This window comes from Oceanobacillus chungangensis (assembly GCF_003369565.1).
Taxonomy (GTDB): domain Bacteria; phylum Bacillota; class Bacilli; order Bacillales; family Amphibacillaceae; genus Oceanobacillus; species Oceanobacillus chungangensis.
Genome location: NZ_PIOD01000025.1, coordinates 1 through 57,671, shown reverse-complemented (window position 1 = coordinate 57,671; position 57,671 = coordinate 1). Strand labels below are relative to the sequence as shown.

The 57,671-nt window shown below is 37.3% G+C and carries 53 protein-coding genes and 2 pseudogenes (1 of these 55 running past the window's edge); 11 read left to right on the top strand and 44 right to left on the bottom strand.

Annotated features, from left to right (window positions below):
- The 11 genes from CWR45_RS16540 to CWR45_RS16490 form a co-directional block, all read right to left on the bottom strand.
- Positions 1-316 carry the beginning of an AAA family ATPase gene (locus CWR45_RS16540; protein ID WP_115750949.1) on the bottom strand. The gene continues 566 nt to the left of window position 1, outside the view, so only the first 316 of its 882 coding nucleotides appear in the window; it begins with the start codon at positions 314-316; its stop codon lies off the left edge, out of view.
- A 195-nt stretch (positions 317-511) separates the two neighbouring features.
- Positions 512-1,369: an FAD binding domain-containing protein gene (locus CWR45_RS16535; RefSeq protein WP_115750948.1), complete on the bottom strand. Its 858-nt coding sequence runs from the start codon at positions 1,367-1,369 to the stop codon at positions 512-514.
- On the bottom strand, positions 1,356-3,713 hold the full coding sequence (locus tag CWR45_RS16530; protein WP_115750947.1) for a xanthine dehydrogenase family protein molybdopterin-binding subunit: 2,358 nt from the start codon (positions 3,711-3,713) through the stop codon (positions 1,356-1,358). Before CWR45_RS16530 ends, CWR45_RS16535 begins: the two co-directional genes overlap by 14 nt.
- A gap of 1 nt (position 3,714) precedes the next feature.
- Positions 3,715-4,215: a (2Fe-2S)-binding protein gene (locus CWR45_RS16525; RefSeq protein ID WP_115750946.1), complete on the bottom strand. Its 501-nt coding sequence runs from the start codon at positions 4,213-4,215 to the stop codon at positions 3,715-3,717.
- Between the two features lie 31 nt (positions 4,216-4,246).
- Complete coding sequence (locus CWR45_RS16520; RefSeq protein WP_115750945.1) at positions 4,247-4,693, bottom strand: SRPBCC family protein; 447 nt, start codon at positions 4,691-4,693, stop codon at positions 4,247-4,249.
- A 104-nt stretch (positions 4,694-4,797) separates the two neighbouring features.
- Positions 4,798-5,562, bottom strand: coding sequence for a LamB/YcsF family protein (locus tag CWR45_RS16515; protein ID WP_115750944.1), 765 nt, complete (start codon positions 5,560-5,562; stop codon positions 4,798-4,800).
- Between the two features lie 8 nt (positions 5,563-5,570).
- Positions 5,571-6,926, bottom strand: a complete 1,356-nt coding sequence (locus CWR45_RS16510; protein ID WP_115750943.1) for an acetyl-CoA carboxylase biotin carboxylase subunit — start codon at positions 6,924-6,926, stop codon at positions 5,571-5,573.
- Positions 6,927-6,947: 21 nt separating this feature from the next.
- The gene (locus CWR45_RS16505) at positions 6,948-7,193 is read right to left on the bottom strand and encodes an acetyl-CoA carboxylase (protein ID WP_115750942.1); all 246 of its coding nucleotides are present in this window, start codon (positions 7,191-7,193) and stop codon (positions 6,948-6,950) included.
- Between the two features lie 61 nt (positions 7,194-7,254).
- Positions 7,255-8,229 carry a 5-oxoprolinase subunit C family protein gene (locus CWR45_RS16500; RefSeq protein ID WP_115750941.1) on the bottom strand — a complete coding sequence of 325 codons (975 nt, stop codon included), beginning with the start codon at positions 8,227-8,229 and terminating at the stop codon, positions 7,255-7,257.
- Positions 8,226-9,101, bottom strand: a complete 876-nt coding sequence (locus CWR45_RS16495) for a 5-oxoprolinase subunit B family protein (RefSeq protein WP_425453638.1) — start codon at positions 9,099-9,101, stop codon at positions 8,226-8,228. The genes CWR45_RS16500 and CWR45_RS16495 overlap by 4 nt, the downstream gene beginning before the upstream one ends.
- A gap of 450 nt (positions 9,102-9,551) precedes the next feature.
- Positions 9,552-9,767 (bottom strand): hypothetical protein, encoded by a 216-nt coding sequence (locus CWR45_RS16490; protein ID WP_115750940.1) that lies wholly within the window; start codon positions 9,765-9,767, stop codon positions 9,552-9,554.
- 93 nt (positions 9,768-9,860) lie between these two features.
- Between CWR45_RS16490 and CWR45_RS16485 the strand changes: the two genes are divergently transcribed.
- Positions 9,861-10,064: a hypothetical protein gene (locus CWR45_RS16485; RefSeq protein ID WP_115750939.1), complete on the top strand. Its 204-nt coding sequence runs from the start codon at positions 9,861-9,863 to the stop codon at positions 10,062-10,064.
- A 349-nt stretch (positions 10,065-10,413) separates the two neighbouring features.
- The gene (locus CWR45_RS16480) at positions 10,414-10,734 is read left to right on the top strand and encodes a YflT domain-containing protein (RefSeq protein WP_115750938.1); all 321 of its coding nucleotides are present in this window, start codon (positions 10,414-10,416) and stop codon (positions 10,732-10,734) included.
- A 192-nt stretch (positions 10,735-10,926) separates the two neighbouring features.
- Here the strand turns inward: CWR45_RS16480 and CWR45_RS16475 are convergent, their stop codons facing one another.
- A complete protein-coding gene (locus tag CWR45_RS16475; RefSeq protein WP_115750937.1) occupies positions 10,927-11,496 on the bottom strand; it encodes a biotin transporter BioY in 570 nt (189 codons plus the stop codon).
- A gap of 566 nt (positions 11,497-12,062) precedes the next feature.
- On the opposite strand from CWR45_RS16475, the gene CWR45_RS16470 reads away from it, so the two are divergent.
- Both CWR45_RS16470 and CWR45_RS16465 read left to right on the top strand, forming a co-directional pair.
- Positions 12,063-12,263 (top strand): cold-shock protein, encoded by a 201-nt coding sequence (locus CWR45_RS16470; RefSeq protein ID WP_115750936.1) that lies wholly within the window; start codon positions 12,063-12,065, stop codon positions 12,261-12,263.
- A gap of 158 nt (positions 12,264-12,421) precedes the next feature.
- The gene (locus tag CWR45_RS16465) at positions 12,422-12,613 is read left to right on the top strand and encodes a hypothetical protein (protein ID WP_115750935.1); all 192 of its coding nucleotides are present in this window, start codon (positions 12,422-12,424) and stop codon (positions 12,611-12,613) included.
- Positions 12,614-12,887: 274 nt separating this feature from the next.
- Here the strand turns inward: CWR45_RS16465 and ppc are convergent, their stop codons facing one another.
- The 3 genes and pseudogenes from ppc to ku form a co-directional block, all read right to left on the bottom strand.
- A complete protein-coding gene (gene ppc, locus CWR45_RS16460) occupies positions 12,888-15,638 on the bottom strand; it encodes a phosphoenolpyruvate carboxylase (RefSeq protein WP_115750934.1) in 2,751 nt (916 codons plus the stop codon).
- 254 nt (positions 15,639-15,892) lie between these two features.
- Positions 15,893-16,621: pseudogene (gene trhA, locus CWR45_RS16455) on the bottom strand (PAQR family membrane homeostasis protein TrhA).
- Between the two features lie 230 nt (positions 16,622-16,851).
- Positions 16,852-17,694, bottom strand: coding sequence for a non-homologous end joining protein Ku (ku, locus tag CWR45_RS16450; RefSeq protein ID WP_115750933.1), 843 nt, complete (start codon positions 17,692-17,694; stop codon positions 16,852-16,854).
- Positions 17,695-17,797: 103 nt separating this feature from the next.
- Here ku and CWR45_RS16445 point away from each other — a divergent pair, with 103 nt between their 5' ends.
- Positions 17,798-19,597, top strand: a complete 1,800-nt coding sequence (locus CWR45_RS16445; protein ID WP_115750932.1) for a DNA ligase D — start codon at positions 17,798-17,800, stop codon at positions 19,595-19,597.
- Positions 19,598-19,612: 15 nt separating this feature from the next.
- Here CWR45_RS16445 and CWR45_RS16440 read toward each other — a convergent pair whose 3' ends face one another.
- From CWR45_RS16440 to CWR45_RS16400, 9 genes are all read right to left on the bottom strand, one after another.
- Positions 19,613-20,608 carry a histidinol phosphate phosphatase domain-containing protein gene (locus CWR45_RS16440; RefSeq protein WP_115750931.1) on the bottom strand — a complete coding sequence of 332 codons (996 nt, stop codon included), beginning with the start codon at positions 20,606-20,608 and terminating at the stop codon, positions 19,613-19,615.
- A 115-nt stretch (positions 20,609-20,723) separates the two neighbouring features.
- Entirely contained in the window at positions 20,724-21,512 is a 789-nt protein-coding gene (locus tag CWR45_RS16435) for a DeoR/GlpR family DNA-binding transcription regulator (protein WP_115750930.1), read from the bottom strand.
- 32 nt (positions 21,513-21,544) lie between these two features.
- Positions 21,545-22,561, bottom strand: coding sequence for an ABC transporter ATP-binding protein (locus CWR45_RS16430; RefSeq protein ID WP_115750929.1), 1,017 nt, complete (start codon positions 22,559-22,561; stop codon positions 21,545-21,547).
- Positions 22,558-23,469 (bottom strand): ABC transporter permease, encoded by a 912-nt coding sequence (locus CWR45_RS16425; RefSeq protein WP_211315982.1) that lies wholly within the window; start codon positions 23,467-23,469, stop codon positions 22,558-22,560. Before CWR45_RS16425 ends, CWR45_RS16430 begins: the two co-directional genes overlap by 4 nt.
- Entirely contained in the window at positions 23,466-24,314 is an 849-nt protein-coding gene (locus tag CWR45_RS16420) for an ABC transporter permease (RefSeq protein ID WP_245975444.1), read from the bottom strand. Before CWR45_RS16420 ends, CWR45_RS16425 begins: the two co-directional genes overlap by 4 nt.
- On the bottom strand, positions 24,295-25,149 hold the full coding sequence (locus CWR45_RS16415; protein WP_115750928.1) for an alkaline phosphatase family protein: 855 nt from the start codon (positions 25,147-25,149) through the stop codon (positions 24,295-24,297). The genes CWR45_RS16420 and CWR45_RS16415 overlap by 20 nt, the downstream gene beginning before the upstream one ends.
- Entirely contained in the window at positions 25,139-26,236 is a 1,098-nt protein-coding gene (locus CWR45_RS16410) for an ABC transporter substrate-binding protein (protein WP_115750927.1), read from the bottom strand. The genes CWR45_RS16415 and CWR45_RS16410 overlap by 11 nt, the downstream gene beginning before the upstream one ends.
- A gap of 492 nt (positions 26,237-26,728) precedes the next feature.
- A complete protein-coding gene (locus CWR45_RS16405; RefSeq protein WP_170138890.1) occupies positions 26,729-27,766 on the bottom strand; it encodes an acyltransferase family protein in 1,038 nt (345 codons plus the stop codon).
- 387 nt (positions 27,767-28,153) lie between these two features.
- A complete protein-coding gene (locus CWR45_RS16400; protein WP_115750925.1) occupies positions 28,154-28,945 on the bottom strand; it encodes a uracil-DNA glycosylase family protein in 792 nt (263 codons plus the stop codon).
- A 748-nt stretch (positions 28,946-29,693) separates the two neighbouring features.
- Between CWR45_RS16400 and CWR45_RS16395 the strand changes: the two genes are divergently transcribed.
- Positions 29,694-30,308, top strand: a complete 615-nt coding sequence (locus CWR45_RS16395) for an acetate uptake transporter (RefSeq protein WP_115750924.1) — start codon at positions 29,694-29,696, stop codon at positions 30,306-30,308.
- Between the two features lie 250 nt (positions 30,309-30,558).
- Here CWR45_RS16395 and CWR45_RS16390 read toward each other — a convergent pair whose 3' ends face one another.
- From CWR45_RS16390 to CWR45_RS16365, 6 genes are all read right to left on the bottom strand, one after another.
- Positions 30,559-30,891, bottom strand: a complete 333-nt coding sequence (locus CWR45_RS16390) for an ArsR/SmtB family transcription factor (protein ID WP_115750923.1) — start codon at positions 30,889-30,891, stop codon at positions 30,559-30,561.
- A 1-nt stretch (position 30,892) separates the two neighbouring features.
- Positions 30,893-31,324, bottom strand: a complete 432-nt coding sequence (locus tag CWR45_RS16385) for an SRPBCC domain-containing protein (RefSeq protein ID WP_115750922.1) — start codon at positions 31,322-31,324, stop codon at positions 30,893-30,895.
- Positions 31,325-31,477: 153 nt separating this feature from the next.
- Complete coding sequence (locus CWR45_RS16380) at positions 31,478-33,037, bottom strand: hydantoinase/oxoprolinase N-terminal domain-containing protein (RefSeq protein WP_115750921.1); 1,560 nt, start codon at positions 33,035-33,037, stop codon at positions 31,478-31,480.
- Positions 33,037-34,131 carry an S-methyl thiohydantoin desulfurase family protein gene (locus tag CWR45_RS16375; RefSeq protein ID WP_115750920.1) on the bottom strand — a complete coding sequence of 365 codons (1,095 nt, stop codon included), beginning with the start codon at positions 34,129-34,131 and terminating at the stop codon, positions 33,037-33,039. The genes CWR45_RS16380 and CWR45_RS16375 overlap by 1 nt, the downstream gene beginning before the upstream one ends.
- Positions 34,132-34,204: 73 nt before the next feature.
- Positions 34,205-35,521, bottom strand: coding sequence for a purine-cytosine permease family protein (locus CWR45_RS16370; RefSeq protein ID WP_115750919.1), 1,317 nt, complete (start codon positions 35,519-35,521; stop codon positions 34,205-34,207).
- A 205-nt stretch (positions 35,522-35,726) separates the two neighbouring features.
- Positions 35,727-36,347: a TetR/AcrR family transcriptional regulator gene (locus CWR45_RS16365; RefSeq protein ID WP_170138889.1), complete on the bottom strand. Its 621-nt coding sequence runs from the start codon at positions 36,345-36,347 to the stop codon at positions 35,727-35,729.
- A 340-nt stretch (positions 36,348-36,687) separates the two neighbouring features.
- Between CWR45_RS16365 and corA the strand changes: the two genes are divergently transcribed.
- Complete coding sequence (gene corA / locus CWR45_RS16360; RefSeq protein WP_115750917.1) at positions 36,688-37,638, top strand: magnesium/cobalt transporter CorA; 951 nt, start codon at positions 36,688-36,690, stop codon at positions 37,636-37,638.
- A gap of 70 nt (positions 37,639-37,708) precedes the next feature.
- Here corA and CWR45_RS20175 read toward each other — a convergent pair whose 3' ends face one another.
- The 9 genes from CWR45_RS20175 to CWR45_RS16315 form a co-directional block, all read right to left on the bottom strand.
- Positions 37,709-37,966, bottom strand: coding sequence for an urease accessory protein UreD (locus CWR45_RS20175; protein ID WP_281271867.1), 258 nt, complete (start codon positions 37,964-37,966; stop codon positions 37,709-37,711).
- Positions 37,967-38,383: 417 nt separating this feature from the next.
- Positions 38,384-39,481, bottom strand: a complete 1,098-nt coding sequence (locus tag CWR45_RS16350; protein WP_115750916.1) for an ABC transporter ATP-binding protein — start codon at positions 39,479-39,481, stop codon at positions 38,384-38,386.
- Between the two features lie 52 nt (positions 39,482-39,533).
- Positions 39,534-40,673: an ROK family transcriptional regulator gene (locus CWR45_RS16345; protein ID WP_147294841.1), complete on the bottom strand. Its 1,140-nt coding sequence runs from the start codon at positions 40,671-40,673 to the stop codon at positions 39,534-39,536.
- 2 nt (positions 40,674-40,675) lie between these two features.
- Positions 40,676-41,539: a protein phosphatase 2C domain-containing protein gene (locus CWR45_RS16340; RefSeq protein ID WP_170138888.1), complete on the bottom strand. Its 864-nt coding sequence runs from the start codon at positions 41,537-41,539 to the stop codon at positions 40,676-40,678.
- Entirely contained in the window at positions 41,532-42,122 is a 591-nt protein-coding gene (locus CWR45_RS16335; RefSeq protein ID WP_115750913.1) for a YdcF family protein, read from the bottom strand. Before CWR45_RS16335 ends, CWR45_RS16340 begins: the two co-directional genes overlap by 8 nt.
- Before the next feature lie 37 nt (positions 42,123-42,159).
- Positions 42,160-42,999, bottom strand: coding sequence for a carbohydrate ABC transporter permease (locus CWR45_RS16330; protein WP_115750912.1), 840 nt, complete (start codon positions 42,997-42,999; stop codon positions 42,160-42,162).
- On the bottom strand, positions 42,999-43,868 hold the full coding sequence (locus CWR45_RS16325) for a carbohydrate ABC transporter permease (RefSeq protein WP_115750911.1): 870 nt from the start codon (positions 43,866-43,868) through the stop codon (positions 42,999-43,001). Before CWR45_RS16325 ends, CWR45_RS16330 begins: the two co-directional genes overlap by 1 nt.
- Positions 43,869-44,058: 190 nt before the next feature.
- Positions 44,059-45,426: an extracellular solute-binding protein gene (locus CWR45_RS16320; RefSeq protein ID WP_245975443.1), complete on the bottom strand. Its 1,368-nt coding sequence runs from the start codon at positions 45,424-45,426 to the stop codon at positions 44,059-44,061.
- Between the two features lie 396 nt (positions 45,427-45,822).
- Positions 45,823-46,626, bottom strand: coding sequence for a DUF6574 domain-containing protein (locus CWR45_RS16315; RefSeq protein WP_115750910.1), 804 nt, complete (start codon positions 46,624-46,626; stop codon positions 45,823-45,825).
- Positions 46,627-46,989: 363 nt separating this feature from the next.
- Between CWR45_RS16315 and CWR45_RS16310 the strand changes: the two genes are divergently transcribed.
- The 4 genes from CWR45_RS16310 (at position 46,990) to CWR45_RS16295 (ending at position 51,976) form a co-directional block, all read left to right on the top strand.
- On the top strand, positions 46,990-47,430 hold the full coding sequence (locus CWR45_RS16310) for a hypothetical protein (protein WP_115750909.1): 441 nt from the start codon (positions 46,990-46,992) through the stop codon (positions 47,428-47,430).
- 29 nt (positions 47,431-47,459) lie between these two features.
- Entirely contained in the window at positions 47,460-49,271 is a 1,812-nt protein-coding gene (locus CWR45_RS16305; protein WP_115750908.1) for a zinc ribbon domain-containing protein, read from the top strand.
- 360 nt (positions 49,272-49,631) lie between these two features.
- Positions 49,632-50,087, top strand: coding sequence for a chemotaxis protein CheX (locus CWR45_RS16300; protein ID WP_115750907.1), 456 nt, complete (start codon positions 49,632-49,634; stop codon positions 50,085-50,087).
- 131 nt (positions 50,088-50,218) lie between these two features.
- On the top strand, positions 50,219-51,976 hold the full coding sequence (locus CWR45_RS16295; protein ID WP_115750906.1) for a methyl-accepting chemotaxis protein: 1,758 nt from the start codon (positions 50,219-50,221) through the stop codon (positions 51,974-51,976).
- Between the two features lie 471 nt (positions 51,977-52,447).
- Here CWR45_RS16295 and CWR45_RS16290 read toward each other — a convergent pair whose 3' ends face one another.
- The 5 genes and pseudogenes from CWR45_RS16290 to CWR45_RS19930 form a co-directional block, all read right to left on the bottom strand.
- A complete protein-coding gene (locus CWR45_RS16290; protein ID WP_115750905.1) occupies positions 52,448-53,158 on the bottom strand; it encodes a transaldolase in 711 nt (236 codons plus the stop codon).
- A 1-nt stretch (position 53,159) separates the two neighbouring features.
- Positions 53,160-54,566: a PTS ascorbate transporter subunit IIC gene (locus CWR45_RS16285; protein ID WP_115750904.1), complete on the bottom strand. Its 1,407-nt coding sequence runs from the start codon at positions 54,564-54,566 to the stop codon at positions 53,160-53,162.
- 18 nt (positions 54,567-54,584) lie between these two features.
- Positions 54,585-54,869: a PTS sugar transporter subunit IIB gene (locus CWR45_RS16280; protein WP_115750903.1), complete on the bottom strand. Its 285-nt coding sequence runs from the start codon at positions 54,867-54,869 to the stop codon at positions 54,585-54,587.
- 18 nt (positions 54,870-54,887) lie between these two features.
- Entirely contained in the window at positions 54,888-56,960 is a 2,073-nt protein-coding gene (locus CWR45_RS16275) for a BglG family transcription antiterminator (protein WP_115750902.1), read from the bottom strand.
- 335 nt (positions 56,961-57,295) lie between these two features.
- Positions 57,296-57,571, bottom strand: a pseudogene (locus CWR45_RS19930) (cell wall-binding repeat-containing protein); the annotation flags it as partial.
- Between the last annotated feature and the right edge of the window lie 100 nt (positions 57,572-57,671).

The window sequence follows — 57,671 nt, the reverse complement described above, 5'->3', positions numbered from 1 at the left end:
TTGTTGATTCCCTTTCATCAACCGTTAATTCCGTGTTCTCTGTCAGTCGGATATGAAGCATTTGCTTCGCATAGTTCCACTCATATAAAGCACTATGCACGTCCAGACCTTCATAACACTGTAATCGAATTAATTTCGTATCGAGCGACTTTGCCAATACTTTTGCAATCTCCGTCTTTCCGACCCCTGCTGGCCCCTCAAGCAATAAAGGTTTTTTTAAGGCTTGGACAAGCTTTAATGCGATTAAGGTAGGCTTGTCGGTAATATAGCCGTTTTCACGAAAAATTTTATCTAAGGAACGCATCTGTTCATTCATGTCCCTACTTCCCTTCTGGTGTTAGAAAACTAAGGTTTAACCAAGACCCAAGATGACAGCCTTAGTTGCACTTATGTAGTAAGAAAGTTTTTTAACTTTCTTAACTACCAAAATAGCAGCATTCAATGGGACAAATAGGTCTGGGAACGACAGTAAGATCCCATCGTTTCCCAGCCCTATTTCATCTAAAGCTTATTAATCTAATAAAGAAGAAATTGCCCTTCTTGTGTAAACACTGCATAAATTTCTTCGATAGGTTTCAGAAGCAAATAAGTCACTGCCGATATCACCGTCGTCAGCAGCAAGCTTCGATGCCTGTGTAATCACATCTTCTGTTAAAGGTTTGCCAATCAATTCCTGCTCCACTGATTTCGCTCGGTAGGCGACATCACCAGAACCAGTGATTCCAATTCGAACATAGTCTGCCAATCCATCGCTATTTACTCCCAATACAACGGCAACCCCTACAACCGGATAACCTGTCGCTGGATGAAAATATTTCAAATATGCCGATTTTGCATTAGATGGTGGGATTTCAAAGCTGATGCTCGTCACCACACTGTTTTCCGGCAAGGCTGTAATAAGTGGTCCCAAGAAAAAACCATCGATATTAATAACATCCAGTCCGTCCTCACCACTAATAATCAGATTAGCATCAAGCGCTAAAGCTGGTGCTGGTAAATCTGCGACTGCATCACCATGCGCAATATTCCCACCGATTGTTCCACGATTTCTAATTTGTATATCGCCAACCAATCTAGCAGCATCTGATAGTACTGGGATATGCTCTTTGATTATCGGATTCTCAGCAACTTCACGATGGGTCATCATTGCACCAACGATCACACGGTCTCTTTCTAGCCGAACACCTTTTAGTTCAGGTATTCTGCTGATATCTATCAATTTACCAGGTTCTGTCACTCTAAATTTCATTAATGGGAGTAAACTATGACCACCAGCAATAATTTTTCCTTCTCCATCACTATCCTGCAATAATTGCACGACATGCTCTACAGATTCTGCACGAACATAATCAAATTTAGATGGTATCATCGTTTTCCCCTCCAGTTTGGATAATGTTCCATATTTTTTCAGGAGTAAGCGGCATCTCCACATCTGTTACACCATATGGCTGCAGTGCATCCACTACTGCATTCATTACGGCAGCAATCGAAGCAGTCGTTCCAGTTTCTCCAATCCCCTTTGCACCAAGCTGGTTTACAGGTGATAATGTTTCTGTAAAGGCCGTTTCAATGGTTGGAAAGAAACGGGCTTTTGGCATCGTATAGTCCATGAACGAGCCTGATAATAGCTGTCCCTGATCACTATAGACAATCCCTTCCCACATCGCTTGGCCGACTCCTTGGGCGATTCCGCCATGAACCTGACCCTCTGACGTAAGCGGGTTGATTACTCTTCCCACATCATCTACAGCAATGTAACGCTTTAATTCAATTTGTCCGGTATCTTTATCCACCTCGGCAACAACAATATGTGTGCCAAAAGGATAGACAAAGTTCTCTGGATCAAAGAATGCTTGTGCCTCAAGAGCTGGTTCTACACCCTCCGGCAAATTCCATGCATAGTTTGCTGACTTAGCAATATCAACAAACTTCCGTTCCATCCCAGGTACGCCGCTTATTTTAAATACCCCATCTTCAAACTCGATATCTTCTACAGACGTCTCCAGCTCATGTGCAGCTATTTTCTTCGCTTTTTCAATTATTCGATCAGCAGCGATAGAAATTGCTCCACCACCTACAGCAACTGAACGAGAGCCATATGTCCCCCATCCCATAGAAACTGCTTTCGTATCACTGAAAACAAATTCAATGTCTTCTAATGGAATGCCTAATTTATCAGAAACTACTTGAGAAAATGTCGTATTATGACCTTGTCCATGCGGTGATGTACCACTGAATACAGTCACTTTTCCTGATGGATGCACTCGGATTGTCGCATTTTCCCATACGCCACCTTGAAATCCGATAGCACCGGCAACCGCTGACGGACCGAATCCACATAATTCAACATAAGTGGAAAATCCAATGCCGACTAGCTTGCCTTCATTCCTCAATGCTTCCTGTTCTTCTCTTAGTTTCTTATAATCTAGTATTTCCAATGCTTTATTTAACGGTTTCTCATAATCACCGCTGTCATAAACGAGTCCTTGGGCGTTCGTAAAAGGGAAATCCTCTTTTTTTGCGAAATTCTTCCTTCTAAGTTCTACAGGATCCATGCCAATCTCACGAGCAAATAAATCTATCATCCGTTCGATTTGATACGTAGATTCTGGTTTGCCTGCACCTCGATATGCATCAGTAGATGTTGTATTCGTATAAACACCAAATGTCTCGCAAGCTGCCTTAGGAATATCATATGCTCCTGTAATCATCAGGCCAAAATCTATCGTCGGTACACCTGGGCCAAAGGTTGAAAGATACGCTCCCATATTAGCGGTATTTTTTACACGAATTGCTGTTAGTTTCCCATCACGTGTTCCAGCCAGCTCCACATCAATAATTTCATCTCTTCCATGGTTTGCAGCTGAAAAATGCTCGTTTCTTTCTTCAATCCATTTAACAGGCTGCTTCAGGTCTCTTGCTGCATAACCAATCAATGCCTCGTCAGGATAGACTCCAATTTTCCCGCCAAAGCCTCCACCGATATCTGGAGCGATAACTCTTAATTTTGCTTCCGAAATATCCAATACTTCAGACAGCACCATCCGATGGATATGCGGGTTCTGCGATGTACACCATAGGGTCAGCTCTCCGTTTCCAGGGTTATACTGTCCGATTGCTGCACGTGTTTCAATTGGACTAGGTGCAACACGCTGCACATTAAAGCTCTCCCGAACAACAACCTCTGCTTCCTCAATTTCTTCATCAGGAACTTCTCCTGCCTTCCAATGAAAGGCAATATTATTTTCAATATCATCATGAACAAGCGGTGCATTTTCCTGCATCGCTTCTTTCTGCCTGACAGAAACAGGCAGAAATTCATAGTCAACTTCGATCAAATCCAATACATCCCGAACACCGTAACGATCTTCCGCAATCACCAGCACAACGCCATCACCAACATAACGCACACGATCTATCGCCAGTGGATATTGGGGAGCTTCCTTTAAGTTTGAACCTGGAATGAGCCACGAAGAAGGGATGCGTCCTATTTTTCCTTCTAAATCTTTTCCTGTGTAAATTGCCACAACTCCCGGGGCTTCTAATGCCTTTTCAATATTAATGCTCTTAATCAATGCATGTGCATGGGGACTCCTGAGAATTGCAGCATGCAGCATACCTGGCAGCTGGATATCGTCTGAGAAATATCCATTTCCAGTCAGCAGCCTCGGATCTTCTTTCCGTTTAATTCTTGCGCCTACTTTACCTGCCATGTTATCTGCCCTCCCCAACGACTTGCTTTTCTTCAGCCATTAATGCTGCTGCATGTTTTACTGCACTTACAATAAATTGATAGCCCGTACAGCGGCAAATAACCCCTTCCAAGCCCTCACGAATTTCTTCGTCACTTGGTTCAAGATTTTCTTGCAGGAGACCAATTGCCGCCATCATAACACCAGGCGTACAGTAGCCACATTGCAAACCATGCTCTTCCCAGAATGCCTTTTGCATTGGGTGGAGATTTTGTACGGTTCCAAGTCCTTCTACAGTAATTATTTCTGAACCATCCACCTGAACAGCAAGCAATGTGCAGGACTTCACCACATGACCATCTACCATGACCGAGCAAGATCCACATTGACTCGTGTCACAACCAATATGTGTGCCTGTAAGCGAGAGGCTGTCACGGATAAAATGCGTTAACAACATTCTTGGTTCCACCTTCGCACTTCTCTTTTTACCATTAATTGTTACTGTTACGTTTACCTCTTCCATTAATTCTTCCACCTCCATATTTGCTTAAAATTTATGCTGCTTTCTTTGTTTCCTTGTCTACATCTTTAAAAAATTGGCCAATCACAACCTTGGCAACTCCACCAATTACGCGTTGACCAATAGATGCTAATAAACCGGTAATCTGCACTTCTGCAATACAGGTTAAAACTGTGCCTTCCGCCGTTTCCTCGAATTGCATCGCAGCATCTGCGTCGATTTCACCCGGTTTCCCCTTTGCTTTGACAAGCAAGCGATAGGCTTCTGGCTCTTCCATATCTAATTGCTGTACATCTGCCGTAAATTCACCCTTAATCGGTCCAATGTTAATCCCTAATACAGAGTGGTATTTATTTTCTTCAACTTCTTCAAATACTTTGCAGCCTGGCAATGCTTTCTGGAGTACTTCTTTGTCCTGAATCGTTTCCCATACAATGTTTCTTGGAATCCCTTTAAACGTATAAACATGTTCAATTTGCAAAAAATCACCCCATTTTCATAATAATCAGTTATTTAGAAGCGTACATTCCCTGCATTTCATCTGGAAGGGCAGTGTTCCTCCTTCCAGATGAATCAAGCAAGGCATTAAATGATTTGCTTTATCGGAACAATTTCAATGTTATTTTCATTCAAAGCATGAATGATAGCCTTTGCTAATTCCGGAGCACCTGGTGTATCTCCGTGAATGCAAATGGTCTCTGCCTCAATACTTGCATCCTTACCATCATGGGTAACTACTTTATTTTCCTTAATCATTCGAACGACTCTGTCCGCCATAGCATTATAATCCGTAATTGCTGTTCCTGTCCTCGTCAGCACGATTGAACCATTTTCAGTATGTTCTCGATCTGAATAGACCTCTTTTGCTACAGGAATTCCCATCTTAATCGCTTCCTCCATAAATTCCGAATTATTTAAGGAGAAAACAATCATATCAGAGCCGACATCATGAATCGCTTCCAGAATCGCACGTGCCACTTGCTTATCCTCCATTGCCTTCATAAATAAAGCACCATGAGGCTTGCAATGCTGAATTTTAACATCATTAACATTAGCAAACTCTCTTAATGCCCCGATTTGGTATGTAACATAATCTTTCACTTCCTGAGGAGTACATTTCATATGACGACGGCCAAATCCAAGCAAATCAGGAAAACCAGGATGAACCCCAATACCAACATTATGCTCTTTCGCAAGTTCAATCGTTCTCCTCATTACATGTGGATCCCCCGCATGGTATCCACAAGCAATGTTCGCGGAGGTGATATATTTCATCATCTCTTCATCATTTCCTTGCGTGTATAAACCGAAGCTCTCACCCATGTCACAGTTTAAATCGACCTTATACATCGAATCCCTCACTTTATTTGAATTGTATCTGCTAGTTCTTGAAGAAAATTAGTTGTATAATCTCCAAGTTCAAACGCCTCTTGTTTCATAATATTTGATAGTAATGGGATATTCGTTTTTATTCCTGCTATTTCGATTTGTGCCAGTACTTCTTTCATCTTATGAATAGCTGATTTGCGGTCTTTATCATGCACAATAATCTTTCCTATCATTGGGTCATAAAACGGCGAAACGACTGTTTTTTCAACGACACCGAATTCATATCTTGCATCGCATTCTACGAGATTCAATGTTTCAATTGTTCCTGGTGATGGAAAATATGTGACTGGATCTTCTGCATAGACCCGGCATTCAATGGCATGACCATGCTTCATAATTTCTTCTTGTTCAAGTGGCAAGCGCTCATTTGCAGCAATGCGAAGCTGCCATTCTACTAAATCAACGCCTGTAATTTCTTCTGTGACGGGATGCTCTACTTGTAATCTCGTATTCATTTCCAAAAAGTAAAAATTAGCATCACCATCAAAAATAAATTCCATTGTTCCCACATTTGTATATCCAAGATGCTTCGCTCCAGTTAAAGCAGCATTCACTAATGCTTCCCGCTGTTTTTCATTTAGGAATGGTGATGGACTTTCCTCAATTACTTTCTGGTGCCTCCGTTGAACAGAGCATTCCCGCTCAAATAAATGCACCATATTACCATGCATGTCACCAGCTACTTGTACTTCGATATGTCTCGGATTTGAAATCCACTTTTCCAAAAACACAGCATCATCACCAAAAAACTGTTGGGCTTGCTGTTTAACCGAGGAGAAGTTTTTTGTTAATTCTTCTTCTGTTTGAATCAGCTTCATCCCAATCCCGCCACCACCAGCACTCGCCTTCAGCATAAGAGGATAACCTAAGGAATCAGCAACAGTTAAGGCTTGCTCCACAGATTCCAGTCTTTTTTCCGACCCTGGAACTACAGGAATACCAGCCTCACTCATCTGTATTCTAGACTCCAATTTACTGCTCATTAATTTCATTACATCTGCCGTCGGTCCGATAAAAGTAATATTTTCCTTTTCACAACGTTCAACAAACGCTGGATTCTCTGATAAAAATCCGTATCCGGGATGAATCGCATCAGCATTTGTTCCTTTAGCTGCTTCAATGATCTTATCGATATTTAGATAGCTTTTCTTCGCTTGATTCTCCCCAATATTGACTGCCTCTGTCGCCTCTTTCACATAGGGTGAATCCTTATCAGCATCCGAATATACTGCCACCGTTTGAATGCCCAAGCGATTACAAGTACGAATAATCCTTCTCGCAATCTCCCCGCGGTTTGCAATTAAAAGCTTCGTACAAAGTCCCATAGCTGTTCACCTCCAATCTAATTATTTAACATTGATTACTGCAATTTCCTGGCCAGCATCAATTGAATCCTCATTTTCAAACGCAAAGCTTTCGATTACTCCATCAACTTCAGCCTTAATTTCAAAATAGCTCTTCATCACTTCCACTAAGCCGATTACTTGACCAGCACTCACGGCATCTCCTTCATTGACATACACATCTTCATCTGGTGATGGCCTTCGATAAAATACTCCTGGGATTGGTGATAATACCTTTGATTGACTCATATCTGACCCTCCAATTATTTGATGATGTTCAAAAAGTCCGGAATATCCTATATAACGTAAATTATTTACTTAGGTTTTGTTTAATTTCTGCTAGTTTTTCCTTCACTTCATTTCTTGCTGCCAGCGCTTCATCAATATCGACCGAAACAAACCTGACCGTTTCATTCGTCTTCACTTGTCCAAGCTTATTTAAATCGGCGCTGATAATTGTTGCAATTGTTGCATATCCTCCACCTGTTACAGCATCATTTAATAATGCGATCGGTTCTACACCATCAGGAACTTGAATGGAACCAATTGGATAACCTAAATCCACCACATTGGAAGGATTGCTTCCTGCACCAAAAGGCTGCTCCCGTTCTACAAAATTCAATCTTTCCCCTTTAAAGCGGTAACCCACTCGATTCGCTTCTGGCGTAACTTTCCAATCAATCGAGAAAAATCTATCCTTGCTCTCTTCTGTAAGGCGATAGCTGCAAAGCCCTAGTACGACACGAATTTCATGATGCTTATCGAACGATGGAATAAGATGGTCCGCTATACGTGTTCCAGGCTTAACATCCCGGATTTTTTCATTACCAACTTCAAGCTTGTCATTTACCTGAAGCTTTCCTCCATTGAGGCCACCAATACCACATAAAGTATAAGTTGAGCGCGAATTCATTATTTCCGGTACATCAATACCACCAGCTACAGCTAAATATACTCGTGCCCCTTGTTTAACAAAGTCAAATGACAGCTTGTCACCAGCTTTTATTTCTAAGGCTTCCCACATTGGTACAGATTCTCCATTGATTTTCGGTGGGATTTCTCCACCTGTTACCGCAATTATCGTATCCTCCTGAAATTCGAGTTCAGGTCCTAAATATGTAATTTCCAATGATGCAGCGCTTTCATTATTTCCAACAAGTAAATTCCCAGCAGTATATGAATATTTATCCATCGCACCAGATGGCGGCATTCCAACTTCATAAAAACCAATTCGACCTGTATCCTGAACTGTTGTCTCTAACCCCGGATTTATTACATGGATCATGCGTACAACCTCCTTAACACTTCTTCGGAAAACCCTTTTGGATCATCGAGTACTTGTTTAGGTGTAAATGTAATATCCTTCGTCAAATAACGAAACGTTCCATCTTCCACTGTTTTCCTTATTTCTTCATATTCCTTTTGATCAATACTGCGATATCTGAAAATATCTCCCTGTCTAGGGAATGTGATCGAATCCTTGAAATCATACGTCCGTTGGTCCTTATCAAAAATAGGAGCAGCAGCCGTACCGAACAGCTGATACCCGCCAGCACCCTGAACCGGATAAATTACCGTAAACGCACCGCCTAAACCAAATGCCCGCTCTGGAGTAAATGTCCGTGGACGAACATACTTCGGTGCTTCTATCTGCCGCTCGCGGGGAACCATTTGATAACACCATGGGAGCCCTGGAACGAACCCAATCATCGATACGAGATATGGGCTATCTGTGATTGCTTTTATTAATTCCTCTTTCGAATCAAAGCCATTAATTCGTGCTACATATTCTAAATCAGTAGAATCAGGATCCTGATGGCGATCGCGGAAACGCATCAACGCCTCATGTGTCCAAGGATCATCAAAAAGCACAGGAACATCAACCATACGAGAAGATATTTCAAAATCATCAATGGAAACAGACTGTTCCAGCTCTTTCAATTTACTTATTAATTTATCAGGATGAATACGGTCTGGATCAAAACGGATCATATAAGATGCATTCGAAGGACAAATGTCCAGGATACCTGGTAAATTCTCCTCTTTTAATTGACTCGTGATGGCCATAGCTTTAAAGTTTATGTTCAAATCCATCGTCTCTGATAATTCAACGAAAACAAACTCATCTCCACCATATTCATATCGTGCCACTGTCACATCACCTCTCCTTAATATCCAATCCAATAGTTTGGCGGAATCCCCCTTGTCCAAACCTTCAGAAAGTTATTAATTTTATTTTACTTTGATTTGTTAGATTTGCAAAGCTATTTGGCAAGTAGCTTCCATTAATAGATTAATAACCTAAATCAATTTTTAAAATTATAAATTTAATGATTAGTATGTCAATAATTATGCAATTTTTAAAGTACCAGATTAATATATTTATTGGTACCAGCGGGATGGTTTCTTTGGTTTGTTGGTTGTTTGTTAGGGGTGTTCTCTCTCTTCAATCGAATCATTATCTGGAATTGCAGTGGCAAAGCCAAATACACATTACAGCTTCTGATAAGTGCTACTAGTATCCTAAGATATGAATGTATTGTCTTCCCCATATAAACCAGTTTTAGAGGGCTTTCCACCTTGTAGAAAGCCCTTTTTACATCTAACTTAATAATCCTGCTTTTCCCCTTCTTTCATTGAAGCTTCCGCAGCAAGATCATCTTCTTCAACTTTTTTAAACCCCTTATCCAATCTTCCGGCATTTTCAATGTCTCCGGAAGCCATATATCCTGCTATTTCTGCATTGGAAGTAGTACCGTATAGACCCATTCCACCAAGTGCTACATTTATATTTTCTTCTTTTTCACCTTTTTTCTTACCCATTTTTTCACCTCCTTATAGTAATATATCCAAAGCCATTCTCTTCTATAGATTAGATAATGCAATTTTGGATAGATTAACAAATGAGGTGATAACATGGTTCTAAATAATAAAGATAAAAATAAACAAACAGAGTTGGAGCGTGAAAGGATAAGTGTCCAAGCAAAATTAGGCAGGAATTCCTTATTAGATATAGATCATAAGGCTTCCGGTGATTCCGTTAATGAACACCGTACATTAGAATCAGCGAATGCATCTATTGCAGAAGATATCATTAAACAGACATTCAATAATTCTTAATTGAAACCTAATGATTTCATCTCTCCAACAGGGGCAGGTTCCAGTATATGCTTATAGGAACATTAGAAAACTTGGGATTCGTCAGGCTTATATGACGTTATGCCTTAAATACAATTATGCAGCTATTTTCTTTCCTGCCCAGAAAAGATGACTGACTGTCCTTTCAACTTCATAGAACGCAAAAGAAGAGCCTTCTCAGTTCTTCTTTTTTCTTTGACAATATTTCTTTCTCCATACTGCTTTCTGGAAAATTCACTTCCTCCATGTTTCATCATTTTGCAAAACGGTTATACATAACTAAGAACAGTTGATAAATAATATCTGAAACTTATATAGGAGGAATAAACAAATGGAAAATGTACATGTAGTCGAAAATGGTGTTCAAGCAAAAGAGAAAATTGATCAGCTAATGGCATTGGGGTATACGAAAGAAGAGATCTATGTCCTTGCCCACGAAAAGGATCGTACGGAAGACTTATCAGATGGATTAGATGTTAATGAAGTGGGACTTAAAGAAGAAGGAGTTTTTGATAAAGTAGCCAATGTCTTCCGTAAAAGAGGGGACGAGCTTCGTTCACAGTTTGAAAATCTTGGATTAACTCAAGCAGAAGCTGAAAAATATGAAGAAGAGCTCGATAAAGGCCGCGTTGTAATAGTTGCAAAAAAATAACAGTATAGCATGAAAATAGCATTACCTTACCATAAGGTAATGCTATTGTTTTATGTAATTCTGCAAAAGAAAGTTAAAATGTAAGGTTAATAAAAAGTTGGGAAGGAATCCTTTATTTAAACTAAATAGTTTCAATTGAGTCTTTCTTCTTAGACAGTCTACTTTCTTAGTTTTAAATAGAAAATCAACTCATCAGGCTACTTCCTTATTTTCCCCAATGACAAGTTTCGCCTGGATAAGTCTTCTTCTAACTGTTATCCCAATCCAACTTGCTAGATATGCTTTGATTAACCCAACGACTATAAATGGATATACCCCCGCAATAAATGCTGCATTCCAGCTCATGTCCAAAACAAATTTTAACTGAATAGTACCAAAAAATAAGGTTACAACCATTCCTACAATATTTGCAATTAGTGCTATAGGTATTGTAAATCTTGTTTTTTCTAAAATTAGTCCAGTAATAAAAGCTGCTGCAATAAATCCAAAAATATAACCACCAGAAGGACCGATTAAAACTTGCGGCCCTCCGCTAAAGCCACTAAATACGGGAAGACCTACAGCGCCAATTGCAGCATAACAAACCATTGCTAGTGCACCTTGACGAGATCCAAGAATTGTTGCTGCAATACCAACTGCTAGGGTTTGACCACTTATTGGAATAAGCGGAAGGGGGATCTCTACTTGTGCTAAAATCGCTGTTACCGCAGCAAAGATGGCACAGTTTAGAATAACTCTCAGTTTCTTACTTTGGTTATCCATTCTACCAGCTCCTTTTCAATTACCAATCGAAACACATTTTAAATTTTCGGATAATTGGATTATAGTAAACTAAGATAGTGTTGTCAACCAATTATTTTATAAGTTGACAATGATCCTTATTTACTTATCTTTGGAAGAGAGTTATTAATGAATGATTATCAAAACACACTATAATGTACTGAGTATCTCCACTATTAGTATCCACATCCTCACGACTTATGGACAGAGGTTACAAATAACCTGAATAGTGCCTTTGATAGTTGATCAATGATAAATTAACTTATGCTGGCATTTTCCGGCAAAAATAAGGAAATCCCCTAATAAGAGATTCCATACCTACCCCCTATAACCTTTCAAATTATGACAAAACTGGGGAAGTGACAGGCATCTTAAAAAAGGGGTATCTTTTTTTCTATCATGTGTTATAATAAGATTAACTTATTGATGTTCGTTTTAGCAAAACAAGATATTTGTAATAACTTCTTAGTGATTATCTTCGTCTTGAATTATTATCTTGAACCAAAAAGTAATAAACGTGCTATAAAGCACACATGGAGGAATTTTTTATGAGTAAAGGTACAGTAAAATGGTTTAACGCAGACAAAGGCTTCGGTTTTATCGAAGTTGAAGGTGGAGAAGATGTATTCGTACATTTCTCAGCAATTCAAAGCGAAGGTTTCAAATCATTAGATGAAGGCCAAGTAGTTACTTTCGATATCGAAGAAGGCAACCGTGGACCACAAGCAGCAAACGTTGAAAAAGCGTAAATAAATATTTTGAAAGCTCTTCTCATATGAGAAGAGCTTTTTTATTTTTTAGGAGTGCTAATTTGGATATAAACAATCAAGGGAAATAATGCAATTACAGAGTATGAATGCTATACTTACTGAATGAATAATTGGATCCTAAAGGAGTTAAGAAGCAGATGAAATATTATACATCTCACATGAAAAAACTAGTTATGGCAAATGAAGAATTACAAATAAAGTTGAAAAAAATAATGAAAGAGCATGACCTTGAGAAGAGCTTCGCACTTAAGGCTTTATACCATGCTGAAGTTGCTTCAGGCGGTAAATATCAGGAAGCATACCGGGAACTTGACTTGCCTAATAGGTAGGTCATTTTTTGATTAATTTTGCTGAACCAATGTACGTTCCTTAGGGTGGTAAAGTAGAAGAAAAGTTCTAGAGTAATGTCTTATTAGAAAAGTAAAAGAGGGAAAACCGCCTGAATTGCTGTCACTCTTTCACATAATTAAGTGATTAATCCTCAATCTAATAGAAGCCGTCCAATAGCATAAAATAAGATGAAAAAAGACCGAGTATCTCTACTACTCGGTCTATGCCTTAGATTTTTGTGGGACGAGGTGCCTGTCCCCACGTCCCTGCAAATCAACCTACATTAACCAACCCGGCTGCGACCCCATTGATTGTCAGCAACACATCCGTTACCAGGTCTTCTGGTGGGTTTTCTGTTTCTCTTAATTTCCGAATCAAATCTACTTGCAGGAAATTAAGTGGATCGACGTATGGATTGCGAAGATGAACAGACTCTTGTATATTTGGCGAATGGCTGAGTAATGCCTCGTTGCCGGAAATTTGCAGCACCGCCTCTTTTGTCCGCTCATATTCATCAACAATATCTTCAAATATCCGTTTTGCTATTTTAGGATCTTCAACTAATTCTAAATACTCCTTGGCACTAGTCATATCACCTGTAAGCAGGGCCTTTTGCAGATTATTAATTGTTACATGGAAGAATGGCCATTCTTTATACATCGTTTGCAAGATTTCTAAATTGTCCTCTTCCTTCTCAATAAAGGATTGCAAACCTGTGCCTGCTGCATACCAAGCAGGAATCATATGTCTGGATTGTGTCCAGGCAAATACCCAAGGAATAGCACGCAAGTCTTCAAAACGTTGACTGTTTTTCCTGCTCATCGGCCGCGAGCCGATATTTAATGCATCCAATTCTGTTAGTGGTGTTGCTTGATGGAAATATGTCAGGAAGTCAGGATCGTCAAACACAAGCGATTGATATTTTATCAAGGCCTTTTCTGACATAGCTTCCATTGCCAATTCCCATTCCTGTTTACGTAGTTCTACCATATCAGGGACACTTGCAGCTCTAACACTTGACTCAAATAGTGCAGAGGCCGCCTGCTCCAAATTTCGATAGGCGATATCTTTGAGTAAATATCTGGAAGAAAGCACTTCTCCCTGTTCTGTGATTTTTACTCCATCTCCCAAGGTCTCCACCGGTTGAGAAAGGATACTTGTATTCAATGAACCGCCTCCACGGCCTAATGATCCACCACGTCCATGGAAGAATTTCAAATGAATATCGTATTGTCTTGCGATACGATGGATTTCTTTCTGGGCTTTAAATAACTCCCAGTTTGCACTTAATGTACCGCCATCCTTGCTCCCATCCGAATAACCAAGCATGATTTCCTGGTGATTATTACGTACTTCAAGCTGTTTACGATAGAAACCTGTTTCAAATAATGCTCGCATGATTTCTGATCCAGCTTTCAAGTCATCGATTGTTTCCAATAATGGTGCAACATCAAGATCACTTTCCACTGTTCCATCTGGGTACAGACGATAGAGTCCCGCTTCTTTAGCAAGTACTAAAACTTCCAGAAGGTCACTTGGAGCCTCCGTCATGCTGATTAAATAAACCTCGATCGCACGTTTACCAAATTTCTCATGGGCACGTTTGATCATTCTAAAAACATCCAGCATCTCTCGGGTCGCTTTAGAATATCGATCACTGGAAAGCAGTAGAGGCCTTGGATCGCTCAAGACTTGAATTAATACCGTTTGTTTCTCTGCTTCTGTCAGAGCGCCATAATCATCTGCAACATGAACAGCGTTTAAAATTTCATGGACTGCCGCTTCGTGTTCTCTGCTATGGTTTCGGATATCCAATGTGGCTAAATGGAATCCAAACATCTCGACTTGACGTATTAATTTTCGAATGGATTTCAACTTTTTAGTTCTTGGTAAATGTGCCTCTGAGCTCTCCAGAATTTCTTTAAGGTCATCCGCTAACTGCTCTTTATTGTGATAACCATGTGCTGATTTTCCTATTTCACGCAGGCGTTTTAGAATAACTCTAAATTTGCGTCGATATATCTCCGACTTGATACGCCATCGCTCATCCTCATTTAAATAAGTGTTTTCATCAACCTTCACCTGATCGATAAATTGCTGATCAATGGAATTGCGTTCACTCGATTGGCTAAACCGCTTGAATAACTCAACAAGGGACGTTTCATATTTTTTCAAAATCAGTGCCTGTTGCATTTCTAATGTCTTCCAAGTGATTTCTGGTGTCACATACGGATTCCCATCCCTGTCCCCACCAATCCAGGAGCCAAATCGAATAAAATTCGGTACCTCCCAATCTTTTTCAGAAATCTGTTCCTCTAACTCCATCTCCAATTCCCAAAATATATCTGGCAATGTATCAAATAAGGTATGTTCGAAATAATAAAGGCCATTTTTCACTTCATCCAACACTTCAGGTTTCTTGTGCCTTAATTCATCGGTATGCCATAATGCCATGACTTCATTAAATAAGCTATCTTTTAAAGCTGCTTTTTCCTTTTTTGTGAGGAGCGGATTGTCCAATTTCTGTAAATTTTCAGATATTCGTTTTTGTATTCCTAGAACGGTTCGCTTCGTTGCCTCTGTTGGATGAGCTGTCATGATCAATTCAATCGATAAATCATCCAGCACATTCTGAATTTCATCATCGGTGAGGGAATATTTGCTTACCTTACTGACTGCTTTTTCCAGGGAAAAGGATTGACTTGTTCCCTCCTTAAGTAAATACTGGCGTCTACGTCTGATGCGGTGGTTTTGCTCCGCAACATTAATTAAGTGAAAATAGATAGAAAAAGCACGAATCACCTGCTGACGCATTGGGACTTGTATATTGCTAATTTCTTTTTTAAGTGCCATATATGTCTCTTCATCGAATTTTTTACGGTTACTTTTTGTCATTTCTCGTATTGTTTCGACTTTATCAAATAGCTCTTTACCACCATGGAGGACTAAAATTTCGCCTAAGATGTTTCCAAGCATATTGACATCTTTCTGCAATAAGCTATTTTTATCGATTGTCTCTACCATTTTTCCCCCTCCTTCTTTATAATATTACAATTATACCATTTATATTAATATTTAATAAAGTCTAAATACGAAGGTACCCAATTTTGATATAAATAAACTAAAAGGATGCAGGGACACAGGGACAGGCACCCTGACCCATATTCTTCAACAATAGTTGTTTAATGATTCTCCCCCTGTATCGGAAAGATAGTAAAAAAAGACCAAGTGTCCCTAACACTCAGTCTAATCCATTTTTTGAGACACGGTGCATGTCCCTAAGGCAATAAATACAGTAAAACACAAAAATAATGACAAATCGTGCCAATTAATACAAACAAATGCCAGACAAGATGATGATAACGAAAACCTCGCCAAACATAAAAGATTGCACCAAACGTATAAAACAATCCACCAACAACTAGTAATACTACTCCATTAGGAGCAAGATTTTCTATAATTTGCCTCCATCCGAGGACAACTATCCAACCCATTAATACGTAGAGCAATGTAGAGGTATGGAGAAACTTCTTAGTAAAAAAGGCCTTGAAAACAACTCCACCGACAGCAGTCCCCCAGACAATACCGAACATTGTCCAACCGAGTGTTCCTTGAATCACATGAAAAATAAATGGAGTATACGTTCCAGCAATGAATAAATAAATCGAGGAATGATCGAAAATCTTTAGAAAACTTAGTTGTTACCAATCCTTTTGGGTGACAGCTTAGTTGCACTTATGTAGTAAGAAGTATTTTATACTTTCTTAACTACCAAATAAATCCTTTGCCTTTCCTTGGGGCAGGGCATGAACCAATGTAGAGGAAATATACAGTAATAGCATTGTTGTTCCAAAAATCGTAAAACTAACAACATGCCAGGCCGTTCCGTTCATAGTTGCAGCAACGATTAATACGACTAAGCCTCCAATACTGAATAATGCGCCTATTCCATGCGTAACTGCATTTGCGATTTCTTCGCCTTTTGAAAAAATATGTGTATTTGCCATTATCATCATTCCCTAGTACAAAAGATTTGAAAAGCACATTAAACTCGTGCTCACAGAAAAACTGCGTTACTTATACTAAGTATATCAGAAGGACAAAGATTGGTAATGGCTATATATTGCACAAAAAAATATCTCCAGTTGGAGATATTTTCTTTCGACAAATAATAACAAAACTCGAGAAGTGACAGACACCATCTAAACACTGACAGCATATAAGCCAGACACCTCCCTTAAGTCGCTACCTTCTTCTTCTTCGCCGCAGTCGTTTTTCGTTTTGGCTGACTTGGTTTTGGCTTGTCTTTTTTCGCTCTTTCCAATGATGCTTGGAGGGCATCCATTAGGTTTGTAACATTATCTGGTACAGGTTTATCTTTTGCAGTTGCTGTTTGCGCATTGTTTTTCTTTTCTTCAATTAAATCCAGTAATGCGGTACGATAGTCATCATTATATTTTTCTGGTTCAAATTCTGTTGTCAGTTGCTCAATCAACATTTTTGCAACGTCCAATTCTTTTTTTACAACTTTTACATCCTCAGGAATGTTTGTGACATCCTGGACACTTCGAACCTCGTCAGGATAATGAATGGTCTCAACAACGAGCGTATTTTTATATACTCGGATAACTGCAAGCTGCTCCTTTGCGCGAATAATCATTTTAGCGATTCCAATTTTACCAGTATCGTTCAGCGCTGTACGCAACAAGCCATAGGCCTTACTGCCGCCTTCATTTGGTGATAAATAATAACTCTTTTCAAAGTAAATTGGATCAATGTCTTCTAATTTGACAAAGTCAACAATTTCAACAGCTTTGTCCTCCTGTTCTTTTCGCAATGCCTCTATCTCTTCTTCATCCAGGATAACAAACTTATTTTTCGCATATTCGAAAGCTTTCACAATATCTTCATTTTTTACTTCCTTTTCGCATACCGGGCATACTTTTTCATACTTCACTGGTGATTTACATTCTTTATGCAGCTGTCTTAATTTGACATCTTTATTTTCAGTAGCTGCATGCATTTTCACTGGAATATTTACTAAACCAAAGCTGATTGTTCCCTTCCACATTGTATGCAATTTAAAACCCCTCCTTCATCTTTAGTTTGTTGCTGCAATAATTTTCTATTCTACCGGTTATTATTTCCGAAATTAGCCACTTTATTAATAGGGGGTGCTTGTAATGGATATCATGAAGCCAGTTATTAATTCTGACGTTCCACTGGGTGCAGAATGGATTTATGAGATTAAATATGATGGATTTCGCTGCGTTCTTGAGTGGGCTGCGGACGGAACTGTGCTGTTAAAAAGCAGAAATAATCATGATTTAACGGCAAACTTTCCAGAGATTGAAGCATTTTGTTTAGAAATTTATCCTACAATCAAAGCCTATTTGCCATTAACGCTGGATGGTGAGCTCGTAGTATTAAACCACTCGTATCAGGCTAACTTTTCTCAGATTCAAAAAAGAGGGAGGTTGAAAAATAAAGTATCCATCCAAAAAGCAGCTCATATTCGTCCTGCCCAACTGATCATATTTGACCTGCTGGAATTAAAAGGAAAGTCTTACCGTATGCAAAAGTTATCGGTGAGAAAAATTGGATTGGAAAGCTTGTTTAGAAAACTAAAAGGAGACCGTCTCAAGCTGGTCGAGTCGTTTCAAAGTCCAGAAGCAATCGAGAAAGCAGCATTTGATTTTAAAGCAGAAGGAATGGTTGCGAAACGGACAACAAGCACTTATATAAATGGAAAACGCCATCATGATTGGCTTAAAATTAAAAACTGGCGAAAAATACAAGTTTTTCTAACTGCTTATGATATGAAAAACGACTATTTTCACGTAGGTGTGTTTCATGAGGAAAATGTAAAAGCGATAGGAAAATGCAAGCATGGACTGGACGCCGAATCGTTTCAAACATTAAAACAATTATTTTTGACAAACGGCAAAAAGCAGGGGCAGCTTTACATGTTACCCCCAGCTGTTTGTGCTTCGATTCACACGCTTGATCTATATAAAGAAGAATTGCGGGAACCTCAATTCGCTAATCTATTACCTCATATTAAACCAGAGGATTGTACTTTTGAGAAATTGCAATTGGATTTGGCAATGCTTCCTGAAAGTATCGATTTAACAAATACGGAAAAAGAATTATGGCCTGATGTGCATTATACAAAGGGAAATCTCCTTACCTATATGCGTGAAGTTTCTCCATACATGCTCCCATTCCTTGAGAATCGATTACTAACGGTTATTCGGTGCCCAGACGGAATCGATCAGGAGCATTTTTTCCAAAAACATCTACCAAGTTATGCACCTGACTTTATTACTACTATTCCGTCAAAAGATGGTAATGCATTTATTTGCGATCGTTTGGAATCTTTGATTTGGTTTGCGAACCATGGTGCAGTTGAATATCATATCCCCTTTCAAACGGCCCATAGCTCCGTTCCTTCTGAAATTGCGTTTGATCTTGATCCACCTGACAGGGAGCATTTCCATCTCGCTATCCATGCAGCACAGCTCATTAAATCGTTATTAGATGAACTTTCCCTTACGTCGTTTGTGAAAACATCGGGCAATAAAGGGATACAGATTCACATTCCAATTCGCGAAGGAAGCATGACTTACGAAGAAACCGCAACCTTTACGCAAGCAATTGCATTTACGATTGAGAATACTTATTCCGACTATTTTACAACGGAGCGAATGAAAAATAAGAGAAATGGCAGATTGTATCTTGATTATGTGCAGCATGGAAAAGATAAAACGCTAATTGCACCTTACTCACCTCGGAAGACAAAGGATGGAACCGTAGCAACGCCCTTATTTTGGGATGAAGTGAAAGAAGGATTAGATCCGGGACAATTTACAATTGGCAATGTAATCGAACGGGTAAAGCAATTCGGATGTCCTTTTGCAAATTATTTTACGCTTCATTCCATGCAAGATATGCGGAAGGTTTTGAAATTGGTCAGGGAGTGAGGGGGACGATCCCCCCTACAATCCTTTCATTATTCGTTGTTTATGCTCGAAGGTTGCGATTTCTTTGATGCCTTTTTCCAGTAGCATATTTTTAATATCATTAGAGTAGATGCCTAGGTCATTTGGGAAATGAGAATCAGACGACATCGTAAACTTAACTCCTTCTGCGATTAATAAATCAAGGAATGTAGTGCTCGGGCACATTTCTTGTACCGGATATCGATAGTACAGTCCCGGATTTATCTCAGTTGCAACATCATTCGCCACTAGAGTCCTCGCTACATCACGATACATTTCAATCAGGATTGCTTCGTCTGGACGATAATTAAACACCTTCATATTATCTAGATGTGCGATGAAGTTAAACAGCTTACTATTTGCTGCGTTTTTTACCGTTTCAAAATGATTCCTGTACAATTCCTTTAAATCATATTCCTTAAATTTATGCTGAAGTTCAGGATTATCAAAGCCCCATCCATCATAAAAATGCACAGAACCAATGATATAATCAAAGTCATAGCCGCTTAGAAGTGATGCGAGCTCTGCTTCTCCTCCATTGAAGTAATCGGCCTCTATGCCTAGCTTCAACTGTATACCCTGTTCTGACCATATTTCTTTTTGAGATTGAATAAAGGATACAAATTCATCCAAACTTCTAACCATTACTTTATCAAGCCATTGTGCTTGCTGAGCACCGATTTCATCTGAAGTAACATCCATATATTTTTCAAAATATCCGCGCGTTTCTTTGAATCGATAAAGATGGTCAACAATCCCTACCTCTTTAATTCCTTTGGCCAATGCTTCTTCTAAATAAAAATCAAGCCACCACTTGGAATACTCACTCTCTGTTAAACGTTTGCTCATTAAATCCATAGATTGAATGAGCCATTCTTTCGTATTTCTTGGGGAATTTCCCCCTTCTCGATGCTCCATGGCTTTTAGACTTTTCTCAACAAAAGAGAAAGAATACGGGCCTTCTTCTAGATGTATATGATAATCAACTTTCATAATGTTGTACGACCTTTCTTTGTATAGATGATTAAACGTCCTATCTGGAAACGAAATAGCCTAACAGCAAAATTCTCACACGATTACATTCGAAAAAAAACTTGTAACCTTACGTTTAATTGAAAATTTCTTTTTTTCGAGATGCATTAACATTGATCCAATCATATCCTTTGTTCACCCAATCATAGGGCTTCTCTTGATCGCTAATAATGGTTGAAAGCTTGGAGATTGGACATATTTCAAACATTGATTTCTTATTTAATTTTGATGAATCTGTTAGCAAAATGGCTTCATGGCTGCACTCCATCATGGCCTCTGAAACAAGGGATTCCTCCATATCGAAGTCATACACTGCTTCCTGTGTTACACCACCACAGGATAAGAAGGATCGATTAAAACTAAACCTTTGTAAAAACTCGATTGTATAGCTCCCTTTAACGGATGCCTGATAAGGATTGGTCGTTCCTGGCAGCATGATCACTTGTCCTGTTAATCGCTGTTCTTCGATTGCTAAATTAAATCGACTAGCTGCACTCAATGAGTTTGTGACAACAGTAACGAATTGTAGATTTTCAATCATGTCAGCTATATGAACGGTCGTTGAGCCAACGTCTACGGCAATTGTATCTCCATTCTGAATCATTGCTGCAGCATGTTTTGCTAATTTTTTCTTTTCATCCAAATTTAGTAGCATTTTCTTTTCGTAGACCATTTCCTTTTGGGATGGGATATAAGGCACTGCGCCTCCATGAACGCGTGTTAGTAGATCATTCATTTCAAGCTCAGCTAAATCTCTTCGTATTGTTTCTGGAGTAACAAGTTGCTCGTTGGCTAAAGCTGTCACCATCACTTTCCCATCTTTTTCCAACTGTTCTAAAATATATGCATGCCGTTCATCTTTCATCGCTTCTCCCCCTGATTCACTACATTCTACACCTATTGATCAATTGCAATAATATCATTTCGGTCAATGAAAAGCTGTGTTTGCGATTTGATGCTCTCCAGGTTTTGTACATTATTTATGAGATCGACGGAAAGCTTTACATCATTCACATCATACAAGCAACGGATTGTGCTGCCTAATACCGTATAATTTTCAATTTTCCCGTTGAAATAGATGCCTGTCTCTCCAGATGGGGCTGCTAATTGGATGGACTCGGAACGAATCGCATACTTGCTTACTAAACTTTGATCTGAAAATGCAGGATCAATTTTATTCAGATCATCCGTAGATAAAATGTTGTAATTCCCGATAAAACTTGCTACGAACTGATTTTTTGGCTGTGCATAGAGATCTGCAGGAGTGGCACTTTGCACAATCTTTCCTTCACTCATTACAAAGACTCGATCAGATAAAATCATCGCCTCTTCCTGATCATGTGTTACAAAAATCATCGTAATCCCTAATGTCTTTTGCAATTCCCTAATATCTACTTGCAATTGCTTTCTGATTTTAGCATCTAGGGCACTTAATGGTTCGTCCAATAATAGTACTTTCGGTTTTGTCACGAGTGAACGTGCTAGTGATGTACGTTGCTGTTGCCCCCCTGACAGTTGATGTGGGTAATGATCTATTTTATCCTCTAAGTTTACTAACCGCACAACCCTCATCACTTCTCGATGGATTTCATCCTTAGGCAGCTTCTTTAAAGTAAGGCCAAATGCGATATTTTCAAAAATCGTCATATTTGGAAATAGAGCATAGTTTTGAAAGACCATTCCAACGTTACGATCTCGTGGCAGCGTGTTGCTAATATCGTCTTCTTCTAGAAATAGATTCCCCTCTTGGAATACTTCTAAGCCTGCAATGACACGTAACAACGTAGACTTCCCACAACCACTTGGTCCTAGTAACGTTATTAATTCGCCTTCTTCAATCTGAAATGAAATATCTTTTAAAACTTCATGATTACCAAAACTTAGTGATAGATTTTCAACTGAAATAAAACTCATAGCTTCCGCCTCTTTTCATTGTTCGATTTTACTTCTGAAGTTGCTGCTGGTTCTAATTGCTTAAGGCTTAGCGGTGGAATCACCTGTTCCTGTTTGCGTTTCTTTCTTTTGAATAACGAATTACTTACGCCTTTTTTGGAAGATGTTATCCGTGTGATAACTAAACTAATGACAATGAGCAGTAAGAAGTATGCTACCATGACTGCACTCGCTAAGTGGCCATTTTCATTCATTCTTCGCATCATATAAATCCGAATCGTTTCATAACGTCCACCAATTAAAAGATTGGTCAGGACAAACTCACCGAAAAATCCAGAGAAGATTAATAAAGTAGTAATTAATAGACCTAACTTGATGTTGGGGACGATAACTTTTAAAAATGCTTGCAGTTTACTCGCACCGAGCATTTCTGCAGCCTGCATTAAATTTCTAGAGTGAATGCCTTCCAGGCTATTCCTTACTCCTTGATACATGAACGGCAAGGAACCGACGAAGAGCCCGCCGACTAAAACGGCATACTTTGGAATTGCTGATCCAGAATACATTCTGAGCAATCCAGTCGCTAATATAACTGCTGGAATTGCATAGGGCATTAGTACAAGACCCTTCATAAAATTATCAACTTTAGGAAAATACATATAGACGATGAAAACAGTTGGAACCATAACGACAAGAACGACAGCCAATGTAATAAGAGTTAAAGTAATGGATCTTGTTACCGCCGATATGAAGTTGGAATCCTGAAATAATTCGATGAACCATTGGAAAGTAAAATCATTTGGCAATAAAGTGTTAGACCAATTTGTTGAGGTTGCATACAGTCCAGTTGAAATAAATGGGAAAATCATATATAAACCAAATATCACCAGAATGAGATAGGTACTAATGTTACGTTTTTTTATTTTCATGCTAAATCCCTCCTCACTCTCCGCAGCATTGTTTGCGATAGGATTAAAATTAAAATCATAATTAGTGCAAAGACAACCGCTAACGTGCTGCCAAGAATCGGGCGTGCATAAATGTCTCCAGAAACAAGGGCTGCGATGCGAATGGTGATTAAATTAACATTACTTCCTGTTAGCGCGTAGGCAGTTTCATATGTTCCCATTCCATTCGCGAACATAATGACGAAGGTTCCTGCAATCGATGGCATGATATTCGGTAAACCAATCTTCCGCCAATAGACCCAATTGGATGCTCCTAAAATGAACGCCGCTTCTTTCCATTCCTTTTTTATCTTTTTTAACGAAGGATAGATGAACAATATCCCGAGCGGAATCTGGAAATACAAGTACGTTACTGCAAGGCCCTGCCAGGAATAAAGGTTAAAGCCTTCAAATAACGGGAAATTCAATCCATCAAAGAAGTGGCGCAATGCTCCAGAATTTCCAATTAAAATAATAAAAGCAAAGGCTAAAGGAACACCAGCGAAATTCGCTGCAACATTAATATAAACGGTTATTTTTTCCTGGATTTTCTCGGGTAAATTCGTTAGCGCGTAAGAAACAATAATCGCTAGAATAAGCCCAACAATACTAGAGAAAATCGAGATCATCCCACTATTTAAAAAGGCCTGATAATAAAATGGGTTCGTGAAAATTTCCTTATAATTATCAAATGTAAAGGATCCAGTTGTTTCACTTGTAAAACTCGACGTGATCATTAAGACCATTGGGATGACTAAGAACAGTGCAGCGAGCAGGAAAAACGGTATTAGCAATATCCAAATCTTATTAAATCTTTCCGTTTTCAAGGGTAATCACCCCTTCATTTAAATTCTGCCAATCTATTTCTTGCATTTTCTTACCTTTCTCAATACCTAGCAAATGACAGACAAGAGGAGCTAGCTGCAATTGCTCTAGTGGCTTTGTACCAATTCTTGGCTCGAGTTGATCAGAAAAAATAAATAATGGTACTTCTCGATGCTCTAGCAGTGTCCCGCCATGATTTCCAAAGTCATCCATACCATGATCTGAAGTCACAATCACTTGATATCCCATCTCTAACCAACGTGGTACGTAAATACCTAAAATCGTATCCACTCGGGTAACAGCACTGCGATATTCGATTGAATTCCCAGTATATTTATGCCCAATATCATCAATATTCATGGAATGAACATACATGAAATCAGGATTCGTTGACGTGATTAAAGCATGTGCATCCGCAAAAAGATGGGAATCTGGGTACGTATCATCCGAATAGAAAATCCCGTGCTGAATTGCTTTTGTTTCATCATGCTGAATGCGATCTTCAAACATAGAAAATGGCGCACGATTATATAATTCACTTACCCAATTATAAGCAGCTGCTGCAGTCGTCTTCCCTGCATCCTTCATCAGTGAAAAAATACTTTGTTCTTTTGACATCTGTACATTGTAATTCGTGTAAATCCCATTTTCATGTGTAGGGACACCTGTTAACAATACTTCATATAAAGGTCTTGAATTACTTGGTGTTTCTGAAATGACTTTATAGCGACTTGCCAAATTCTTTTCAACAAAATGATTTAAGAAACCTAATTGCTGGATGGCAATGTCATATCGACAGCCATCCAACGTAATCATAATGACTTTTTTATTGGACATTTACTAACACCTCTTGTTGCCATAATTGTGGTAATTCAATTGCTGTTTGATCCCATGCTTTGTGATCTTCTACTTGTTTCACATTTTCATAGGCTGCATCCGGAAGTAATTTTGCTTGTACATCTTCAGGAAGCTCCACATCGCGAATCGGACGTGCATACCCTTTCGCTAAATTGATTTGTCCTTGATCCGATAAAATATATTCTCTAGCTAATTTTGCGGCATTTGGATGTGGCGCATTTTTGTTAATGACAGTAGTATACCCACTCATCACAGAACCGTCTGTTGGAATTGTTACTTCAAATCGTTCAGGATCAATTTGATCACGATAGTTTAATCCATTGAAATCCCAAACAACCGCAACATCAATTTCACCTTTTTCTAAATTCGCTAAGCTAGCATCCGCTGAAGTTAAACGTCCTGCTTCTGCAAGTTGCTTAAAGTAGTCAATTCCTGGTTGAATATCTATTTCACTTCCACCGTTTGCCATAGCTGCACCAAGTACTGCGAATTGTGCCTGTGTTGCTTTCGTCACATCACCTACAGAAATATTGTAGTTTCCATTTGCAACATCTTCCCAAGAAGTAGGGGCCTCGTCCACATTTTGCTTGTCCGTAATAAAAGCAATCGTTCCTGTATAGCTTAGTAACCAGTGGCCTTCGTCATCCTTTGCCCAATCTGGAATCTCATCCCAATATGAAGTTTTGTAAGGTAACGTTAATCCTTTATTTGCGGCAAGTGGACCAAAGTTAATTCCCACATCACCAATATCTGCTGTACCATTTTCACCTTCTGATTCAAATTTCGCTAATTCCTCAGCACTTGACATGTCTGTATCCGTTTGTTTAATTCCATATTCCCCTTCAATTCCGTCCCAAGACTCAATCCAGTTTGCCCAAGTATCCGGCATCCCGACACTAGCAATCTCGCCTTCTTCCTTCCCTTTTTCAATAATCGTTTCTAGTGAATCATCCGCGTTTGCAGTAAAGCCTTCGTCTGCAGGCGAACCACATGCAGCTAAAAGAAGTACCAAAGAAATTAATCCTGTGATTAAAAGTGTCATTTTTTTACTAATATTTATTTTCATAGTTATATGCTCCTTAAATGTTTGTTTTAATTCTAACTAATCTTGATTTCTATTATTGAAACTAAATTAACGTCAAGTCGCTAAATAATTGCTCTAAAAACCTCCTATATAGTTAGATTCATTCAATATCCAACAACCAAACATATATTTGTTTTGTTTTTGTTTATGTTTGATTGTGACTTTATATTAACAAACAAATGTTAAACAAACATTGAGACAATGTAAAAGGTTTGTAAATTGATTGGAACACAGAGACTGATAGATACTACTGCAAGGATCAATACGTAAATATATAACTGTGTAATAACATTTCTGTTAAAAACCATGGCAAGTCCTGCATCTTTCTGCCAATCTATCTTCCTCTACTCTATTAATATCCTGAAAAGGAACAAAAGAATTATAAAAAAAGACCAAGTGTGATTAACACTTGGTCTAAGTCATGGAAATATTCTGGGACGCGGTGCCTGTCCCCTTGTCCCTCCGTTTATTATGCTATATGCCCTTTTTGAGCACAGTCTGTTGATTCTTATTTGTTGTTGCTCTACCTCTTATCTTCCCTATCATAAATGCGCTAAAAGGTAGGTATGAAACTAATCTAATAATTAGAATGCATATTAGTAGACTAATGATAAAAAGAGATCCAATTTGACCAGTTAATGAACTAAATTTTGCTGTATATGGTGCAATATAAAACTGTACTAAGCGATGTAACAAATAAATACCAAACGCATAATTACTTATGAAATCTATTAGTCTAACCCTGGGCATTATTTTTCCAAATGCTAATATCATTAAAGTCATAGATATGACGAAAGGTAGTAAATCTAATCTTCTTGACCCCCCCGATGTGTTGCCACTACTGAAGTTTATTGCAATTATGCCAATAGAAACTAATACTAATAATATAGTAATATAACGATACTTAATTAAATAATCGATGACTATATTGTAGTATTTCCCTATTAAATAAGCGACTGCAAAATAAGCTAACCATGTTGGAAATATTATCCTAAATACCGCTTTTAAATCAGGATTAGCAATATGCACATTGTTAACAAATGTCAAAAACAATAAACCTACGAAAAACATAGAAGGAATAAGCCAGATAGTTGATACATTTGTCTTTTTGATTAACCAAAAGATTAAATATAATTGAAAAATAGCTAGCACAAACCATCCTGTAAAGTCTCCTATGAAAATGTTCTTCAATAATTTTCCTGTTAAATTATAATTAGGGTAGTTTAATTCGCCATTTAAAGCATAAATAAACGCAAAAAATACAAATGGCAATAATATAAATTTGAATCGGCTTTTTAAGAAATTTGCCGGAGTTTTGTCTTTATACCGATTGGCTATTATGATAATCGAAAGTAATACAAATGTTGGTGTTGCATAAGCGAGAAGTACTCTAAATAATTGAAACAAATCATTATCTATATTTCCATTGATTAATATAATTTCAGTAGTAGAGTGTAATAACACTATACTTAAACATGCAGCTACTCTCAGTACATTCCATTCATGAATCATTAAAAGTTCGACTCCTTTAGACAATAAAATACATTTAATGCTATTCCGCATTATATCATATTTCTTTTTTAATGGGTTAAGGTTAAAAATCCCATGGTAGGGACAGGCTCCTTGTCCCTATATATAGTAATTGTTTAGTTAAATGTATCTTCCCTTTGTCAATGATTTCACAAGAGTCTATGTCCTCTGGCTGGCTCTATCGGAAAACTGGAACTATCTGAATATATCTCAATATTATAAGTGATTTTGTGAACCAATTTTACTAAACTACACTTTTCAAATTTCTATGTAAAAAAAGACCAAGTGTCTTTAACACTCAGTCTAAGTCATGAAAATATTTTGGGACGCAGTGCCTGTCCCCTTGTCCCCCCGCCTTGTCCTGGATCATCATATACGAGGTAGATTAACAAATTCGCTATTTCTTCTACTCTTGCTCTTATGAAAATAAAATTCCAATCTCTCAATCATAGAATCCTTATTCTCACTAAATTGTCTATGTCGATGTCCATTACTTCCAGATGGGTGAGGGAATCCATTAAGAATTGAATTTGATTTAATATAATTTTTTTCTGCAAGGTAATTCAATACTTTTGATACATTAACCCCAAGTGGAATTATTAAAGGATTATCCATGGATTTAAGCTCTGTTGCAAAGTAATCAATAACATATTTTTTGAGAAGCTCCGTTTTTAAAATATTTGGAGTCGAACCACTGTAATTTTTCCCTTTATAGAAAACGGGATATGGAAGTAGTGATGTGGTTTGCACCAAGTTGCTCGCTGTGGAAAATAGTTCATTTGTCGATGACAAACCTAAGTGCTTATGTAATTGTAATTCATCCAACATCGTTATGAGGTTTTTTCTCATTGGACCTTGGAAACTGGAGTTATTTTTTACGTCTCTTAGAATTTCTTCATTATTGGTTAATTGATCTCTAGCATTAATGACAGTCGAATAGGATTGTTTCATTTGAAAAAGTCCTGGGGTAATCCCGACAATCACTACTTTAGCTTGCTCATTAACGTATTCAAATGGTGCGTAATATATTTCAAGCTGTTTTTTCTCATCTTTCTCCAGCAAAAATGCCTCGTTTAATAATACTTCATCCTCTAAAGAAGCAGACAGAGAAAATAGCTGATCTTTATAAATGTTAAATTTTGAATAGGACGCAATACTCATTAGTCAATTTCCTCCATAACAGAATTATTGATAGAACCTTTATAAAGACTAATGATATCATATAGCATGTAAATAAATATGTAGACTTGATTATTAAACTAAAGTAGTCGAGGTCTGACTCCAATATCTTCTAAATAATCGCTTTATATACGCGAACACCCTTACTTTTCTAGTGTCTGCTTTAAGGTGATAATATCACTCCCCCAAATAATTGCTTATTGCTTTACGAATTCTTTACTCTGTTTCACTTCTGTAAATACTCTTCCCGCCGATTCTCTCTATCTAATACATAATCAGGATCTAGTAAGTCTGTTAATAGATGGGGTTGCTCAATAAGTGCCATGCCATCGATACGGCGACGATCCCCCGTATATACATTATGTACGACTTTAAAAAAGTTACCCTAGATTAATGTAAACTAAAGACAAAAAATCCAAATTAAGGGATTCTTTATTATGTTTGAAAATTTTCTAGTTACAAAAACATCAGGTTAAAAGCCTGATGTTTTTGTGCTTCAAAAGAAGATGCTTATTCTCATGCCTCTTCATTTCACGCAACTTCATATTTGTTTTTTTCCGTTAAATAAATCTCCACAAACACTCTCACTTTTCTAGTGTCAACCCTAAGGGATAATATGGCTTTCCCGAAAATCCATTCATTTCTTCCTATTTATCGAATGTCCTAGACAAATGAGATAAACTTCGGTATCTTTATAAAGGCAAAACATCTAGGAGGAAATAGACATCATATGAATAATCAGAATCATACTTCAGTAAAAATTGTAACAGCTGATCCATCTGCTCTTGGGTTGTTTGGTTTAGCAATGGTTACACTTGTAGCCTCATCACAAAAATTAGGTTGGACAGAAGGTACGGCTTTAATATTGCCTTGGGCTTTCTTTTTAGGTGGTCTTGCACAAATCATTGCAGGCCTGCTAGATTCTAAACATAATAATGCATTTGGTGCAACAGCATTTAGTGCATATGGACTGTTTTGGTTCGGTGTTGGAACGACGTGGATGATACAAATGGGTGCTTTTGGAGAAACCTTACTTGCAAACGCGGATTCCAAACAGCTAGGTGTTGCATTCGTCGGCTACTTAATTTTTAGCTTATTTATGACAGTCGGAGCAATGGAAACACATAAAGTACTATTTTTTATTTTCGTTTTCATTGATTTCTTATTTATCGGATTGTCCCTAAGTTCATTTAATATTATGTATGAATTTTCACATATGCTTGCAGCAATCTCTGAATTACTAATTGCTTTACTTTCATTTTATGGTGCAGCTGCTTCCCTATTAAACACTCATTTTGGGAAAGTTGTTTTACCAGTAGGAAAAGCCTTTGGTATCTTTAAGTAAGCGGAGGATATTGTTTTACGCTTGGTAACAATTTGATATTAACTACCTATACTTTAAATGAAAAGCTCTGTGGAGAGAAATATCCGCAGGGCTTTTGTTTTTTATTTAAATATACCTAATAAGAGTGTATGACGATCTGCAGTAATTTTGTGAAGAATTATACTTATGATTTATAACAAACACTCATGATTATGGAATAACTTACAACAGAAATGCTAAAACAAATGTTATTCCTTCTAGGTTGAATAAATCAAGACAAATCAGATTCATCCTCAGCCTCTGCAATGCATTTAATCCACTCTAACCGGCTGTCCCAATCCGCTGCCAATTTCGTCATCCACTCTGCTGTTTCCGATAGTTGATTTGGACAAACTGTATATTGTACTTCCCGTCCAACACGGTCGGAAGCAACTAGCCCGGCTCCTTTCAGGATAGTAAGTTGTTTGACAACTGCTTGCCGGGACACAGGTACTATTGTAGCTAATGTTGTTGCAGTAGCATGTCCCCTTGAAGCAATGAGGTTAAGTAACTGAAGGCGTGTTGGGTCCGCCAATGCATTCAAAACATTTTCGAAATTATTCATTTCATTCCTCAGCACGCTTCCGCAATACTTCTAGTTGTTGCTCCCAACCTTTGACATTCTCTTTGAAGAACTTATGTTGCTCCTTCTCCGGTACGGCAATACTAGAAAAGCCACTTTCAACGACACGAAGCAAAGTTCCCCCATCCTTCTCAGTCAACGTAAACTCAACAGGTGTAGAGTTTTCTTCTTGTGGTTCCGCTCCCGGGAATGAACTGGCCCATCGACAGGCGAGGTAATTCGGCGCATCCATTTGCTCAATCAATACTGGAAATTCACCAAACCTTGTTTTCGCCACTATTCTAGTCCCGTCGATCTCTACACTGTCAGGACCAGGCTTATCGCCCACCCACCATGCCGGTTGGCTAACCAATGCCCACACCGTTTGAAGCGAAGCATCAATAATAATCTCTCGTTCTATTCGATCATTATCCATTCTTATCCCTCCTTTGTTTATATATGCAACCAAATAGTAGCACATAGTAAATTAGATGTGCAATCGAATAGTTGCTATACATAAAAAGGAATCCCCAAAACGAGGATTCCTTTCCAACTTCCTATTAATCTTACATTCTTACTCTATAGTTCATTATTGACTCAATTCACCAGCAGCCTTAACTCGTACTCTTGTAGCCCCTCCTGGTAAATATGCGAGTGGAACGTCTTCGATATCCACAATCACAAGGCTATCTGGATCTGCACCTGCATTGATTGCTTCTCCCTTTGCTTCAGCCTTAGCCCATTCTAATGCATCTTCTCTGCCAATCTCATCTAATAGGTAAATTTTTTCTATCTGACCACTTACTTGAGAGATTGCCGATCCAATTGCATTTGCAACACCTGAATGTTCTGGGCGTATCACTTGTGAGGCACCTTTTAATTCTGTTGGCAATAAAATACTGCCTCCACCAACAAGGATAACAGGGATAGCATCTGCACTTGTTTTCATCTTATCGACTGCTTCTTCAACGAGCTCAACTATTTTTGAATAAACTCTAGTTAGCAATTCTTTATCAAGATGAGCAACTTTTGATGGATCCCCTAGCTCTACTTTTCCTAAAGCAACAGCGACATCCGTTGTCGTTAATGTATCTCCGCCGAAAATAAGCGCCTTTTCTGGCAAACGATATCCAACACTGTCAGGTCCAATCGTGAATTCACCATTTTCTTCTATTCGAACGATTGTACCACCACCTAGACCAATTGAAATTAGGTCAGGCATTCGGAAGTTTGTCCGTGCTCCACCAATCTCCACTTCTAAAGAAGATTCCCGGGGAAATGAATTGATTAATACACCAACATCAGAGGTTGTCCCACCAACGTCTACGACAATCGCATCGGATAAATTACCTAAATAAGATGCACCACGCAATGAATTCGTTGGACCACATGCCACCGTAAATATTGGGTATTTAACAGCATATTCTACGGACATTAAAGTCCCATCGTTTTGTCCAAAAAATACTTTCGCTTCAATTCCTTCATTTTTTAATGCATTGGTAAAGCCATCTGCAGCTTTTTTTGCAACGTTTACGACAGAGGCATTCAGAATCGTAGCATTCTCTCTTTCAAGTAATCCTACAGAACCAATCTCAGATGATAAGGAAATTGCAACTTCCTCGCCTAATATTTCCTTAAATATTTTTCTTGCGCGTTCCTCATGGTCTCTTGACACAGGAGAAAAAACAGAAGTAATTGCGATTGAATCGACATGCCCCTTCACTTCCTCTGCAATCTTATACAAATGTGCTTCATCTAATGAAACAATTTCCCGTCCATCAAATTCATGGCCACCACGAACAAGATATACATATTTTCCAAGTGCCACACGGAGCTCTTCTGGTACACCTACAAGTGGTTTTACTGCCAATGTAGCTGGAGCACCGATCCGCACCACCGCAATTTTATTCAGACCCTTCCGCTCTACAATTGCATTCGTGCAATGGGTTGTTCCAAGCATCGCAAAACCAATATCTTCACGTGAGACATCTGAATTTGTAATGACTTCATGCATTGCCTTATAAATACCTGTTGCAACATCTACAGTTGTAGATGATTTTGTTTCTGATAGCACGCGATTATTCTGATCTAATAAAACCGCATCTGTATGGGTTCCCCCTACATCAATTCCAATACGATAAGTACCCATTATTTTGTCACCTCTTGATTTACTAGTTCTTCTACTGGAGTATAGTCAACGTCATAACCAAAATACTTTGGACCAACCGTTTCAATTCCCTTTTCTGTTCGCCATTTTGGATGACATGGGATGCCAATGATAACACATCTTGATCCATAGCGGATTCCTTCGGTTGTAATTGGAAGTCCGGTTTCTGCGTCAAGAACAGCAATTAAATCTGGTGTCACGCAAAGCAATCGCTTGTCCGTTTGTGCTAGTAAATGTTCATTCTGGAAACGAAGCTGTAGTGTTTCATCTCTATACTCATTAAGCCCTTCAAATGTTGCGATACCTCTTGCGAATCCTGATTCCGTTTTTCGATTTATATCCGTTACTTTTCCTTGGAATAATTCAAATCCGCCAACAGTTTTCAGTACTTCCTGGATGGCATTCACATTGTTAGCTTTCGCAAGCCGAATCGTTTTACCAATTTCCTCTTCAAGCCTTAAGATATTGCTTATGCCACTTTCCTTCAGATTTTTACCAGTCATCGAATACATTGCATTCATTACGGAACCACCCATTTGAATTGTAGCCGCACGAGCAATCCGCTCCGTCCAAACATTATCAATCGTCGATAACAATGCTGTATTTCCTTTTTCATCCGCGATCACTGCTGGTGTTGCAGAAATACCATCTAGATAAAAGGTTACCATTTGCAATTCAGGAAATGCTCTTCCCATTCCATCTGCATCAATAACAGGTAATCCTAATCTTGCTGCAAGGGCGAATGGAAGCATGGAGTTAACCCCGCCCGCTTCTATTGGGAATGTTGCATAGATTTTTTTCCCTAAATGCTCTTCCAGTTTTTGAAAAGCTTCAATCGCCTCTTCACCACTCGGGATTTTCTCCAACATAACAGTTGGTGCCCCCATCATGGATGACGGAACGACCAATGCATCATCTGGAACCTCATCCAAATCTAATACTGTTACAGGTCCATATTCCTCAATTGCCTGCAGTGCCATTAGTTTCCCGATATATGGATCACCACCTCCACCAGTTCCAAGTAAGGCTGCACCTACAGCTATATCTTCAATTTCCTGTTTCCCAATTTTCCTCATTATTTACTACCTCCACTTTTCATTCTAAGACCTAGCACTTGCTAAGCCTTAAAATGAATTTTCTTAGTTGTCCTTATGCAATCTTTCCATTTATCTCTTTTTTGTTTCTCCCTTTTCTTATAAGTAATGCGCCTATATAATAAACGACACCACTGACTAATAGAGAATTGATCGAAGGAATACCCACTGTAACAAGATAACCAGCTGCAAATCCTGCTGCCCAAGCAATGAGCGTCATTGGATGCATTTTGTCAATATTTGATGGTAATATGCCTTTTGCTCTTGTTTCATCCAATACTTGTCGGTTTGTTTTTAAGATAAAATATTCTACAACGATAATCCCAGCAATTGGCGGAACGAGCACTCCTAAGAATACAAGGAAATTAACAAAGTAATCCAGAATACCAATAACCGAAAGTACTGTTCCAATAATCCCAATAACAAGTGTCACCATTCCGCGGTTCAATTTAATTTTAAAGATAGAGTCAAAAATGTTCGTAAATCCGAGCGAAGAAGAATATAGATTTAAATTATTAATTTTCACCGTTGACAATACAACTACTAGTGCTCCTAGCCAACCAGAAGTTGAGACCATAATACTTACAATGTCATTGGTTCTAGCTGCAAGTGCCATTAAAACTGCGATCATGTTGATTCCAAGTTCACCAATAAGCAAGCCAATGGTTGACATCCAAAATACATCTTTTCCACTCTTAGCAAATCTGCTGAAGTCTGGTGTAATGACTGCACCAATAATGAACCCACCAGCAATCATTGTAGCTGCAGCACCCATCGATAATGGATCACCCGCAGGAGAAGCCGACATTAAGTCGGTAATCGAGTGGTCCTTTAATACTTGATATATTCCAACAGCGACTGCCAACAGAAAAGCAGGGACTGTTATCGCGGCAGTTATACTTAATAGTTTAAACCCAAACATTACGAGCACTGTCACACCTAATCCAGTAATCGCAGCAGCGACGGGAAGCGGTAATTTCCCTCCTGATGCCTGTACTAGCCCATCTGCAAAAACAGAGTTTTGCACGCCGAACCACCCAACACAAGATATCGCAATTACGCCACCAATAATACTTGAACCATAGCGGCCAAACCCTGTCCACCTTGACAATAGACTTGTAGAAAGGCCTTCACGTGCACCAGCATATCCTAGAAGGAAACTGATTACTTGTAAAATAACACTTCCGAACATCGTAGCCCAAAATGCTTGCCAGAATGTCATGCCATATCCTAATGAAGCACCTAATATAAATTGAGAGATTGTCGCTAAAGCACCTACCCGGATAATAGTGATACTCCAAAGTGACTGCCTTGCTGACATCGGTACCCTTGATAGTGAATAGTCATCACCAATATTTGGTTTATTCCCCATTTCTCTTACCTCCTATGTTCCTGTTATGATTATTTTCAGCTGGGGAACTTCCTTAATGAAAAGCAAATACCCATCACTGTTAAAATATTCCGTTTATTTAGGTTATCATGTTGTATTGCTATAAAAATCAAAGGCATAGAATTAACTTTCTATTAGAAAACCAAAGGTAGCCAAGTCTTCTTATCTACTAACTAACAATTGCTTCTTACCTTTCCTTCGATTCAACAGAATCTTTTTTTTCTGAATACTCCTTGTTTATTTCGTCAAATAATGCATGGATTATTTTGCTTGCAAGTACTACTTGCTCTTCAAAATCTTCATCATTATATAACTTAATTCCCCAAAAGATCCCGTTACCGATGAGTACAAATTGCTTAATTACCCGATCAATTTCACGTGGTAGCATCGCTGGGTAACTGGCCGTCAGGATAGACCCCAATGCATCAACGAGCCACTCGTTATATCGCAGCATATGGCTGTACAGATACTTCGTAATTTCTGGTATAGGTGACGTAACGAGTGAAATATACGCATTTGTACCTTGTATATCTCCTTTATGATGCGATGCAATCCCTTCAAACATCGCTGTAAGGATTTGTTCAACAGGCTTATCCTTGTTTTCTTCTAAAATGCTTTCCATTTTTCTGAAGTGATTGTCCAATAGCTGTTTAAATGCAGCGATAAACAATTCTTCTTTATTCCTATAAAAGAAATATATAGATGCTGGTTTTATCTCAACTTCTGCTGCAATCTTCCGCATCGTTGCCCCGTGATACCCATGCAGGGCGTATTGATGTAATGCTGCATCGATTAATTTTTTCTGCAATATATCACCACCTAACGTTTGTTAGGTAACATTATATGCCCTATTTTGTGCTTGGTCAATAAGTTATTTGATAATTTAATCAAGATGAAATCTTTTATCTATTACAAGAAAACGGAACCATTGTTGATTTAGCGGTATTATTTATCCTCTGAATATTTGATGATTTTCTAAGAATATTTTAGTCGTGTTTAGGGGAATGATTATGCTAAACGGGGATTTGTAGATTAGCATAACCAACCATTATATAGCACTTATTAATTCAATGAGATCTTCAAATACCAGCATAAAATCCTACCTAGAGGAAATAGCTAAAGAAAGACTTTTCACTAAGGAGTATGACATGATTCAGATTATGGCAGTTTCAAATGAAAATGAAATCATTACAAATGTTGCGATTGATGATGTCGACTTCGAAAAACTTAAATGGTGGTGGATAGATTTTAATATACCAACCGATAATGAAATAGAAAAACTTGATACAATCCTTCACTTCCACCTGCTTGCGATAGAAGATTGTATTCTTAGTTTGCAGCGGCCGAAACTGGATTATTATGATGATTTTTCTTTCTTTGTGGCACATACTATTGACGCCGAATCATTTAATCAATATGAGATTGATTTTTTTATTGGAGCAAACTACATCGTAACATTCCATAAAAATGATTTAGATGAGGTCAACCAGGTGTGGAATACTTTCCTGCGTGAGGGGAAAATACTTGATTGGGACGAATACCGAGTTTTCTATGAAATTATGGATAAAGTGGTTGACAACTTTTTCCCAATTGTTTATCAGATGGAAGATAAAATTAGCAAAATCGAAAACAATCCAGAAAAGCAATCAATGGATGTCTTGCTCGATCATTTATTTGAGCTAAGACACCAATTACTCGATTTACGGCATTCGATTAACCCAATACGAGATCTTTTTTATCGAATATTAAATTCACATCATCTGGAAGGAATCAAGGATAGACGGGAATACTTTGTTGATATTTATGACCATTTATTGAAGTTATCGGAAATGGTTGATTCTAATCGTGAGGTTACGAACGATATTCGCGATAGTTTCATCTCCATAAACTCCTACCAGCAAAACAAAGTCATTCAAATACTTACAGTTGTAACGTCAATTTTTGCACCGCTTACGTTCATTGTAGGGGTTTATGGTATGAATTTTGCCAACATGCCTGAATTGAATTGGGATTTTGGCTATTTCATAGTTTTAGGAATAATGCTAGTCTTAGCAATTCTCATGATTGCATTTTTCAAAAAAAGAGGCTGGTTTAGATGAATACTGTCCGGAAAAGTGTGATATTAATTGTAAAAACCCAGCAATTAAATTAATTGCTAGGTTTTCAATGTTAATATTTTCTTAAACTTGGGGTTTTATTAAAACATTCCTTACTAATTATATGGTGAAATTCAGAAAACATCTTTTCAATGGTTTGTGTGTTGTTAGCTAATACGCGTATGGTGAGTCCTGGGATTGGCAAAGATGATAGTCCCACTTTATATTCCTTCGTACTAGAATCAATCACTTGATATAAACGATTAAGGAGATCAGTCTTCACTTTTTCGCCAACCAAAATCATGGATCCCAAATGGGAATAGCCTTCCATCTGGCCTAGTTCCTTTACATTCTACATAGCTGGATTTAGTTTTATATGATCTAATACGACAAGCTCGTTTTCCATATATATTTCATTGATCAATTGAAGTCTATCATAACTAAAGTGCTCCCCGAACATCATATCTTCTCTGGTTAGCCGCAAAATACCGATATAATTGCAAACGCGCCGATATTTTGTACATTCTCGCCGATATATTATGAAAACACGCCGATATATGGTCTGTTAACGCCGATATTCGACAAACCCGCCTGCATTCAATATCAAGCTGCTCCTAAAAGGGAACAATGAGAGATTAAATCCGCGCATTGTCCCCTGCTTCCGCATAAACTTTATATTGTCCCAATATAAAATCGTTTCCAGTTATGTCCATTCTTGCACTTAACAGCCCACGTACAGCAGCTTAACCTACCTAATCCTCATTTCCGTCTCCACATCAAAGAAACTCGCGTGATTTAAATCTAGTCCTAGTTGAACCTTCTCTCCACCATTAATATTCGTACGCGAGTCAACGCGAGCTATAAAATCCTGTTTGCTAATCTTTAAGAATAAGTACGTTTCGGCACCATGTAATTCAGAGACTTCAATCACTGCAGTTATCTTGGTGTCCGGATTCGAATGAATAAATTCCATATCATCGTGAATATCTTCTGGTCGAATTCCCAATATGATAGTTTTCCCTATATACCCTTGATCACGAAGCATGTTCATTTTCTCTTCGGGAACCTTTACTTTCACTTCGTCCATTACGAAATGTTCTTCAGTAAGCTTTCCGGTCAAGAAATTCATAGAGGGGGATCCTATAAATCCACCAACAAAAATATTCTCTGGAAAATCATATACTTCCTTTGGTGCTCCTACCTGTTGAATAATACCATCCTTCATCACTACTAGACGCGTTGCCATTGTCATCGCTTCTGTCTGATCATGTGTAACGTAGATTGTTGTTGTATGTAAGCGACGGTGAAGCTTTTGGATTTCTGTACGCATTTGTACACGTAATTTGGCATCCAAATTGGAAAGTGGCTCATCCATTAAGAATACTTTTGCATCCCGAACAATAGCGCGTCCGAGCGCCACCCGCTGACGTTGCCCACCTGACAATGCTTTTGGTTTACGATCCAAATACGCCTCTAATCCTAGTATTTCTGCCGCTTGTTTAACACGAACGTCGATTTCTTCTTTCTTTAATTTACGTAATTTTAAGCCAAAGGCCATATTATCGTAAACGTTCATATGTGGATAAAGCGCATAGTTTTGGAATACCATAGCAATATCACGATCTTTCGGTGCAACATCATTCATCTTCCGATCATCAATGAAAAACTCACCTTCAGAAATTTCCTCCAATCCGGCAATCATTCTTAATGTTGTTGACTTCCCACATCCCGATGGTCCAACAAACACAATAAACTCTTGGTCTTTAATATGTAAATTGAAATTTTTTACCGCAAAACTATCCTTGTCATAGGTTTTACCAATACTGTCCAACCGCAATTCTGCCACTTCATAGCCTCCTAATCAGTACTCTTTCAAATGGTTCCTTCACTTCTATTTTCTATAATTTGAACATTTCCTGTATTGCTAATTCAGCTGCCATTGATGCCTGTTCTTGTCTTTTTGATAAATACTCTAAGATAACATCTCGACTAAAATGGGGTACTGATGTTTTCATTTTTTCTTTAATGATTGGAATGATAAAATCCCCTGCCATATCAAATAATCTTCCAGTTAGAAGTACTTTCTCTGGATCGAAAAATATAATAAGGTTACATAATCCATCCCCGATTGCATTCCCAATTTTTAGCAGGGCATTTTCATAGCGCTGATTTCCTTTCATTATTTCTTTTATCATATTATCAATGCTTATGGAGAAAACATTCTCCAATCCGCCTATTGAAGCCATTGTTGTTAAGCAGCCTGCACTTCCACAATGGCAAGGCAATGCATCTTTGCCAAAGAATGTTTTTATATGTCCGAATTCACCGGCTCGATGATGGTAGCCCGTATATAATTCTTTATTAATAACGATAGCTCCACCAATACCTTCATCTATACTTAAGGTGAGGTTATTTTGCGATGAATCTAATGCTCCACCTGAATTTTCAACAATCGCGATAGTATTAATATCATTATCAATATGAACCGGGAAGGAATAATGTTGTTCTAGTTTTTCTTTTAAAGGGTAGTCTTTTAAATGTAATGCGTGAGAATTAATCACGATTCCAGCTAGCGGGTCAACAACACCTTGAATACTAATGCCAATCCCTTTGATTAATTGCAAGCTTGATGCATTTGTAAGTAAAGCATCAATAATCGATTGCAAATAATGTAATGTATCGTCCGCATTGTTATAATTCGCAGCATCAATAGATTGCTCAGCTAGGATATTATGATTGAAATCGACAAGAATTCCTCGAATTGATTGGACAGTAATTTCGATTCCAATCGCATAAAGCTGAGAATGGTTTATTTCAAGTGGGATTGGTTTTCTTCCTGCCCCAGAACCTGTGCTTTTTCCTTCGATTATGATATTCTCCTCGAGCAATCTTCCAGTAATATTCGTAATCGTTTGTTGTGTTAGACCTGTCTTCGCTGCAATGTCAATTCGAGATATAGGCCCCTCATAATAGATTACATTCAGCACTCTTTGTTGATTGTATGCCTTCATTACTTGAGCACTACTTTTCGCCTTCAAAATTAACAACCTGCCTTCCTTAAGTCAATCATAATTCCTGTTTTATCGTCTGATTTTTTTAATCTTGGGTATACTTCTGCATTCGGATCTAACTCTTCTAATGAAGTGAGAGTGTTTATATAATTTAAAATCCCCTCTTGATCAATCATGTTAATCATTTTCATAAAATCTGTATGAGAATCGTTAATTGTTTTCGGATAAAATAAACCATCCGTAACCAAATAGATTCTTTCAACATTTGAAATATTAATCGCGCCATATTCTAGAAAATCAGCGAATGCTTCTTCCCCATTTAGAACAGAATAGCCACCTAATGTATTTGCTTTCTTGCGGTTATCGCGAATCGTTGGCAAACAATAGCTAAACTGTTCATCTGAACTTAGCCCTAAATCCCTTGCTACTAACGATTTTTTAATCGTTAATGTATCAAAACTGCTCACCTGATCATGTGATAAGGCGCGTATTGTCCCATCGATGTATTTGACAAAAACCATCGAATCGGCTGCTTGAACATATTCCAATTTTGTTTGATTTACACGGACTATAGCAAAAGCAGCACTCCATAATTTTGTCTTGTCCGAAATGTCTATTCCAGATTGAACCATTAGTTGTCTAAGCTCACGATTTGCCTGAAGGACCGCTTCTACCAGGGAGGATGAATCATTCATTTCCTCCATATGTTTTGCTAGAAGATTACTAGCAATGGCCCCACCAGTATTTCCATTGACATCTTTGTACGGTGTAACCGATGTTGCACCGTCAACTACTCCAAATACAAGTCCAGACTTGTTCACGATTAAGGCATCCTCATTTATTTCCCTTGACCCCTTCAACGTATACGACTCTAACTCATATTGACTAACCAATCGATTCACTCCTATCTTTTATTTCAAGTAACTGATTACGAGTACTAAAAAACACACGGAACTCGTTTAACGTTCGGATACCCTGCTTCAAAATAGCAGAAGGCTTTCTGCTGCAATAAAAATCTGTCTTAAAGTCTAGCATTTTCGCAATGTAATTAATTCTCCTTAAATGGAAGGAGTTTGAAATGATCAGCGAAGACTTTAACTGATGATCTTTCATGATACTTTTACAGTTTACAATATTATCAATGGTAGTCATTGCAGCTGGGTCAAGGATAATCATATTTCCCTTAACACCATGCTTGACTAAGTAATCCTTCATTAAATTTGCCTCAGGAACGGTAGAAATTACTTTTCCACCAGTTACTATTATTTTTTTGAAAGCATATTTCTTCATTAATTGAATACCTTCTTGCAGACGCTCCTCTAAAAATGGTTGTATTTTGTCATCTTTACATACATATCCTAAGATGATTAGTACATCTGCATCCTTCTTTTTAATAAAAAAAGTGTGAATCCAAATGTTGAAAAGAATAATGAGTACAATCATGCTTAAAAATAAAAGAATTACAATTTCTGCCATTACATAGTCTCCTTAAAATAATAATAATAATATCGAATCACCCTTTAATCCCGGAATTTACCATTCCCTCAATGATATATTTTTGTGCAACAATAAAGATGATAATCATAGGGATTATCGCAATTACTGATGCTGTTAACAATAAGTTCCAATCAGTAGAATATAAAGATTGGAATTCTGTTAGACCTAATGTTACCGTTCGCTTCTCTGGCGAATTAATATATAGCACAGGTCGGAGAATATCATTCCAATTATTCATAAAAGCTATGATGAATAGTGTTGCCAAAGGTGCCTTTGAAAGCGGCAAGAAGATTCTTCGATAGATTTGGAACGGTTTCGCACCGTCCATTATCGCGGCATCAACCAAGCTGCTAGGGATACTTTGATAAAATTCTCGAAGCATAAATGTTCCAAATGAACCTACTAAAAGAGATGGAACAATTAGTGGCAAGTATGTATTCAACCAGTTAATTGAAGAAAACATTAAGAACTCCGGAATAATTGTCACCTCTACTGGAATCATCATCATCGCGATTAGAACAGCAAAGATAATATTCTTCCCTTTAAATTCCATCCTCGCAAATGCAAATGCTGCTAAGGAACAAGTCAGCAGCTGGCCAAGAGAAGCTACAGTTGAGATAAACAGACTATTACCTAAGTATTTAAGAAAATTATGCTCCGTCAAAACCTCAATATAATTGGACCACATCCCTTCCTTAAATAACAAATCAGGAATCAGCTTCGGCGGAATTTCAAATATCGCACCGGATGTTTTAAAAGAAGCGGCAACCATCCATAGAAACGGAAATAGCGTTGTAATACTATATAGAAGTAAAAATAAATAGATAATAATTTTTGTGCTTCTTCTCGTTTTCATTAATAATTCACCCACTTCTTCCTATATAGGAAATTAATCCATGTAATGACTAATATTAGAATAAATAGTACAAATGACAAACTTGAAGCATATCCCATATTAAAGTGGACAAACGCATTTTGATAAATGAAATACGATAATGTATTTGTCGCATTGTAAGGTCCACCTTGCGTCATGGAATGTGTGATTCCAAATGTGTGGAAGGATTCAATTATCGTGATAACTAATACAAAAAATATCGTTGGTGTTAATAGCGGCAATGTTACCTTTGTAAAGACTTTCCACTTATTTGCGCCATCCATTTGCGCTGCTTCCTGAAGTTCTGTCGGGATATTTTGCAAACCCGCAAGAAAAATAAGCATTTGATAACCAACACTTTTCCATATATAAACTAAAGCAAGAGCAATTAATGCATAATCTGGATCGCCTAGCCAGGAAATCGGTTCTTGTAAATTAAATATTTTGTCTAATAAAATATTTAATATTCCATTTTGCGGACTTAAAATCCAGTTCCAGATAATTCCGACTGCGACAATGGAAGTGATAACAGGAAGGAAAAATAAACTGCGAAAGAATTTAATCCCTTTTAATCGTTGATTTAATAACATGGCAAAGAATAACCCAATGATACATACACCTACAGTATAAATTGCGGTGAATAGGAGTGTGTTGCGTAATATTTGCCAAAACTCACCAGATTGAAATATTCGGGTATAGTTTTCCAAGCCAATCCATACTGGTGGAGAATAGATATCCCAATCGGTAAAGCTCGTGAAAAATGCAAAAATAACTGGAATTAATCGAAAGAGGAGTAATCCAATAATCGTTGGCAATAAGAATAGGTAAGCACTTTTTTTGAAGTATTGCATGGTTTCACTCCTAACTTAAATAGATGTAGCACCCCTCCAAAGATAACAGGATTAAGAACTACTAAGATTGCGATTCCACAACACGTACTAGTTAGAGGATAGGGCAGAGGCAGAAAGTCAGAAATGTAATCTTGCTTTTATCCCCCAACTTGTTGCCCCTAATCCTCTAGTTAAATATAATATTCAATGATTAATTCGCTCTCTCCAACACATCATTCGCATAAGGTGTTAAACTCTCTAATGCTTCATCAAATGTTTTAACACCATCTAACACTTGATCAATTTCTCCATTCATACCAGAACCCTCTGCCGCACCATAGCCACGCCATTCTGACCAGCCCGGTGTATAAGAATTTCGTCCGATAAGTTCACCTTGTTCTAAAATAATTGATTTGTTAGCTGGTTTTTGATCATTTTCAAGCCATGCTTCACTTTCTGCAGTAGCCTTATAAATAGGTACTTTTCCACCTGCAAATTCTTCAACTGAGCGTTCTTCCCCAGTCATAAACTTCACAAACTCCCAAGCCATATCAGCATGTTTGGTTGTTTTAGAGATTGCTATATTGTCAGGCCAGCCATATGTAACGTCTTCTGACCAGTTATTCCCTCTTGGTACAGTTGCAATATCCCAATCAAATGCATCGCCAATGATGTCACGGTTATTTGCAATATTCCAAGACCCATCAACCCACATCGCTACTTTTCCAGTTGGGAATAGATCTTGCTGGTTCGTACCCTCTACATCTTTTGGTCTTGGTGAAACTTTATGTTCCGTCGTTAAATCGGTTAAGAATTTTAATGCTTCTTTTCCATTTGCATCGACAACAAATTCTGTCTTATCTTCATTTAAAATGTCACCATTGTTTTGATAGATCCATGGCTCAATTTGCGCATAGCGACCATAGAACCAGAAGCCATATTGATCGGTATTTCCATCATCATTTGTATCTATTGTTAATTCTTGTGATGCGTTTAAAAACTCATCCCATGTCCACTCATTTGTAGGGTATTCCAACCCAGCTTCATCGAACATATCTTTGTTGTAAAATAGAACCGTTGATACCCATGCATAAGGGAATGCATACATATCTCCATTTTCTTTATCAGGATATCGAACAGCATTAAAAACATCTGTAAAATAGTCTGCTTCATTCAGATCGGCATCAATATATTCTTGCAGATTCAATAGAAGATCCTTGGACGCCCATTCATCTACATATCCAGAACTCATGTCTAAGACGTCGGGAGCATTTCCAGATGCTGCCATCGCACTAACTTTTGGCCAATAATCAGTTGGTTCATAGCTTTGTAATTCAATCGTAACGCCAGGATGCGCTTCTTCAAATTTCTCTATTAGAGCTGAATTTGTTTCTTCCATTGATGGATCCCAACTAAAATAAGTAAGGTTAATCGCTTCAGATGCTGAAGCTTCTTTATCGTCTTTGCTTCCTGCGTTAGCTGCCGAGTCTGCTCGTCCTTCATCAGAATTATTTCCACATGCTGCCAAAAAACCAATTACAAAAACGAATAAAACTGTCATGCCAATCCATTTTTTCATTTTCTATTCCTCCAATTTTAAAATTGAAATACGGGCCATTCAGCTAAGAAAACTTGGTTGCACTTATGTAGCTAGAAAATCATGATTTCTTCTTAACTACCAAAGATAAAACAGACAATTAATAGATATTTCTAAATAGTAATATCCCCTCCCCATTATGATATTTCTTTCGGCAATTAATCAAATGAATTGATTAACTATCTATATTTATTATAGGTGCCATTTATTAAGTACGTATGAATGTATTATTAAGATATTATGAAGAATCAGAAATATAAATAGACTCAGGCTAATAAGAATCCCTTTAACAGGATCTCCCATATCCAAACTCAACTCCATAAAAAAAAGACATAATAAGCAGATTAAATCTGCTTATTATGCCCTCATCCTCGCTACCTACCAAACATAATATAATAGTTCTTCAATATCTTCCAACAAGCTTGATAATAGCGCATCACTTAAGATATAGGAAATAAAGCTGATTAAAACGATTGTTGCCAGACTAAGATAAACCTTTTGTCCATTTGCATTGATTTTTGATACTTTTTCAAATACAAATAAGACAGGTATAAATGTAAATGTAAATACAAGAGATATTAATAGCGGTATAAATGTTAATTGGTATGATCCAATTAAGCCTCCGAGCATTGCAATTACATTTAGTGCAGTGAATGGTACAATAATTGAACCGTATTGAGCGATAATAATTTTAAATGAGTCCTGGTTTTTGGCTAGCTTTATCATTGCGAAAGCACTTCCGAAAGTAATAACAAATGTTATAATGACAGAAACTACAATCCGTGAAACTAATGCAAAGAATGGGACAGATTCTCCGAAAAAACCACCAAATGAACGCATCACTGAGTTTGTAAGAAAGTAAATACTTAATGAAAAGATAATAGCGTATAATGCCAATGTTATTAATCCATTTAGATAGTGTTTTTCATTGGATTGAAATGCACGTGTAGGGTTTTTAACTAAGCTTAAAAAATAAGACCAATACTGACTTACCCCACTTTTAATTGCTGATGCAGTCGGTTGAGACTGGGACTCCAATACTGCAGCTCCTTGACTTAATGCAGAGTGTTCGATACTCTCACTCGATTGCTCTTCACTTCTAACTTGCTGAAGCGCTTCTCCACAAACTCCACAAAATTTACCACTCTCTTGATGATTGTTACATTTTGGACAAACTAACATGATGAATTCTCCTTTATGTATATTAAACCTTCTTGTTCATTTCACATCTCTTTATGACATAACAAGCTGGTGAAGGTTTCTTACATTTCACTACGATTATGTAATTCTATCTTACTACTACTTATTAACTACCAGATTGATTATAGCAAAACTTTCCATATATTAAAGCAGATTTTATCAAATTCAATTAAATGTTTTAGGATAATCGAATCATTTTAAAATAAATAATAGTCATAAAGTCTTAACAAATCTATTCTAATAATCTATAATACAACTTATTGAAATGAATGACTTTTGTTTTAGTATTTTTTTAGTTATTAATTTCAAAATATACATACAACATGAAAACATCAGGAGGACATCATGAAAAAAAGATTTACGGCATTATTTTTACTTATTATTTTAATTTTAAGCGGATGTACGAGCCAAGGTGCTGTGGGAGCAGTTGAGGACATGTACAAAGCAGCCCTAAATGGAGATGGGGAGCAAATTGATCAGCTATTTTCACAATCTGATGAATACAATAGTTATTATTTAGACGAACTTATGGATGTATTATCTTCTACAGTTATGGACCTCAACGGAATCGAGAATATGAATATCAAAGAGGTAAAGAGAAACACACTGACAGAAGAAGCAATTGAAGGTCTGGACAATGACCTTGGCGATAAATGGAATTTAGTTGGCGTGCAATTGGACGAGGATTATTTATATGTTTGGGTATTGAAGGAAGTTAGTGGTGAGTATTTTGTAATTTATGGGGAAGATTTTGATCAAAAAGAGTTTGAGGAAATGCTTAAATAATAATTATCTAAAAAGAGGGATTATCACGTATGGATAAGTTTTGTAAAGAGTGCGGGGGTTCAATAACCGATTCCTTAAACTTCTGCCAGCATTGTGGACATAAACTGGAAGTAACGAAGGAACAGCCTAAGGAAGCTGCTGTCAATCGTGTTAAACAGCCAAGAAAATATACTAAAAAGCAAAAGATAGTAATGAGTTCCATTGCCGCTCTATTAATTATCTTCGCTGGCTTTTACATATGGGGAAAATCATATACTTCTCCTGAAAATACCGCGGAAAGATTTGTTACTGCATTAAAAGATAAGGATTCGAAAGCTGTACAAGACCTAACGATTTTAAATGGTTCATCCATTTCAAAAGCTGAGGCTAAGGCCCTCATCTCACTGGCAAAAGAAGGAAATGATTATTTTAATCTGGATACTAGTAATCTAGCAGCTTTTTCAACTGATAATCAACTCTTTAATATCAGCGAGAATGGAAAATGGCTGGGGATATTTACTCGTTACAGCGTTTCACTAATACCCCAATATGCAGCAGTAAATATACCATTCGATGGTGTTGTGAGTACATTTAATGGAAAGGATTTCCCAATCGTAGAAAGTAATGAAAATCAAGTTGTCTATGGACCAATGGCTCCTGGCAGCTATAAGCTTAATAGCAGCTTTAGTGGGGAATATACAGAAGTCGAATCTGATGAATCAATTATTCTAGCAGATAGCTATAGTGATTGGGTTTCTCATAATGTTGAGCTCGGAGCAGCTTATGTAACATTGGAACTTTTCAATAATCATGGTATACCAATAAAAAATGCATATATTACATTAAATAAGAAAAAAATACCATTCGATGAAAACCTAATGATTGAATCCCTTGGTCCATTGACTCTTGATGGGTCCGTCAAAGTCACGCCAAATGTCGAGACGGATTGGGGAGAAGTCGAATCAGAAAGTATTGCGTTGGAAGATACTTATTATGAGATCGGTGCGAATACATTAAGCAAGACACTGATGGATGAATTGTCAGATGCCATTCTGTTATATGGTGAAGAATATGCCAAGGCAAATGCTTCCTATGATCAGAGTTTGTTCACCAATATTACGGATGATATGAGAGAAACCTTCCAATCTAATTTTGATTATTATAAGGGGGAAGGTGACTATTTCTCAGGACAATTGGATTCAATTGAAGTGGATTTCAATGATTTAAGATTCGATAGTGATCAGCATATTTCTGTACCAGCTAAGTTCTATTTCACCTCTGCGTCTCACAGGGAAGGTGAGGAAGTAGAACTCGGCGAGCGAATCGATCACTGTAATGTTGAAATAGTTTTCGATTCAAGCAGTAATCAATGGCTTATTAATTCTAGCTATTCTGTTGATAGTTGGTTCGGTGATACTTTTACTGCAACGAAAACACTGGAAGGCTCGCAGAAATTGTATAACGCTTCGAAAACAGCTGTATCAACTGATGATGAAGTAGAAGCATCAAGTACAGCAGCTGGCAATGATATTGAAGAAGTAACTTTAAATTATGTTTATAAGCTGGTCGAAGCTATTAATGCTAATGATTACGAGATTGTCCGTCCATATATAAAGGATGGAAGTGCACTAAATAAGATGCAAGAAGAACTTGTTGATCGATTATATGAAAGTGGAATGACGCAAGAAGTCATAGACGCCTCTATTTTTAATATAGAACAATCAGATGGTAAATGGATCGTAACAACGATTGAAACAATTAACCTAATATATGAAAGCGGCGAAGTAGAAACAAAGGATTATTCTTGGGATTACACAGTGGAACAAAACGAAGATGGCACTGTTCTAGTAGACATGGAATAAGGAGCTTGAAGGTTGCAATCCAATATTTAATATAAGAAAAGGCACAACTGGCAGATTTATTTGCTTGTTGTGCCTTTTTTTAGCTTTTATAATAATTTTTCCCAGGAATACGGTAACCACTTTCTCTTAATTTATCAAATTTGTTGTATACGAATTCAATAATTATAAAATTACTTCTTTTTATCATCTGCTTCATTGCCAAAATATGAGACCGATATAGTATAGGTAATATTTACCAGTCCCTATCCCTTGATTAATTGTCTTCTAAAACACTATTTAATAATAGTTATAGTAGAGATTGCAATTGTACTGAATGACGATAAATATACGTATTTAATAATGAAAGGAGGAGTTTAACAATTGACAATAGAGATTAATGAAAGAAACCGAACCATTACAGATTTATTGAACGCAACATATACATCTTTAAAGTCAATAGTTCCTAATAATTATCAAATGAGTAAACCTCATTTAATAGGCAAGCACTTAAAGATTAAATTTGGACTATTGATTGGATTATCAAGAGATATTAAAGGCAGTTTAATTTTATCCGCTGATAAAGTGGTTTTCAGTTCTATAAGCCATGTTTGGTATGCAATTAGAAGGAGAAATCCTTCATCATTTAGTGGTGAATTAGGCAATATGCTTGCAGGGAGAATATCAACTACCATTATAGAGAATGGTATTCAAACAGATATTACGGCTCCCACAATTTTGCAAGGAAACACCACGTTATCAGGCTATGAAAGGGCTATTCATATGACTGCCGTATTCGATAATATCGGTGAAATGGATATCTGCTTACTACTTAATTGATAATAGCCGATGGAATTAGTAAATATTAATTCAGCCGTTATTGAGACTATTCCTAAAATAAAATAAGGAATAGATAAAGTTTTAAAAAAACAAAAATATAAATCTTGAACGATATAGAAAGGTGTTAAATAATGAAATTTAAATCACTAAAAATTAATTCATCTATTAAAGCAAAATTTATTAGCATATCGATACTTCTATTGATTATCCCAATGTTGGTTTTAGGAATGGTAAGCTATCAAAATAGCGCGAGTAGTTTGGATGAACTCGGTAGGACGAATTTAAAAAACAGTGTGGAATTTACCCTTGAGATAATTGAAAGATATAATAAAGAGGTAGAAAATGGCAATATGCCTTTGGAAGTAGCGCAAGAAAATGTAAAGGAAATAATTTTAGGCGAAAAGAATGCCGATGGAATACGTCCAATTAACCCCAACATCGATCTGGGCAAAAATGGGTATATGGTTGTATTTAGTCAAGATGGAACACACCTTGCACACCCATCCGTAGAGGGATTAAATGGTTGGGACGAGAAAGATCACAATGGCACAAAATTTGTACAGGAATTAATTAAAGCAGGAAATAATGGTGGTGGATTTACTTATTACGATTGGGCTTTACCAAATAATGAAAGTCAGATTGAACCAAAGGTAACATATTCAAAAACAGATCCACATTGGGACTGGGTGGTAAGCACTGGTACTTTTATGATGGACTTTAACCAACCAGCCAATGAACTATTAAACATCATATTAATTGTAGCTGGAGTTACATTAATTGTAGGAGTCTTCGTTGTCTGGGTATTTGCTAACAAAATTTCTAATCCAATTAAAAAAGTAACCGAACATATGGAACATCTTGCAAAAGGTGATTTAACCCAGAGTGAAATTCACATCAAATCCAAAGATGAAACAGCTCAACTTGGCGATGCGTTGAATCTCCTACAAGGTAATTTGAAAAAAATCATCTTGAATGTTTCCAATACTTCAGAGACTCTTAACAGTCAAAGTGAAGAATTGACTCAATCAGCAAATGAAGTTAAGGCTGGATCCGAACAAGTTGCAACAACCATGCAAGAGTTAGCAGATGGTTCTGAGACACAGGCTAATAGTACAAGTGATTTAGCATCTGCTATGGGTACATTTACCATGAAAGTACAAGAGGCGAATGAAAAGGGAGAGCGTATAGGAGATAATTCGATGGATGTCATAAACATGACAAAAGATGGCTCAGAGTTAATGAAAAAATCGATTCAACAAATGGAAAGAATCGACCAAATCGTACAAGATTCTGTACAAAAGGTACAAGGTTTAGACAAACAGTCTCAAGAAATTTCTAATTTAGTAACGGTTATTAAAGATGTTTCAGACCAAACTAACCTTCTTTCACTAAATGCCGCAATTGAGGCTGCACGGGCCGGTGAACATGGAAAAGGTTTTGCCGTTGTGGCTGATGAGGTACGAAAACTAGCAGAGCAGGTATCTGATTCAGTTACCGACATAACAGACATTGTAACAAATATCCAAAAGGAAACCAGCCTAGTAACAGATTCATTACAAGGTGGATATAAAGAGGTTAAACTAGGAACGGAACAAATAGAAGCAACCGGTCAAACTTTTGGCAATATAAGTGAATCAGTAACAGAAATGGTAAATAATATTACAACTATATCAGAAACCTTATCTGAAATTACTGCTAATGCACAAGAGATGAATGGATCTTTAGAAGAGATTGCATCCATATCTGAAGAGTCTGCTGCAGGAATCGAGCAAACATCTGCCTCGTCACAACAGACAAGTAGCATTATGGAAGAGGTAGCTGGAAGTTCGGAACAACTTGCAAAACTAGCAGAAGAGTTAAATGAATCTGTTAGACAATTTAAAATATAATTACTGTTTTTCTTAGTTTTACAGGTAGTTTGATTAAGTTCATCAAACTACCTGTATTAATTTTTTTGAGGACAACAGGAGTGTAAAAGATTGTATGCAAATGCTTCTGTGAGAGATAAAACGAATCTTATAAATTATAAACAATTTTTTAAAAGAGATTACTCCCCCGCTGATTAATTCAAAACTGGATAATCCCTAGTTAGTGAAGTTAGCACAGGAATGCTCATTAGACAAAGAACTTCACTACACAGGGAGAATCTTCCTTAATATGGAGGAAATTGGATTTGATTCTTGTGAAATAATACAAAATAGAAAGAGGTCTATTCAATTTATGATTTGATTAAATGCCTCATTTGCGTTCGCTTGCCTAAGATTCATCACAACATTAATCCTACTTAATAATGTGCATATTTGCATAAAGAACGAAAATCCAATCGTGTCAACTTGGTGACTGGATTTCCTTATAGAAGATTATATGATAGAAAACCCTAATTCTTTACTATCTTTACTAAACATTTGAACCGTTTCTAAAGAGATTTGCTCCAAACTTTTCCCTACATTTGGTAATTTATTCAATATTTCCTGTGTGCATGTAATAATGTCACATTCACATTCTTCTGCCTGGAAAATATTTAACAATTCTCTCGAACTCGCCCATAATAATTCAGTTCCTTTTTTTTGTTTACAAACTTGTGCAGCTTCTTTCATAAGAGGGATAGGATCTATTCCAGAATCTGCAATTCTACCTGCAAAGACCGAAACAATATTGTTTGTACCCTCGGCAAATGCAGCTACAGTTTCCCTAACTTGTTCCATAGTTAAAATTGCAGTAACATTAAGCGAAATTCCCTTTTCTGACAAACTTTGTATTAAAGGAAGGGATGATTCTCCAATTGAATTACTAATCGGGATTTTCACATAAACATTTTCTCCCCAACTGGCAATTTTTTCAGCTTCCTTCTCCATAATCTCAAAGTCATCTGAAAAAACCTCAAATGATATTGGCATATCCGGAATTTTATTTATCGCCTGTTTAGCAAATGTTTCATACTCTGTAATCCCTGCTTTTTTCATTAAACTTGGGTTTGTAGTGAAGCCCTTTATCGTCCCTCTCTCGTATGCATCTACCATTTCTTCAATAACTGCACCATCTGCATATAATTTAACTCGTAAATTTTCCATATTAGGCACCTCTTACTTTTCTATTATCTTCGTCTTCAGTAGTATAGTTATTTAATGCCGCTGATTTAGTTTTTACAAAGTTAGGAATAACTAGCGCTAAAAGAACGATAAGCAATATTGCGTAGATACCAGCCATATTTAGTGCATTACCAGCTTGACCTATTAAAATTCCAAGCACTGTAAAGTCAAAATCACCAAAGGTTGTGTTAGCAAATCCTAACTCTCCTAATACTGGAAGCAACATTGCAGGCAGGAATGTTATCGCTAAACCGTTTACAAAAGAGCCAATGATTGCTCCTTTTCTTCCGCCTGTCGCATTTCCATATATACCAGCAGTTGCACCACAGAAAAAGTGTGGAACAAGACCTGGAATGATTAGTACTCCACCGGCAAACCCGAGGACAACCATCCCTATCACACCACCAATAAAACTACAAACAAAACCGATAATTACTGCGGTTTGTGCATAGGTGAAAAATACAGCACAGTCAACGGCCGGAACAGCATTTGGAATAATTTTTGTTGCAATTCCCTGAAATGCTGGGATTAGATCTGCTAGAATCATACGAACCCCAGCGTAAACAATAGCAACCCCAACTGCAAATTTCAAACCAGCCATTGCAGCAAATAATAATGGTGAAGTTCCATTAGATAATGTCGATACAAATTCCGGTCCAGCAACAATTGCTGATATTACATAGAAGAAAATCATAGTAATTGCAGTTGCAATCGTTGTGTTTCTTAAGAAACTCCACTTTTCTGGTATATCGATATTTTCTGTATTATCACTTGGGTTACCCACCTTGGAACCTACCCAGGCTGATAAATAGTAACCTAGACTTCCAAAGTGTCCCATAGCAACTTCATCACCATCAGTAACCTTTAATGTGTACTTTTGCCCTATTGCAGGTGAGATTGCACTCCAAGCACCAAGTAAGAATCCTCCTATGATAATAAGTTGAGCACCTTCTAAACCAGTTGCTCCTAATACTGCAGAAAGTAAACATGCCATAAAGAAACTATGATGCCCCGTTAAAAAGACATATTTATATTTTGTAAAGCGAGCAATAACAATGTTTAAAACTAATCCAAGAACTAGAATTGACATTGTTTCTACACCTAAAAGCTCTTGGGCTGCAGCTACAACTGCTTCATTATTAGGAACGACTCCTTGGATATTAAAACCATGTTCTATCATTAGCCCAAGTGGAGCTAAATTTTCAACGATAAAAGCTGCTCCAGCACTTAACATGAGATAACCGAGTATAGGACCTAAAGTACCCGTTAATATTTTATGTCCAGGGCTTTTCAATGCAACTAAACCAACTAATGACATAAGACCAATAAGAAGAGCTGGCTCTGATAAAATGTCTTTTAAAAATTCCAAAGTCCCAGTTAAAAGTTCCATTTAACAATTCCCCCTTATTTATTTCTGATTTGCAGCTTCTTTCAACGTATCTAATACATCCTCTTGTATTTTTTTCTTATTAATATAGCTACGGACAACCGCCACTTTCTGTTTTTGGTCAAATTGGGTAGCCAATTCTTTAACAGTTACAATTAGATCACATTTTTGACCTAAAGCAGCATTGAAATCAGAAGACTCTACTGATGCACTGATTCCATTTTCCCTACAAATTTCTTCAACCTTCATTTTTAACATGAGGCTACTGCCAATCCCATTTCCACATACTGTTATAATACTTAACATGTAAATTCCTCCCTCATCTTAATAACTAAATTCTTCTATAAACGGAAGAATCTCTTCCTTACGATTAACCCCAATAATTTGATTAACAATAGATTCATCTTCAAGTAATTCAGACAACTGACTAAGTGCCTTTAGATGCATTTCGTGATCTATTGCTGCAATAACAAAGATTAGATTTACATCCTTTTCTTTATCTTCTTTTGAAAAAGAAACAGGATTATTTATCTTTAAGAGACTCATGCCAATTTTATTAACACCATCTTCTGGACGCGCATGAGGAATAGCCACTTTGGGCGCTAATACAATGTAAGGACCTATTTTTTCGACATTTTCAATCATAGCGTCTACATATTTTTCCTCAATCGATTTGTTATTCAATAGGGGCTTGGCGGCAACTCTAATAGCTTCATGCCAATCGTTCACTGCTTCCGTCATCTGAATTGTTTCACTAGTTAGTAAATCATTTAACATTGGCTTAATCCTCCCCAAATCTTTGACGGTCGATCCCGTTAAAATATCATTTACTGCCTGATATAGTGCTTTCTCATTATGAATTGTTGTAAACTGCTTTATTGCTTTCATGAGTTCATTTACTTTTGGTAATTGCAAATGTTTTTGATATAGCAAAATATTGACTTCCTGAATAATTTTTGATTTGTCTAACGCAGTTAAAATCGGTGAAACGATAATCAATGGTTTTTCTGTCTTAATTGTTATGGTAGAAATAATAAAATCGATTTCCACTTCCGAAGTATTTTGATACTCACGCGGTGATGTAACTCTAACAACCTCTACTTCAGGGATTAAATTTTCCATTTGTTTTTTGAGCATATAAGAAGTGCTTACACCATTAGGACATATGATGATACACCTTTTTCTCCTATATTGTAGTCCCTGATTTTTTATAAAGGCACCAAAATGAACTGTAATATACCCAATTTCATCCTCTGTTATTGGGACCATTAATAGTTCCTCAAGTCGACTTAATGATTTCTTTACTAATACAAATAAATCAAAATACTCCTGCTTTATTTTCTCTAAATGGGGATTCGTGATAGGTATATTGAATTTCATCCGGTAATAAGCCGGCTTCAAATGCAAAAATAAAGCTATTTTCGCATCTTCACTATTTGTAAAAGTGACACAAGCCATTTTCTCAAAATCTGATATTATTTGATCAATGATGCTATATAAATCACTGCTGTCGTCATTGGTAAACATTCTCTCATGATAACTCGTATTGAGGCCCAATAAATGCATTGATAGATAATAGATTTCGTCGTTAGGAACAGGGAATGATAAATTTTTCAGCAACTTCTGTGAAGCAAGATAGGCATCTGAATTTCTAAGTGCATTTATTATTTCACTGGAAAGTAAGCAACCATTGCCATTCTGCATTCTAAAAGTTAGGAAAAGAAAGAAGATGGTTAACTCCAATAACTGATCATCAACAAATGAAACATCTAAATCCTTTTCGGCTTCGATCATCATGGAATAAGTAATTTTATAGATTCTTTGAAATTCGCCTGCACCACTCTGGTCATCATATACTTGCTCTAGTAATTGAACTCCATTTGGAAGTTGAAGAATATGCGAAACATACTTAAAAGCAACTGAACGAATATTAAACTCATTCCCTGTTAGATTGTATCCATCTTGACGGTTGTAAGTAAGTTCAATATCATTCGTATCAATTTCCTCTTTTAAAAGCTGTATATCGGATAAAACTGTATTCCTGCTCATTTTTATTAAGTTAGTAAAATGGTTAACTGAAAGATAATCATTTTTAGCAAAAATCTTTATAAAAATGAGCCTCATTCTATCGTCCTGGGATGGTAAATAACTGAACATATCTACCTCAGGGAGCAATTCATAAATCTTTGATCGTACCTCTGGGTTCACAACTATACCCTGCTCACGAACATTTTCAATAGTCGGGAGATTATTACTATCCAACCAATCATTAATTTTTTCTAGATCATAACTAACTTGTCTCCTTGTACAATTTAGTTTTGTAATGAGCTGATTAATTGTAATGATCCTGTTGGATAAAATAACATTTAGTAAATTAGCGGCCCGCTGGTTTAACATTACGTTATTCCCCCTTATTCACATTATACGTTTTCCTATAAATGATAACGCTTTCTTTTAAACCTATTTTGGTAAACATACTTGAACAAAATTGGGTTCATCATGTTTGGTAACTAGAAACTTGAACAAAAATACAGTCCTCGCTTATAACCAAATATTAAATGAAAAATTTTTATTTTGATCTCATAATGCCACTTTTCATATTAGATGCTGGGTACTGCATCTAATATGAAAATCTGATCCATATTCCCATAAAAAACCACACCCCCAATTGTCAGTCTCTATAACAATCGGAGGTGCAGTTCCCTAAACTCTATTCCTACTTTATTACCCTCTTACGGCAACAGCTTTCTCAAAGCATTCTCCACATCTTTACTTACAGCTACTTCTCCACCAAAGATGGATAGACTATCTGCTTTTTGTTTCTTAATATAGTTTGATAGTGCAGCTGGAACTTGGTTATGAACGAGTAAAATTGTACTGTCGTCCTTCGCTGCGAGCACTGCTCCAGTCAATGCATCCGCATAGTTCTTCCCTGTTGCTACATATAAATGTTTGCTTGCTACTCCGAAATGTTCAGAGATGGCAATATTTGTGTCATAGCGGCTGCGACCACTTAATCGAGTTGTGGTACCGACCCCCGAAAGTTAGAGTAGAAAATCTAACTTTCGGGGGTGTTATTATGGCGAAATATAGTGAAGAATTTAAAAT

Excerpts from the sequence above, each read along its gene's own strand:
- CWR45_RS16535 (WP_115750948.1), bottom strand. The coding sequence starts at position 1,369 with ATGATACCATCTAAATTTGATTATGTTCGTGCAGAATCTGTAGAGCAT.
- CWR45_RS16530 (WP_115750947.1), bottom strand. The coding sequence starts at position 3,713 with ATGGCAGGTAAAGTAGGCGCAAGAATTAAACGGAAAGAAGATCCGAGG.
- CWR45_RS16525 (WP_115750946.1), bottom strand. The coding sequence starts at position 4,215 with ATGGAAGAGGTAAACGTAACAGTAACAATTAATGGTAAAAAGAGAAGT.
- CWR45_RS16515 (WP_115750944.1), bottom strand. The coding sequence starts at position 5,562 with ATGTATAAGGTCGATTTAAACTGTGACATGGGTGAGAGCTTCGGTTTA.
- CWR45_RS16510 (WP_115750943.1), bottom strand. The coding sequence starts at position 6,926 with ATGGGACTTTGTACGAAGCTTTTAATTGCAAACCGCGGGGAGATTGCG.
- CWR45_RS16505 (WP_115750942.1), bottom strand. The coding sequence starts at position 7,193 with ATGAGTCAATCAAAGGTATTATCACCAATCCCAGGAGTATTTTATCGA.
- CWR45_RS16500 (WP_115750941.1), bottom strand. The coding sequence starts at position 8,229 with ATGATCCATGTAATAAATCCGGGGTTAGAGACAACAGTTCAGGATACA.
- CWR45_RS16490 (WP_115750940.1), bottom strand. The coding sequence starts at position 9,767 with ATGGGTAAGAAAAAAGGTGAAAAAGAAGAAAATATAAATGTAGCACTT.
- CWR45_RS16485 (WP_115750939.1), top strand. The coding sequence starts at position 9,861 with ATGGTTCTAAATAATAAAGATAAAAATAAACAAACAGAGTTGGAGCGT.
- CWR45_RS16480 (WP_115750938.1), top strand. The coding sequence starts at position 10,414 with ATGGAAAATGTACATGTAGTCGAAAATGGTGTTCAAGCAAAAGAGAAA.
- CWR45_RS16475 (WP_115750937.1), bottom strand. The coding sequence starts at position 11,496 with ATGGATAACCAAAGTAAGAAACTGAGAGTTATTCTAAACTGTGCCATC.
- CWR45_RS16470 (WP_115750936.1), top strand. The coding sequence starts at position 12,063 with ATGAGTAAAGGTACAGTAAAATGGTTTAACGCAGACAAAGGCTTCGGT.
- CWR45_RS16465 (WP_115750935.1), top strand. The coding sequence starts at position 12,422 with ATGAAATATTATACATCTCACATGAAAAAACTAGTTATGGCAAATGAA.
- ppc (WP_115750934.1), bottom strand. The coding sequence starts at position 15,638 with ATGGTAGAGACAATCGATAAAAATAGCTTATTGCAGAAAGATGTCAAT.
- CWR45_RS16445 (WP_115750932.1), top strand. The coding sequence starts at position 17,798 with ATGGATATCATGAAGCCAGTTATTAATTCTGACGTTCCACTGGGTGCA.
- CWR45_RS16440 (WP_115750931.1), bottom strand. The coding sequence starts at position 20,608 with ATGAAAGTTGATTATCATATACATCTAGAAGAAGGCCCGTATTCTTTC.
- CWR45_RS16435 (WP_115750930.1), bottom strand. The coding sequence starts at position 21,512 with ATGAAAGATGAACGGCATGCATATATTTTAGAACAGTTGGAAAAAGAT.
- CWR45_RS16430 (WP_115750929.1), bottom strand. The coding sequence starts at position 22,561 with ATGAGTTTTATTTCAGTTGAAAATCTATCACTAAGTTTTGGTAATCAT.
- CWR45_RS16425 (WP_211315982.1), bottom strand. The coding sequence starts at position 23,469 with ATGAAAATAAAAAAACGTAACATTAGTACCTATCTCATTCTGGTGATA.
- CWR45_RS16415 (WP_115750928.1), bottom strand. The coding sequence starts at position 25,149 with ATGTCCAATAAAAAAGTCATTATGATTACGTTGGATGGCTGTCGATAT.
- CWR45_RS16410 (WP_115750927.1), bottom strand. The coding sequence starts at position 26,236 with ATGAAAATAAATATTAGTAAAAAAATGACACTTTTAATCACAGGATTA.
- CWR45_RS16405 (WP_170138890.1), bottom strand. The coding sequence starts at position 27,766 with ATGATTCATGAATGGAATGTACTGAGAGTAGCTGCATGTTTAAGTATA.
- CWR45_RS16400 (WP_115750925.1), bottom strand. The coding sequence starts at position 28,945 with ATGAGTATTGCGTCCTATTCAAAATTTAACATTTATAAAGATCAGCTA.
- CWR45_RS16395 (WP_115750924.1), top strand. The coding sequence starts at position 29,694 with ATGAATAATCAGAATCATACTTCAGTAAAAATTGTAACAGCTGATCCA.
- CWR45_RS16390 (WP_115750923.1), bottom strand. The coding sequence starts at position 30,891 with ATGAATAATTTCGAAAATGTTTTGAATGCATTGGCGGACCCAACACGC.
- CWR45_RS16385 (WP_115750922.1), bottom strand. The coding sequence starts at position 31,324 with ATGGATAATGATCGAATAGAACGAGAGATTATTATTGATGCTTCGCTT.
- CWR45_RS16380 (WP_115750921.1), bottom strand. The coding sequence starts at position 33,037 with ATGGGTACTTATCGTATTGGAATTGATGTAGGGGGAACCCATACAGAT.
- CWR45_RS16375 (WP_115750920.1), bottom strand. The coding sequence starts at position 34,131 with ATGAGGAAAATTGGGAAACAGGAAATTGAAGATATAGCTGTAGGTGCA.
- CWR45_RS16370 (WP_115750919.1), bottom strand. The coding sequence starts at position 35,521 with ATGGGGAATAAACCAAATATTGGTGATGACTATTCACTATCAAGGGTA.
- corA (WP_115750917.1), top strand. The coding sequence starts at position 36,688 with ATGATTCAGATTATGGCAGTTTCAAATGAAAATGAAATCATTACAAAT.
- CWR45_RS20175 (WP_281271867.1), bottom strand. The coding sequence starts at position 37,966 with ATGGAAGGCTATTCCCATTTGGGATCCATGATTTTGGTTGGCGAAAAA.
- CWR45_RS16335 (WP_115750913.1), bottom strand. The coding sequence starts at position 42,122 with ATGGCAGAAATTGTAATTCTTTTATTTTTAAGCATGATTGTACTCATT.
- CWR45_RS16330 (WP_115750912.1), bottom strand. The coding sequence starts at position 42,999 with ATGAAAACGAGAAGAAGCACAAAAATTATTATCTATTTATTTTTACTT.
- CWR45_RS16325 (WP_115750911.1), bottom strand. The coding sequence starts at position 43,868 with ATGCAATACTTCAAAAAAAGTGCTTACCTATTCTTATTGCCAACGATT.
- CWR45_RS16320 (WP_245975443.1), bottom strand. The coding sequence starts at position 45,426 with ATGAAAAAATGGATTGGCATGACAGTTTTATTCGTTTTTGTAATTGGT.
- CWR45_RS16315 (WP_115750910.1), bottom strand. The coding sequence starts at position 46,626 with ATGTTAGTTTGTCCAAAATGTAACAATCATCAAGAGAGTGGTAAATTT.
- CWR45_RS16310 (WP_115750909.1), top strand. The coding sequence starts at position 46,990 with ATGAAAAAAAGATTTACGGCATTATTTTTACTTATTATTTTAATTTTA.
- CWR45_RS16305 (WP_115750908.1), top strand. The coding sequence starts at position 47,460 with ATGGATAAGTTTTGTAAAGAGTGCGGGGGTTCAATAACCGATTCCTTA.
- CWR45_RS16295 (WP_115750906.1), top strand. The coding sequence starts at position 50,219 with ATGAAATTTAAATCACTAAAAATTAATTCATCTATTAAAGCAAAATTT.
- CWR45_RS16290 (WP_115750905.1), bottom strand. The coding sequence starts at position 53,158 with ATGGAAAATTTACGAGTTAAATTATATGCAGATGGTGCAGTTATTGAA.
- CWR45_RS16285 (WP_115750904.1), bottom strand. The coding sequence starts at position 54,566 with ATGGAACTTTTAACTGGGACTTTGGAATTTTTAAAAGACATTTTATCA.
- CWR45_RS16280 (WP_115750903.1), bottom strand. The coding sequence starts at position 54,869 with ATGTTAAGTATTATAACAGTATGTGGAAATGGGATTGGCAGTAGCCTC.
- CWR45_RS16275 (WP_115750902.1), bottom strand. The coding sequence starts at position 56,960 with ATGTTAAACCAGCGGGCCGCTAATTTACTAAATGTTATTTTATCCAAC.